This window comes from Psychrobacter glaciei, from assembly GCF_014652895.1.
In the GTDB taxonomy this organism is placed as follows: domain Bacteria; phylum Pseudomonadota; class Gammaproteobacteria; order Pseudomonadales; family Moraxellaceae; genus Psychrobacter; species Psychrobacter glaciei.
On record NZ_BMZR01000009.1, the window covers coordinates 1 to 57,671 of the forward strand.

The window sequence follows — 57,671 nt, forward strand, 5'->3', positions numbered from 1 at the left end:
GCTATCGTCCACAGTTCTACTTCCGTACTACTGACGTAACTGGCGCAATCCAATTACAAGACGGTACTGAAATGGTAATGCCTGGTGATAACGTTGAGATGGGCGTAGAGCTTATCCACCCAATCGCTATGGACAAAGGTCTTCGCTTTGCAATTCGTGAAGGCGGCCGTACTGTAGGCGCTGGTGTTGTTGCTAACGTATTGAACTAATCTATCAGTCTCAGTAATGAGCTTATGAGTTAGTTATGAAAAAGCCGCTCTCTTTATTGAGGGTGGCTTTTTTTTGGGTGAAATAAGTTGATTGAGGGATATGAGCAAATAAAAATCAGCGCACCGATTTTGGCTGTAGGGTGCATCCAGCGTACCTACTTTTAGATATGATATATAGCAAGCGTAGGATGGGCTAGCGGCAGCTTAACTCACAAAGTCTTTGATTCAAAGTCAGATGGTGGGTTAGCCAAAGCGTAACCTACCATTCTATACTTTGACTCCTACGCGACTTGTTTAACGCCTGATATATGAGTTAGTACTAAACCGCTTATCGACCTCGATTTATAGACCCTGCGTAGAAAAGCCCAACTATTTAATAGTTGGGCTTTTTTGTTCCAGCAAAAATTTAATCAAGGCTCGTAACCGTAAAGGCCGAAATTTATTAGGCAACAAAGTCAGCCAAGCCGTACCCTGAAACTTGGACTTTAATTGCCAATTGGGTAAAACCTCTATTACTGTACCTTTGCTTAAAGCGTCCTCAATCACAAAATCAGGAAAACTTCCGATTCCTAAATCATTCAATACACCATCTAAACGCATACCCGCATGGTTCACGACATAACGTCCACTCACTGTAACGGTTATTTGCTCGATGGGCTCTGATGATATGTCAGTGACTTGCACAAATCGCCATTGATTGTCCTCAGGTGTCTCTCCTAAGTAAAGACAGTCATGATTTTTTAGATCTAGCGGATGCGCTATGGCGTATGAGCTCGACGCTAAGTAGCGCGGTGTCGCACATAACACCTGCCGTACTTGCCTCAAGGGTTTAGCAATCAAGTAATCGGACGGTGTTTCGCTTATCTCTATCGCGCAATCAATATTCTCGCGCAATAAATCTAAAGCATCATCCGTGACTTTAATATTTAAATTGATATCAGGATATTGCTTAATAAAGTCTATAAATTGTGACCCCATCATATGACTGGCAAAGCTATCAGGTACACCTATCGTTACATCGCCTGCCAGCAACTCGGCGGATTGATTGGCAACCTCCACTGCGAGGTTCGCTTCATCTAACATATTTTGACAATGTTTTAAAAATAGCTCACCTGTGCTCGTTAAACGCATACTACGCGTGGTGCGCTCAATGAGTTTTATACCTAGCTTATCTTCAAGTTGGTGAATACGCTTACTTACGGAAGAAGGGGTCATTTGTAACGCTTGCGCAGTCCCGCTAAAGCTACCTGACTTAGCAACGTCTTCAAAGATCGCCATATTTACAAGAATATTATTTAAGGTATTTTTGTTCATCAATCATAAACCCATCAATAAGAAGCGATATACAAAAATAAGACTGGCTCATTTGGCAAAACTGTTTAGCGCAATCAGTCATTCTAAGACCGCTAGAGCTTGGGTAATCTATTAGTTGCTGTACCTCTAAGTGCTTTGTTTAATGAGCACCTTGCTAAGACCGACCTCTAGGATAAACCGAGACAATGATTAAAACCGTGAGTAATAGATTAAACAATAGACAGCTTTTATTATTATCCGATATTTGTTTAATCTTAGTTGCTATGCTTTGGGGGTCGAGCTATGGCGCTGCTAAACTCAGCCTACAATATTATCCCGTTCTTGGGTTTTTAGCCATACGCTTCGGGCTTACCAGCATAATACTGGCGCCTGTATTAATAGGCGTCTATAAACAACACACCACACAACTAAAGCGCACGGTCGCAGCAGGTCTGCCACTTGGCACAATTTTACTCGCCATCTTTATATTTGAAACCTATGGTCTGTTTTATACCAGTGTCGCCAACGCCGCTTTCCTAATTAGCCTGTGTATTATCATGACGCCATTTATGGAATGGTTAATTCTAAAAACCCGTCCGCATAAACTCGTTTTTATATGTGCCATTCTATCACTACTGGGTACGTATTTTTTAACGATGGACGCTCAACATAGCGCTGGCATCTCGCTCAATCTAGGCGATAGCCTTATATTACTAGCCGCAGTTGGCCGTGCGCTGATGGTAACCATGACCAAAAAGCTTATTGATAACAAGTCTGCAACCATAAAAATGACAATAGAAATTGCTCAACCTATCTCACTGCTTGCCTTAACGGCGGTGCAATCTATCGTGGTCTTCGTTGGTTGTTTGGTGCTGTTTTTAGTGACTAACTTACTGTCGGGCGACTCAATTATGCCAAGTCTACCTAATAAATCAGCTTTTTGGCTACCGACCTTTTATCTTGTTATCTTCTGTACCATTTTCGCTTTTTTTGTACAAAACTGGGCTGTAAAGATCGGTTCACCCAGTCGTGCATCGCTGCTCATGGGTAGTGAGCCTATATTTGGGGTATTGTTTGCGGTGCTGTTATTTAACGAATACGTTGGGGTGTTAGGTTGGCTAGGAGGTGGATTAATTACACTAGCATCTGTACTATTGGTTGCAAGAGGGCGGTAAACACCAGATTATGCATGTTTGTAGAGTAAGCGTAGAATGGGTTAGCCAAAGCGTAACCCACCAAATGTATAACTATAGTCAACGGCGGGTTATGTTTCTTCTTCACTCTCTATGAGATTTTGAATGAGCTATGCTGAAGAAACTGTACAAGTAAACCTAGTAAACTAAGCATATTAAAAACTTTACGGTAAGGTAAAAAGCTTTGCTAATATAAACCCTGTTCGTAAACACATCTAATAGAGAAAAAATGCTCACTATCGATTTACTCAATAAAAAGTCATCTAAATCTCAGCAAGTGATTCAAGCAGTAGCAAATATTGAAACTATGGTACAGCCGCAAGATGCTTGGGGTTATCAGACAATAATAGAATTGCTTGAGCAGGATAGTATTAATTTATTAGTCGTTTATAAAATTGATCAAATCGTTGGCTACTGCCTATATCAAGTGGTTTTCGAGCAAGCAGAGATCCTTCGCATCGGCACGCATCCTGATTACCAACGCCAAGGTATTGCCTCGCAAGTTTTTGCTAAATTGGATACTGAATTGATGAATAATAAGGTGGAAAATTTATTATTAGAAGTACGCGCAGACAATTTTTCAGCGATTGCTTTGTACGAGCAGCAAGGGTTGGCAGTGATTCATCGGCGTAAAGGCTACTACCAAATGCCTCATCGCCCAGCCATTGATGCGTTGATTATGCAGCGTGTGCATCTTTAATAGCCATGAATAGCACAGATGCTATTGGATTGATAAACGTTAGGAATGAAGAAAGGCTCTAGATCACTCGGGGATGGTCTTTTTACAGACTTCAATATCGAGCTCATAGTCACTATCTGCTTGCATGCGTTCTAATATTTCGATGCGCTCGCTTAAGAGCTCTACCATGACATTGATATTGGCTTGTTGTTTTTTGACTTGAGCCAGTTTTTGCTGAGTGAGACTTAGCTGTAAATCAATATCGAGCTGCCCATCATAATAGTCATTAAGACTGTCTCTGATTTCAGTGAGTGTAAAGCCAATAGCTTGTGCGCTCTTAATCAATTCAATGCGCTCAATGCATTCAGGATGAAACTCAGTATAGAGCCGTGAGCCTGCTTGTCGCTTACGCGACTTGAGTAGCCCTAGCTCATCATAATGACGCACGGTGTCTTTGGTGGTATTGGCTTCGCTCGCCAGCTTTCCAATTAATAAAAATGATGTATCAGGTGCCATAATAACCTCGTTGTTTTGTCGCTGTCACCACCATCATGAGTTGAGCTGCCAAGATTCCTTGCTATCAAGGAGCGATACACTTAGGGAGTTGTGAGAATTCTTTTGCCACTTGACTGAATGAGTGGCTATTAGCGTATCCAATTGAGAAAGAAATTCAGCACGTGGTAAGGTGGTTGCGCCTAAGCTCATGAGATGCTCATTGGGTAATTGGCAGTCTACGAGTGCCACGTTGCTCTGCTCACATAAGCGCATCAAACCCCAAAATGCTAACTTAGAGGCGTTGGATGCACGGTGAAACATCGACTCGCCAAAATAGATATTGCCTATTTTTAATCCGTACAATCCACCAATGAGTGTGCCTGCGTCATCCCAAACTTCGATACTATGTGCAAATCCATGAGCATGTAGTTTAGTATAAGCCTCGATCATCTCATCATGAATCCACGTGTGCTCACCTTCAGGCAGGTCAGTATTGAGACCATCACTGCGCGGTAAACTACAGGCGTGAATGACGTCATCAAAAGCTTGATTGAGTGTCACTTGCCAACGCACGCGGCTTGCTTGCTTGCGTAGAGATTTGCTGGGTTGATAGTCGGTCGGCACAATCACGCAGCGCGGTTCAGGGCACCACCAAGCGATAGGCTCATCTTCATTAAACCAAGGAAACAAGCCTTGCGCATAAGCAGAGATGAGCGTCTCGGGCGCTAAGTCGCCGCCCATAGCGACGATACCGACTCCATCAGGATCAATAGAAATAGGATCAGGAAAGTCATAACGCCCAAGACTTTTTAAGGTCTCAGGCGTGATAAGCTGCTCGTTGTTATTGGCGTTATATTGTGAGAAGCTGTTCATTTAGTCTTCTTGATCAGCAGTCAGCGTTGACGCATAAGTATGGTCTAACGCAGTGGCTTCGCCAATCGCATCCAAGTATTTCTCAGCATCAAGCGCGGCCATACAGCCAGTGCCAGCAGAAGTGATGGCTTGACGATAGACGTGATCGGCCACATCGCCTGCTGCAAAAACACCCTCGATACTGGTTTGTGTGGCGTTACCATTTAGGCCACTGTTAACGATAAGATAGCCGTCTTTCATGTCGAGCTGACCTTTGAATAGATCGGTATTAGGCTTGTGACCAATGGCGACAAACATACCAAATACATCTAGTTGCTTGGTACTGCCATCAATCATAGATTCAATAACGACGCCATTGACACCCATGTCATCACCGACGACTTCTTTTACTTGATGGTTCCATTCGATTTTGACGTTGCCATTCTTGGCTTTTTCGAACAATTTATCTTGTAAGATTTTTTCAGAGCGTAAACCATCACGGCGATGCACTAACGTGACTTCAGAGGCAATGTTAGATAAATATAGTGCTTCTTCGACTGCTGTGTTACCACCGCCAATCACCGCGACTTTTTGGTCTTTATAAAAGAACCCATCGCAAGTGGCACAAGCTGACACGCCCAAACCTTTAAATTTGGTTTCTGACTCTAGCCCCAAATATTGTGCAGACGCACCCGTTGAGATAATCAAGGCATCACAAGTATAGGTGCCATTGTTACCTGTCAATTGAAAAGGGCGTTCACTCAGATTGACATCATTGATATGGTCATAAACCAATTCTGTACCAAAACGTTCAGCATGAGCCTTCAGGCGTTCCATCAGTGCAGGGCCTGTCAAATCATGCGCATCGCCTGGCCAGTTGTCGACTTCGGTGGTGGTGGTTAATTGTCCACCCACTTCCATACCAGTGACCATAACGGGCTTGAGGTTAGCGCGCGCAGCATAGACCGCGGCAGAGTAACCCGCAGGGCCTGAGCCTAAAATAATGAGCTTTTCGTGACGTGGAGCGGTAGTATCAGTTGCCATGAGTGGTTCCTTGCAAAATATACGAATTAAAAATGTGAGTGATAAATATAATAAAAAGACAAACGTCAAAAGGTGCGACTAATATAGTTTTTCTAATTGCTATGAGATAATAACATAAGGGCACAGCGCACAAAGTGCAAGTTTGCTAAAACAAACACAGGTATCATTAGAATCAAAGAATAAATAGCTTTGGAATATAAGTGCAAAAAACAGAGGCTATTTTATAGAATTTAGGCAATACAGTGAGCAATATTTTGCCACTAGTGTTTCGCTAACCAGCTGTTTTCTTGCGCAAAGTATCTATTGATTTACTTTCTTACACGCTTTCTTTATAAGACTGTCGCCACTGCACCTATGTATTTGTTATTATAAGAAGTTATGCCAAGTGTAGTAGGAGCCAAGCGATAACGGTTGTTTAAAGGCTCTATGATCGGCACATGCCAAACAAACACTTCGCTCGGTACATTTATGTCAACACTTTATGTCAGCATGATTAGGCTTAGTCATGCACTGGCGACCATTTAGTATTAATAACAAGGCAGATTTTACGTGATATCAGCACCGCTTATTGAGTATTTAAAAAAGGGAATATTTACCCTCCTTGGGTTAATACTGGCCGTTTATCTGTTTGTCATTTTGATGACGTATACAGGCAACGATCCTAGTTGGTCGCACATCAGTAGTGACATGACCACCATTAATAATATGGGTGGCGAGATGGGGGCGTGGTTGTCTGACCTGCTTTATAGCTTTTTTGGTTTTGGCGCATGGTGGTTGTTGGCGTTTGTGGTCTATGAGTCTATTCTTATTTGGTGGGACAATAAGCCGACGTTTTGGTTGCTACGTGTAGTCGCTTACGTGTTTTTGATTCTAAGTGCCAGCGCCTTATTTGCGCAGTTGGTCGCTTTAGTGCAGCAAATAGCAGATCCAGTTACCACAGGTCTGACAGGGGTCGCGGGTGGTATCATCGGTCTCGAACTGCAAGCGCGTTTGGCTCAATTATTGTCGCAGTGGGGGAGTGTGGTTTTTTTAACGGTATTCGTAATTATTACGGCGACCTTTGCTTTTAATATTCATTGGCTAGCGATATACCAAAAAATCATGACCCTGTCATGGCTTGGTTCTGGTGTAAAAAACCAAGATAGTCAGTATGAGAGTGTGCATGCCGCTGAAAAGAGTCGTCAGCAGCATGATGAAGCCCTAACCGACGAAAAAGCATCGCGCGCTGTTCCAGAGTATGACCAGCTGCCCCTCGAGCTGCAAGCAACTGAGCATGATGCTAATACGCAACAATCCGATAGCAGTGGTCGCTTTAATCATGTACTCACCGAATTTTTAGCGAGTTCTGGCTTGGGTGCCAGTGTAAAAGCTTCTATGGCAGCAGCCACGCAAGGATCCGCAGTGGGTGAGGGCGAGTACTTACAAAGCGTACCTGCCACGCCTAGTAGCGCTGGCGTAAGCAACTTTAGTGATAATAAGGTATCTGCTACCCCAAGCCCTGTCACGACTCCTAGCCGTAAAGTAGAGCCGAGTTTTGCTTGGAATGATGCCAATACTGTTGATGACTTATTGGCAAGCGATATGGCTATTTACGACCAAAGCATTCATAGCGCTACTCATGATGCTGATTCTGTTGCCCCTGCTTACATCAATAATGCTGAGTCGCCAAAAGAGACAGCAGTGTCTACAAACACGGCAACAGATACGTCAACAGACATGGCAACGCTAGAGCTGGAGACACCAAGCGCGAGCGCTACTGTCAATCCTAATAAAGAAGAGGTCGAGCAAGCAATTACAGAGACAGCAAGCAAGCAAATCGCGCCTAATTTTGCCGATGAGCCTCAGACTATGGCATCAGATGATAGCCATGCAACAGATGAAACGAACGAAACGGTTGATACATTGGCAGAATCTTGGTTGTCAGAACATGCGCCTGTTTCACCTTCTCAAGAAACAGAAGAAGATACTAATGAACCCGATCAGCCAGCACTAAAAACGGTAGAAGATAATACTTATGACGCCTCTGCTGGATCATCAAACAAGTTAGCAGACAAGTTATCAAATGAAGAGCAATGGGAAAGCTCATTGTCAATACAAAATCCTGCTCCAGAAGAGGACGATGTAAATATCGTCGCACCCGTCGCTGATATGACCCCGACCAATACGCCACCGACCAACCCAACATTACCTCCTAAGGTAGAAACTAACGTTTCAGCGCCAGCTGCTGAACCGATAGCCGCATCTAAGCCAACGGTCAGCTTTGCGGTGCCAGAGGGTGATAGCGGCAACCATATTACGGATATGATGCCTGAGGATGACAGCCGCGATGATAATAGCGATACGCCCGTTATGCCGCATATCAGTGACGATGGCGCTTTTAGTCAAAAATCACGCTCGATGCAAACGGCCGCCTATCGCAGCAGCTTAACGCCTATCCCAGAGATCTCTATTTTAGATAAGCCAGATCCTGATCGTAAGCCAAGCTATACCATTGCTGAGCTTGATAAGTTGTCTGAGCTATTAGAGATTAAATTACAAGAATTCAATGTTAAGGCCGCAGTAGTCAATGCCATTCCGGGGCCAGTCGTTACACGCTTTGAAGTAGAGCTTGCTGCTGGGGTAAAAGCCAGTAAAGTTACGGGCATTTCACGTGATTTGGCACGGTCATTATCAATGGCATCTTTGCGTGTGGTCGAAGTCATTCCGGGCAAGCCTTATATCGGTATCGAAGTGCCGAACAAACAACGCGAAATGGTGCGTTTGATTGAGCTGTTGAATACCGAAAAATTCCAAGATCCTAAAGCCCAAATCAGCATGGCGATGGGTAAAGATATCGGTGGTAATGCTATCATTACTGACCTTGCGCGCGCGCCGCATATGTTGGTTGCTGGTACCACAGGCTCTGGTAAATCTGTATTGGTCAACTCAATGCTACTCTCTATGCTACTCAAATATACACCGAACGAGCTGCGCCTGATTTTGATTGATCCAAAGCAGCTTGAGCTGGCAAACTATAACGATATCCCGCATCTGCTGACGCCAGTCGTTACCGATATGACTGAAGCCGCCAGTGCTTTGTCATGGTGTGTGGCAGAAATGGAGCGCCGTTATCAGCTGATGAGCTTATTAAAGGTACGTAAGCTTAACGAGTTTAATAAAAAGGTCATCGCTGCTGAAAAATCGGGCAATCCAATGCTCGATCCATTATGGCGACCCAATGATAGTGTCAGCATAAGCCAAGCACCAAAGCTCAAAACATTACCGATGATTGTCATTGTCGCGGATGAGTTTGCTGATATGATTATGCAAGTCGGTAAACAAGCTGAAGAACTGATTACGCGCTTGGCACAAAAATCACGCGCGGCAGGCATCCATTTAATGCTTGCCACTCAGCGTCCATCAGTCGATGTCATTACCGGTCTAATTAAAGCCAATATCCCTGTTCGTGCAGCGTTACGTGTGAACTCAAAAGTGGATTCACGGACGATTTTAGACAGTGGCGGTGCCGAAGACATGCTTGGTAATGGTGATATGCTGTTTTTAGGCCCAGGGCAAATTGAGCCTGATCGTGTGCATGGGGCGTATGTCAGCGATGAAGAGGTCAACCGTGTCTGTGATGCTTGGCGTGAGCGCGGTGCGCCTGATTATATTGATAACATGGCAGGCAACTTTGAATTGTCTAGTTCTGGCGGTGGTGGCAGTGGCGGCAACGCTTCTGGTGAGGACGATGACTTATATAATGATGCCGTGGCTTTCATCATGGAGACGCGAAAGGTTTCTGCCTCTAGTATCCAGCGTAAATTTAGTATCGGCTATAACCGTGCCGCTCGTATCGTTGATTCAATGGAAGAAGCCGGATTGGTCAGCTCGATGGGTAAAAGCGGTAAGCGTGAGTTGTTGATGTAAAAGATGATAAGTTTGATTAATCATAAAAAGCGAGTCACGAGAGTGGCTCGTTTTTTTATTAGGAATATATGGTAGCGCTGTTGCTTAAATGACTAGTGAGTTTGTTTATCGATTATCAGCAGTGTTTTTTTATACTAAACTGACAGGAGTTATGGGATAGATATCACTTAATTTCAAAAATGTTTAGTCCAATTACTCTCCAAGGAAGGTTAGTTATGTTTAAAGAATACACCCAATACGATGCCCTAGGTTTAGCCAAGCTCGTCAATTTAGGTGAGGTCAGTGCCAAAGAGCTATTAGACGCTGCGACTCATCAAGCCAACACACTGAATCCTAAGTTAAACGCCATCATTCATCGCTTTGATGAGCGTGCTTATGATGCCGCGCAAGCAGAATTGCCAGCAGGTGCATTTAATGGTGTGCCGTACTTACTCAAAGACCTATCATTTTATTTTGCTGACGAACCCATCACGATGGGCAGTCGTAGCGTGAATGTCGTGCCAGAAAACGACAGCGAAATCGTTAAACGTATGAAAGCGACAGGTGTCAATACTTTCGGTAAGACCAATACGCCAGAATTTGGTTTAATCATCACCACTGAACCCAAAGCGCACGGTGCCACCCACAATCCATTCAAAAAGGGCTATAGCTCTGGTGGCTCATCGGGTGGTAGCGCGGCGGCGGTGGCGAGCGGTATCGTACCGATGGCAGGTGCTGGCGATGGTGGCGGTTCGATACGTTTTCCGGCAGCGTGGTGTGGGGCGTTTGGACTCAAACCCAGTCGTGGGCGTAACCCAATGGGTCCCGCATTTGGTGAAGGTTGGGAAGGCGCGGTCGCGGATCACGTGATTACCCGTAGTGTGCGTGATAGTGCTGCGATGCTCGATGCCACGAGTGGCGCTGAGATTGGCGCGCCTTATGTGATTGCGCCACCTGATGGGACATTTTTGCAAGCAGCGATGCGTGCCCCTCGGCAATTAACGATAGCTTTGCATCAGCAGCCATTAGTCGCCAATACAATAGTGGACAAAGAAGTACTGGCTGTACTGGAGCAGACGGCAAAGCAATTAGAAAGTATGGGTCATCGTGTAGTGCCTGCTGAGCCGAATATTAATATCGAACAATTTTGGCATGATTTTTTAGTGGTGGTTTGTACGCATACAGCCTTTACCATTGATAATATCGAACGCAAATTTGGTGCGGAACATATAAAGAACCTAGAGCCACAAACCTATAATATGGCGATGCTAGGACGCTCGCTTTCTGCCGTTGACTTGGCACACGCTAAGCATGGCTGGCATGATAGCCAATATCAAACGGGTCTATTATTAGAGACCTACGATATGATTCTGTGCCCGACCATACCGACGCCTGCGGTTAAGCATGGCGTGCTACCACCAAGTCGTATGGATGAAATGCTCATGCGCAGCGCAGGTCTACTAAATAAAGGCATTGATATGGGGAAATATGCCTTTAGCTCAGGCATGATCGAAAAGCTTAGTCAGCCGGTGCTGGGAAAAATGGCCTTTACCTTGCTGGGCAATGTCACTGGGCTGCCTGCCATGTCATTGCCCTTAGGCATGAGCAAAAAGGGTTTGCCGATTGGCATGCAGCTGATTGGACGTATGAATGACGAGGCGACGCTATTTAGTATTGCGGGCGAAATGGAGCGTGCAGGGTTGTTTACCAAGGCAGCTTTTGAGAAGTAGTTTTATTTTTGCTATCGCTTGATTGATGGTTGCCTAATCGAAGCGATAGATATCCATTCCCAAGCTATGATGTGCCATGCTCTGATGCACGACGGAGACGCGTTGACCAGCTCCTAGGGCAAAAAACAGCGGTAGTAAATGCTCGTCGCTTGGGTGTATGTCACGAAAGTTAGGATACTGCTGCCAGTCTAATGCCGCTGGGATGTCTGTTTTGAGCTGCTGTAGCAACCAGAGCTTAAAGTCTTGTGCGGTCTCATCTATGCTATCGGCTTCCCAGCGTAGGGCTTGTAGATTATGAGTGATATTGCCTGAGCCCACGACAAGTATTTGTTCCTCGCGCAGTTGCGCCAGTTGCGCGCCCAGCTGATAGCAGGCAGCACTGTCATAGTGCCGTGGCAACGATATTTGTACGATAGGCACATCGGCCTGCGGATAGAGATGTCTGAGCGGTGCCCAGACACCATGGTCACTGACGCGCATCGGATTGACGCTACAGGTAATACCGCGTGCCGTTAACTGCTGTGCTAGCGATTCAGCGAGTGCCGGATGACCTGCAGCAGGATATTGTAGCTCATACAGTTCAGGTGCAAAGCCTGAAAAGTCATGCCACGTCTTTGGTTGTGGGTTGCTGCTGATTTCTAGCTTCGCCGACTGCCAATGCGCCGACATAATAACGACGGCACGTGGCTTGGGTAGGTTTTGCCCGATACGAGCCAGTGCACTGGTCGTAGCCGATTGCTCAATCGCCAGCGTTGGGGCACCATGCGAGATAAATACCGCTGGTAGCTTGGCTAAGTTGGTCGCAGTTGACTGCCCAGCTTGGGCGTTTGCCAAAGCTGCTGTGGTCGTAATGGGCGTATGCGTCTCTTGGTGAGGTTGCTCACGTTGCTGATGCGCATAAGGGGCGTTCGGTGTCGCTCGTTTTGGATATTTCATGTTCCGTTTATTAGGGCATGTGCTCGTTTTTCAATCGTTTTGATGAGGTATAACCAGTTCAAAATAAAAACGGTATGCTAAAAACAGCGTTCTGCTGGCATGAGTTTTCCTCGCTTGCTGTGTGCTTTGCCCTTCAGAAGTATCGAAAAACTCATCGCAGCAGCACTGTATTCTTTTTAAGCTGTATTCTTTTTAAATTGAATCGACTATATCTGTCTTAAGCAAACAGTCATTCGTTAACACATCTGCTCATGCTATTTCTAGTTGCCGCGATGATAAGGATGGTTGTGATTGACACTCATCGCCCGATATAGTTGCTCCATCAAGACCACACGTACTAATGGGTGCGGCAACGTCAGCGCGGATAATGACCATTTCACATCGGCTTTTGCCAATACTTCTGGTGATACGCCGTCAGCGCCACCAATCACTAGGGCGATATCATCGCCTTGCTGCATGGCATCGGCCAACTTATCTGCCAACCCTTCTGTCGAGAGCATTTTTCCTTTGACATCCAATACCCATAATTGCTCACGTCCCGCTGCATTGTGAGCGGCTAATATCGCCTGACCTTCTTGCTCGCGATACTGAGCAAGATTGGCATCCGAAGGGTTTTTGGCACGTTTGGCGGCAGCAAGTTCAACAATTTCTGTACTGAGCATCGGTTGGATACGTTTGAAATATTCATCAAAGCCAGTCTGTACCCAGCTCGGCATCTTGTTACCAACGGTCAAAATTCTTACTTTCATAATACTTACCCTGTCAATACGTGAGAAAATGTAACAAAAAAAATCTAAGCTTAAGTTGCCGTAACAAAGACCTCTTTTACAAAGCTTTTTTTTATGCTTTACTAGCATTCGACAAACAGTTGTTCTTTAGTTCGCAATTATCTTGAGAAGTGATGAGCAATTGTACAATGTCTTTATGCAATATTTTTAGGTTATTTTTTGATCTACCATAAGTTCAATTGAAAGTTTTTTTAACGAAAGGAGTCGTTCATGAACCGTACTATATCTAGTGCACTTACCCTTACCGCTGGTGCTCTGCTGTCTACCTCTGTCTTTGCTGCCTCTTTAAACGGCACACAATGGCAAACCATTGATGATAAAACTGGTGAAAAAAAAGCCATCATTCAGCTGAATGAAAGCAACGGTAAAGTCTCAGGAAAAATCATCAAAGTACTCAATAAGGAAGAGGCTAAAGCTGTTTGTACCAAATGTCCTGGCAGCCTCAAGAACAAGCCAATCGAAGGTCTACAGATTCTATCGGGCTTAAAGGCTGACGGTAACAATAAATGGAGCGATGGCAAGTTAGTAGACCCTGAATCCGGCAAGACGTACTCTGGCAAACTCACGTTAAGTGACAACGGTCAAAGCCTAGATCTACGAGGTTATGTCGGTTCGCCACTCTTTGGTCGTTCGCAAACGTGGCAACGTATCAAGTAACGTGTGTAATGCCTACTGGATAGGCTATTGACCAATGCTGTCATTTCAGCAAGCTTGCCATTGAAGCAAGCGTATCATTGAGACATAAATTAACCAGAAAGGATAGCCGATTAGATTGGCTATCCTTTTTTATGTCTGTTTGTTCAACAGACCCTAACCAATTGCTATTACTCTCTAATGACATTATACAAGTGACATTACATAAGTGACATTACATAAGTGAAGCAATGGTTTGCGAGACTTTGTCTTCTGTATTTTGGCTATCAGCATTATCGATTGGTTTTGGAATAATGGTCAGCTTAGCATCAGATTCAAAGACAATGGCTTCAATATCATCGAAGCTGTTCATGCCTTCAGAGCGCATGGCACATTCGATTTCTTGACGGGTCAGCCGCTCATCTCGCATAGCATCGGGCAAAAACTGCCCTTGATAAAAGACAATACGCGGCTCAGATAAAATAAAATTGCTAAATTGCGGTGAGATGGAAGCGTATTTGGTGACCAAAAATTGTAGTAGGTATAGCACCAAAATAGAGGCCACGCCTTCGATAAAAGGGATGTCTTTGAGCAAAATAGTGCTAGCACCCAATGAGCCGATCATTACGGTAACGATCCAATCAAAGTTATTGAGCTGTGATGTGGAGCGCTTACCCGAGATTTTGGTGGTCAGCACGACTAAGACGTAAACCATGACGGTCGTTAAGACGATGCGTCCGAGCTTGTCTATACTGTCAAAAAATAGCATGTCCATAATATTGACTCCTATCAATAGCACAAAGTGATTCAATGTTTAAAGGTCAGGGCGCGTTCTCAATCTGAGCAAAAGCGACTAAATGAGTTAGAAATGGCTAAATCTTGCCAAACTGTGTCAAACAGCTGGTCAATATGACGATATTATCTGCGCTATTTTCCTTGTTTGGCTACAATTTATCTCATTTTTATCACCATTTTCAAAATGAGGACACGCCCAAGCTGCTAAATATCACACCAGCTAAAACCAGCGTAACGGAATTCACGCCCTAATGGTGAATAAACTTTGTAGTACGTTGTAGACAGCAGCGCGTGTTCACCCTGTTTTACGTTTAGGGTTAAGGAGATGATTCAGCGCCAAAATACTGATGCGGGCACTGATAAAAGTCAGTACCAATATCATGACTATGGCAGAAATGAGCGGGAGAGGTTGTTGCATAGCCATCTCAATCAATACTTCACGATTCACTGCATCAAATAAAAAGAACCATATGCCTAAGAAATAAATAGCAGTGAGTAACCAAACTACTGCGACGCCGCCAAACATTAAGCGATTGATTTCACTTTTACTAAGGGCGCGCTGTTGATGCTTAATAAATTTACTGACTGCAATATAAGCACCGATAATGATAGAGAGCACAGTCACCAGTTGCGAATTCAGAGCAAGTTTGGTTTGAATCATCATAAATATTGCGCTGGCAAGAATATAGCCCACCGCAAAAAAACCCACATATTGTGCCAGTTGGGATTGAGCTGACTCATGATTTTTCGGTAGCGCACTGCGATTTGAATGAGTCTTGGATTTATTGAGATTGGTTGTCTTGCGTGACATGAGCGACCCTTTATAAAGGTGAAAAATAGGATGTTAAAAACACTTAATGCTGCGCTGTCCAATCAAGCATCGCATCTAACACGGGTCTAGCCGTATAAGCGTTTAATGCTTGCTCACTATTAATGAGTCCAACAACGACATAATCTTGTCCCGACAACCCTTTGACATAGCCTGCCATTGAGGTGACATTATTTAGAGTACCCGTTTTTATCCATGCACGCCCTGTGGCGGCTGAATCGGGTAAGCGTGCGCCATGAGCAGCAATGGTACCACTGACTCCAGCGATGCCTAACGAATTGACATAAGCATCGAAGCTTGGATGGCTATAAGCGTAAGTTAATAGCTCGCTTAAGTTGGCAGCCGTTATCGTACAATCACGGCAGAGTCCTGAGCCATTGGTTAGATACGGTGCTGGGGTGTTCAGATGGCTCTGCCACCACTGATTTATCGTTTGTAAGGCCGCAGGATAGTCCGTAACAGCAGGTTTGCCAAACTGATATAAGCTGGTTGTCTGCTCATTTATGGGTTTATTATTTGCAGCTTTATTATTTGCGGCTTTGACATTGCTTGGTGTATCGCTATTTGCACTAGTTATATCAGATTCTGCGTTGCTTTTAATATTAATGGCTTCAACGTTAATTGCTTCAGCGCTATTTGCTTCAATGCTATTTGCTTTGGTTTTATTTTTCACCATAGTGGATTGGCTATAAGCGCCAATCGATAGAGCCACTTGTTCAGTCATGACATTGTTTGAGAAGTGATTGATATCATAAATTTGCTGAGTCAAATTCAAGGACGGATAGCTGGCAATGGGCAGCGGGGACATAGACAGTGCTGACAAACCATGCGTGGGTTTAATGCTTTTTGCTGTAGTGTAAGGCGTTTCTTGGGTGATGACATCGCCACTTAAGGTATTGCCTAGCTCTTGCCATTTTGCGGCGACAACACGTGCCGAAAAATCTTTGGCATCAGGATAAGCGACATAAAAAGCGTGCTCTTGGCAGCTATTGGGCAAACCGGTATTTAACACAAGCTTTTTCGTTTGCCACTGCGGTGCGAGACTATAACGCGCTTGTCCACAAGCAGCTGAGCGCGTATCTATTATGCTGGGCAAATCATAATTTGCTAATTGCGGTGTATAAGTCAGGCTTGCTTGGTCATCGTTTAACGGATAGCTTTTGATGCCAATGGTACTGAAATTTACCAAAAAACCATCGGGACTGGCGTTGTAAGGACGCAGTGGTGAGTTATCAAAGGCGGCAGGATCTTTAGTGACATTTTTGAAGACGGCACTGTCGACAATAATATCACCCTCGATATGATTAATACCCGATGATTTTACTTTATAGAGAAGCTGTTTTAAACGCTCGTGGGTCATTTTTGGGTCACCACTGCCTTGAATAATCAGATCACCATGTAAGCGGTCACCGATGACGAGGCCTGTATGATAGACACGGGTATGCCAGACAAAATCAGCGCCTAGGGTGTCTAAAGCAATAAAGCTGGGAACGAGCTTCATGGTGCTGGCAGGCGTGCGAGCGATATCGGATTGGTGATTCAATATTGGTGAAAATGAAATCTTTATGGATGCAGCATCAGTATTAACATTACTGGTTTTATCGCTATTTTCTGTAATATTGGCATTACTACCATCGTTGTTAATGATGGTTGTTTTTGCCTTATCGCCCAATATCGTTGGGATACTTTCTAAGCTTTGATAAGTGTAAGGATCATCGGTGTAAGCATGCAATTTTTGCTCATGTCTTTCAATGGTTCGCCGCTCAATGGTAACCAATGTACTCTGTTGGAGCAGGTGGCTTTTCTCATTGAGTTTGTCATTATTATTTTGCGTGGCTGTCTGGGCGTTACCCTTTATATCAGCATTTACGTTAGCGGTTTGTTTCGGTTGAGAAACCCTTTTAGAGGAGCTATCCGAGCTGCTATCGATGACCTGAATCGGAGCGGGCAGGTGACTGGCGTTTTTATCACCGACTGGTGTGATGATGATACTAATATCAGCTTCTGTTAAGTCAGCTCGTGATAATGCCGCTTGAATAGCTTTGGGCAATGCTGCTTGCGCATACAGCGGGGCTGCCACTAATGTCAGCGCAACCAACCATTTATGAGTCTGATTAAACGATCGCAAATGACTAAAAACAGGCGATAATTTGGCGGTAAGCACGGAGGAATGACAGAGTCTAGAAGTAGGTCGCATGAGCATCTTTTATTCGGTAGCAAAAGCCGCCTATACTAACATGAGTTACTGTTTTCGCGTAGATGGCAGGCGTAGATGAAAACCTGTTTTTATCTGAATTTTCAAAATAAGAACGCACGCTAGCGCACATGTAAAAACGCCATGGCAGTCATGATCGCATCGTTATAAGCATCGTGAGCGCCCAGATCAGGGATATTATAGTGTGCTAAAATATTGCGCAGCTGTTGTGATTGGTTGGGGATACCCTGAGTGCGATCACCCATGCGCCGACTGTATAAATGACGCAAATCGATGACTTCGTTGGGCAATGCTGTGCCCATATAGCGTTTGACTAAAGGGTTTAAAAACGCTGTGTCTAAACTCGTACAAAATCCGACAATCGGGCGATTACCTATAAACGGTAGCAATCGCGCCAGCATCTCATCGTAGCTCATGCCATGCTCAACGTCAGCGGTACGCAGACCGTGAATCACAATGGTGTCACGGTCTGGCATCACTGGAGGCTTGCATACGATATGCATGCCATTACCGGTGTCAATCGTATTGCCATTGATATGAATCGCGGCGACGGACAATAAGTGGTGCTTTTTTGGATTGAGTCCTGTCATTTCGCAGTCAATCGCTACCCATTGCTTAGCCAAAGGTTTGGTAAACATCAATGCCAATTCTGGGCGCTGTAGCTGTTTTTTCTGCCAAGCGCAAGATAACTGTGTTAGCCAACTCATATTTGTCATTCATCCATTGATGCGAGTTCTATACTTATACGATTGTCATACTTATGCAATTTCTAATTGATAATGCTGACGTAGCTGATTTTTAAAGCTTTTTACGACAGCCAAACACTCTTTTAATAAGTCACGCTCAAGCGCGGTCAAGGTCACTGGGTTGACTTGCCGCGCATGTTTATCATCGGTTGATAGGGCGACTGATAGGCGCTGTGCCATAAAAAATTCCAAGGCTTCTAGTAAAGTATCCGCTCGCTCTTGGGTCAAGGCGCGCGCTTGTACCAAAGCTTTAAGGCGGTTTTTGCTACTAGGCACGTCTAAGATATCGTTTTCTAATGCCAAGGTACGAATGCCATGAACCAGTGGAAAGATACCGGCTTTCTTTAGATCAATGTCTTCGGACACGGATTTGCCACCGAGCAAAGGCACGAACTTTTGCCACCACTGATTGACATCACCGAATTGTAGCGCGGCGCGGGCGAACTGGCGTACAAACATAGGATCTGACTGCCTGTGGGCGACCTTTAAATGTTGACGCACCTGAGTCAATAATGACTCATCTCCGCAGACGTATTCGCCATCCAGTATGGCGGACAAATAAATACCATGCATAGGATCAGTGTTTTTAAACCATAAACCAATCTGGGCATTAAACTGTTTTAGCGGCTGTCGCCACATCGGGTTGGTCATCATGATATTGCCATCGCACAGCGGATAACCGAGGTCTGCTAAATGGTGATTAAAAGTATCCGCAAATTGCGCCAGATCAGGATGAGTATAGCCGTCACGTAAGATGAGCGCATTGTCTTGGTCGGTACGCATGATTTGCTCACCGCGACCTTCTGACCCCATCACGATTAAGCAGGTATTTTTCATGACTTCAGCAGGCACGATGAGTTGCCAAAGCTTGGTAAATACTTGTGCATTCAAGGTCTGTACCATACGGCTGATATTACCGATTTTGACGCCGTTTTGATGTTGTGCGCGAATGTAACGACCGATAAGCTCGACGGCGGTATCTAAGCTCGTTAAGTCTTTTGCTTGCTCGATTTGGATACTAATGAGCTGAGAGTGATGGCCAATATGCGCAAGCATATCGCTTTGTCCGAGTATACCGACGACATCCCCATTTCGATCAATCACTGGTAGCCGATGGATGCGATAGCGGGTCATGGTCAATAGGGCATCGCCAATCTCATCACTGGCTTTGATGGTACGCAGGTTAAAGTTAGCATAGCGCTGGCATGTAGTCGTGGCAGGGTTTTGCTGGTCGCTCACGGCGCGGCAAATATCGGTGTCGGTTAAAATACCTAACAGATGACCAGTACCATGTCGCGTTTCTTTCCTATGCTCTAGATGGTTCAATGGACGTACTAGTACATGTTTTAGCCCCGCTTTCGTCATGATAGAAGCGGCTTCGTATAAGCTGTTATTGGCATCGACGATATGGACTGGCAATAGATTGACGTCAATGACAGGCTGCAACATGATCTGTTGCACTTCTTGTTGGTCATTGTAGCTGGCAGGGTCTATGGTTTTATTGTGACGGCGTTGCTGTAACGCTTTTAGCCGTTCAGGCAGCTTATCTGATAGCATTTGACGGACTAGGTGGTTTTGGGCGCTGATTTTATCGACGGCGCTACCAGCGACTTGGAGCAACAATGTATCCTCGACTGCTCGAAACTGATAGGTCTGTGATGCTCCAGTATTAGGGCTGTTCTCAGTCAATGGTTCAGGCAGACGACGGCTGTCGAACCAGTCGTTATTATTGAGCTGGTCGGAATGATCACTACCCAAATAAGAGGCCACAAACTCACCGTCAAGCAATTGCTCAATCTGTCCTTTGATGACGACATACAGATACTGCAATTCTTCGGCAGTTAGATGCTCATTTTTGGCAAGGTAGCGAATTTGAGTGTTTTTTCTAATGCTTTGGCGTTCAGCCAGACTCAACACATCAAAGGGCGGCTGGGTAAAATCAAGATGGAGCATGGCATCATCCTTGATGGCATATTTGATAAAAGCCACTCTACTATAGCATTATTAAAGTAAAAAACCTCTAATAACCACAGTTAAATTGTGGTTATTAGAGGTTAATGTCTCGCTTAATACTTTTAAATATACTGCCTACGCACCCAGTAGTTTACGAATACGGCTGATCGCTTCACGGCTCTCATCGACACTAGCGACAAGCGCAATGCGTACATAACCTTGCCCAGGGTTTTTACCATTGACTTCACGTGACAGGTAACGCCCAGCTAGTGCATGGATATTGGCCTGCTCGTACAAGGCTTTGACAAATAGTTCATCACCATTGAACTGCTTAGGCGCTTTGATCCAAAAGTAAAATCCAGCTTCTGGCATCCGCAATTCTAGTAGCTCACCAAGCTCAGACATCCATAAGGCAAACTTTTCTTGATACAGCGCACGGTTATGCTCAACATGCTTTTCATCCTGCCAAGCCGCGATAGAGGCAAGCTGATGGGGTATTGGCATTGCGCAGCCTTGATAGGTACGATATTGCAAATAAGCCTGCAAGATTTTGGCATCGCCTGCCACAAATCCAGAGCGTAAACCCGGCAAGTTTGAGCGCTTGGACAACGAGTGGAATACCACGCAGTTTTTAAAGTCATGGCGTCCAAAAGCGGCGCAGGCTTGCAATAGACCAATCGGCACCGTATCAAAATATAGCTCGCTATAGCATTCGTCACTAGCAATAATAAATTCGTATTGATCTGATAGGCGAATGAGATATTCCCAATCATCCATTGTCATGACCGAACCTGTTGGATTATTCGGACTACAAACGAATAGTAACTGCGTGCGCATCCATACTTCTTTTGGTACCGCGCGATAGTCGCCTTTAAAATCATCGTCTAGTGTACAAGGCACAAAGTAGGGCGTTGCTTGTGCCAGTATCGCCGCACCTTCGTATATTTGATAAAACGGATTGGGCATGACCACGGTAGGAGATAGACTGCTCTCCGGATTCGCTACATCATGATCAACAACCGCTTGTACAAAACTAAAAATCGCCTCGCGCGTGCCCATGACTGGCAATACTTCCGTGTTGGCATCGACATGATTTAAGAAAAATCGCTTTTCTAGCCAATGGGCGATGGTTTGACGTAGCTCAAAAGTACCATTAGTGGTGGGATAACGGCTTATTTTGTCCAAGTTTTCACGTAATACGTCCAGTACAAATTCAGGTGGTTCATGTTTTGGTTCACCAATGCCGAGCTTGATTGCACTGTGGTTATGGGCTGGCGTGCTATCAGCAAGTAACGTTGCCATTTTAGCGAAAGGGTAAGGATGCAGAGAGGTTAAGTTGTGATTCATAAGTAGGGTAACTATAATAGACAATTAATAATAAAGTTATAAAGAAAATTTACATTCAAGCAGTGTAGCACTTCTCTTATTTTTTGTCTTTTGCTTATCTTGGCTAATTTATCTCCTCTCAAATAGAGGCTCACAGCAAAATTGTGACGTGATAAGTAAATCTAAGACATTGGCATAAGTTTGGTGCTTTATAACTGATAATAATATAAAAGTGACTGTCAGCGGTAACGACAGATTATGGTAAGGATGATTTGACATGGCTAGTGTCTCAAAAACTGATGATCTCAATGCCAAAAATATCCAGAATAAAAATTTGGGTAACAGTACGCCGCGCGCAGAGTTATACAAACAATTGAAACAGCGAGAGAATCATTGGTGGCAGGCGCGCCATCATTTGATTCGCCTGCAAGAGCGGCAGATGTTTTGGTTCGGTGACAACAGCTTTATGATGTGGCTATTGTGGCAGTTGGTCAGCTATGTGGTCGTGGCTACGGTACTTATGTTACTTAGTAGGCTATTTAGCATATCGCTACCTTTGTGGCAGTATGTCGCTTTATTTGTGCTACAAACGCTGATTTTCATCATTATGCTGGCTTTCAAAGGTCGATTGGCCAACAACTTGCAACGCCGAATTAATGAACAGGAAGTACTGCGGGAAGAGGCGCTAAACGAGATGATTATCTTGGCAGATGACAGTCTCTATCTCGATGTTCATGCCAAAGCACCTATTTCCTTGCAAGCGCTTTATGAGCATTATGATGCCAAGTTCCATCTTTCAAGTTTGCAGTGCTTGTTAAAAAAAGAGGTCGATGCTGGACGATTACTGTTAGGTGAACAACAGGTTGAGGCAAATATCTTGCCACCAGATTTGGCTGATGACGAGCTCAACGCTCATGCCAACGAGATGATATATAGAAGTATCCTATAAACTCTGCTATCTATTCCGATAACTTTTTATCATGAAAGTAAGATTTTTACTGTATGAAAAATAGATTGATGCTAAACGGCATGACCTGCTTATCTAGCACCAATCTACTTTTTACGTTAAAGCGCCAATCCCAATCCACAATATTCGTTACTCGTTAAACTTCTTAATAGACCACACTGCTTAAGTTGCAGCACTATCGCTATGTAAGCTCAGACTCGTTGTCAATGCCGTTTTTAACGTTTCTAACTTGTCGGCAGACAAAGGCTCGTCATTTTGATCACTGATATAAAACATATCCTCTGCACGCTCGCCTAGTGTGGTAATGCGAGCCGCATGTACCTCAATTTTCTCCTGCAAGAATACTTGTCCCACCCGTGCCAGTAGCCCTGGCTGATCGAGGGTTTCTAAGCTCATAATGTGCTGACCTGATGCTTCATTAAACTCAAAATTAATCACCGTCTTCACCTCAAAATGTCTGAGCTGACGCGGCATTCGTTTATTCGTAAGCTTCAGTACGGTGGGGTCTTTAAAGGCATTGATTAAGCGCTGCTTAAGCTCTTGCTGACTGTCTTCATCGACCAATAATGTGCCACTAGGATCTAGCAGTACATAAGAATCCAACGCAAAATCACGAGTGGCAGTGATGATGCGTGCGTCTAAAACATCTAGATTCATTTGATCAAATACGGCCATAGTGACGGCAAATAGGTTTGTCTGATCTTGGGTGTAAACAAAGACCTGCACAGCATCCAGTGCCAGCTCACGATGCTCTCGCAGTACCACCAATGGTGGGCTATCGGCATTAGAGGCAAGCCCAATCGGTGGATGGTTCAAAATGGCTTCGGTATGCCATAAAATATCTTCAGCAATCTCACGCAAGAAGTACTCATCACCTAAGTCATCCCACAGTCTAAGTACCTCACTGCGGTTCATGTGCTGATTATCGACGTTATCCAACATGACCATTGCTTGCTTGTGCGTGGCGCTGATCATGTCTTGACGATTGGTTGGCGCATCGATATCAGCACGTAAAATACGACGCGTTTGCGAGTATAACTGTTTCATCAAGGTCGCCCGCCAGCTGTTCCATAACTGTGGATTGGTCGCGTTCATATCGGCGACGGTCAGTACGTACAGATGATTCAGGTGGGTGACGTTGCCAACCAAATCAGCGAAAAGTGTCACCACTTCTGGATCTGAAATGTCTTTTTTCTGCGCGGTCATCGACATCAATAAATGATAGCGGGTCAGCCAACCAACCAAATTGGCATCTGCTTTACTCATGCCATGTGCCAAGCAAAACTCAATCGACTCAGTTTCACCAAGCAAGCTATGATTGCCACCGCGACCTTTCGCAATGTCATGGAACATGGCTGCTAATACTAAAATTTCTTTACGCTCAATACGCTGAAAGAGGGAGCTGACCAGTGGAAAGTCTTCATAAAAATTCGGATCGGTAAAGCGGTGCAAGATGCGAATCAAAAACAACGTATGGGCATCAACGGTATAACGGTGGAATAAATCATACTGCATCAGACCGGTGACTTGGGAAAAAGCAGGAATATAATTGCCCAAAACGCCATAGCGATTCATGGTACGCAGGCGATGAAACAAGTAGTTTTGTTCTTTTAAATTGGCCAAAAATAGCGTTTGGTGATTAGGGTTGTCGCGGTAAGTTTGATCGATACCGCGCGCGGCGATTTTTAGCGCTCGTAATGTATGCGTCCGGACGTTTTTGATACCGTACTGACCCATGAGTAAAAACATCTCTAGAATTGATTCAGGATGCTGAGCAAAAACGCGATGATGCGCCATGGCGATTTGGTCGCCAACTTGGTTGAAACGCGCATTAATCGGCTGCTTTTTCGGACGCTCATCATCAGGTAGATTGGGCTCTATGATTGTCTCATAATAGTGATTGGTCAGCATCTCAGACAGCGTTGATATCTGCATGGCACAGCGATAATAGTCGCGCATAAAGCGCTCAACAGCGGCATTGGGTTGATCATCCGGCTGTGCCTCATAACCCATCAGCTGGGCAATGTCACGTTGGTAATCAAACAGTAGCTTGTTTTCGTTACGTCCAGTCAATTCGTGCAAGTAATGCCGTATTTGCCATAAATAACCTTCGGCAAAGCTCAGCTCGTCGAACTCTTTTTCGGTCAAAAAGTTCTGCTGTACCAGATCATAGAGCTTAGTGACCCGAAAATAACGTTTGGTTACCCAGCCGATAATATGAATGTCACGCAGGCCACCAGGCGCTGTTTTGATATTCGGTTCTAGATTATATTCCGTCGCATTATGCTGCAAGTAACGCGCTCTGGCTTCCTCGGTTTTTACCTCAAAAAAAGCGCGCGGCGACCATTGCTTATTGACAATTTGAGCCGGAAAATCTTGCAAAGCGTCGTTACCAATCAGGAGCCGAGCTTCTAACTGCGCACTAGCAATCGTATGATCGAGCGCAGCTTCCAAAGCATCATTCACGCTACGTACAGAGAGGGCGGGCTCCAGCCCTATATCCCACAACAGCGCCACCAACCGATCGATTTTCCCACTGGCATCAGTGCCAACTTCATCAGGGGAGAGTAGTAAAATATCAATATCTGAATAAAGCGACAGCTCACCGCGACCATAACCACCGGTGGCGAATAATGCCAAATCGGTCTTATCCAGCTCAAACCATTTAAACAAGGCGATGAGTAAGCCATCAATAGCACACGCGCGTGCTGCCACTAATTGACGAATATTGACACCACGCTCAAGCGCGCGGCTGATATCCAAATTTATTTGGGTTAACCATTCAGGAATACCGAGTAGGGTTTTTTCCGTTGCATTCGTCGCCGGTTGCAAGGAGTCGACAGTCGCGGTCTTAGATGAAAATGAAGGGAGCGGTGTCAGATCAATCGATGCGGCATCACAAGTAAACATGAGTGTTATCCCGTTAAGAGTTTAAAAATAAAACATTTCAGCTGAAAAGCGTAGAATCACCAGTGTGCTGGTAGCTGATAAAAGCCACAAATAGAAGTTACTAATATAAGTTATTAATATAAGTTATTAAGTCATCAGAGTATAAAGATAAAAAGCGGGTAAGCACAATACTCAATATGCCTGAATTATTGGCCAAAAAAAAGACCGCCTAAGCGATCTTTTATGATGTTACTGTGTTAAAAAACTTAAATCTTCTTCAGGGCGGGCAGTAAACACCTCACAGCCATTGTCTGTGACGACCATGGTGTGCTCCCACTGCGCAGACAGTTTGCGGTCTTTGGTAATCGCCGTCCATTCATCAGGTAAGATTTTGGTCTGCCACTTACCTTCATTAATCATGGGTTCGATGGTGAAGGTCATACCTGTTTTTAGCTCGAACCCTGTGCCTTTTTTGCCATAGTGCATGACTTGTGGTTCGTGATGGAATTCATTACTGATACCATGCCCACAGAACTCACGAACGATACTGAAACGCTCAGGCTCGACCACTTCTTGAATCGCAGCACCTACATCGCCTAGGCGTGCGCCATCTTTGACAACACTCATGCCAGCATAGAGGGCATCTTGTGCCACTTTACAGATACGCTTTGCCATAATGGAGCCATTGCCCACGATCCACATTTTTGAGGTATCGCCATAATAGCCATCTTTGATAACCGTCACATCGATATTAATGATGTCGCCATCTTTTAGCAGTTTCTTTTCACTTGGGATACCATGACAAACCACATGATTGACCGAGGTGCAGATTGATTTTGGGAAACCATTGTAATTAAGTGGCGCTGGAATAGCACCTTGTACATTGACAATATAGTCATGAGCAATTTGATTCAATGCTTCGGTGCTGACGCCCACTTTAACGTGCTCGTCTAACATTACCAGCAAATCGCTAGCAAGTTTACCGGCCACGCGCATTTTTTCTATGGCTTCTGGGGACTGGATAAGAGATTTTTTAATCATCATCATCTATCTTATAATTATGGGTTTAATGTGAGTAGATTATACCATAAATGGGTTGATGACAGTTTTACGTTAAGTGATAGCTAACCTATCATTGTGATTGATAATAATTGCTTTACAGCCAAATCAGGGCGGTTATGACTGTTCAGTCACGGTAATATATTCATATTTTGACAAATTAGTTGAATGTTACAGAATATATAAGTAATGTAATTTTGTCTGCTAAAGGGATTAGCAGCAATCTTTACTCCTTTTGGGAGGTAAAGATAACCAAAATTATTGATGACAAGGATGTTGTTATGACTCTAAAGACCTCTTTTGCTGCAGCTGTTACGCCCAGCGCATTTTTACCTTCACTCGGTGCTATCGCTGCCGGCATCCTCCTGATGACCTTGCAAACCACATCTGCTCAAGCAGCTGGACAGTATTATAACTGTGCTAATGCCAACGGTTGCAAGCTGGTTGATAGTAAATACTTCACCTCGAGTTACACTAAAACTCAGTATCCGGTCGTCATGGCTCATGGACTTGGTGGCTTCACTACGATGTTTGGGCTCGTTGATTACTTTAATGGAATACCTGGAGAGTTGATGAAAGGTGGCTCAGAGGTATATACCACCAAAACATCAGCCGTCAATAACAGTGAGATTCGTGGAGAGCAGCTGCTACAACAGGTCAAGACCATCACTGCCATTTCAGGCAAATCTAAAGTCAATCTATTTGGGCACAGTCAAGGCGGTATAGACATCCGTTATGTCGCTGGTGTTGCGCCAAAATATGTGGCGTCAGTGACAGCAGTATCAAGTCCAGAGCAAGGGTCAAAAACGGCAGATTTTGTCAAAAATACGCTTGAGCCAAATAACAATACTGGAAGCCCGTCAAACATCACTACAGAGTTAGTATCAGGGCTGTTTAATTTGATTGGTGGCTTTACAGATATCGGCTCTGGTATTAGTTTCTCAGAGATTCAAGAACAAGATGGCTGGCAAACATTGATGGCGCTATCGACCGATGGTGCTGCCCAATTTAACGCTAAATTCCCTGCTGCCATGCCAACCAGTTATTGTGGTCAGCCGACCAGCACTGCTGCCAATGGCATCAAATACTATTCATTTAGTGGTGTTGGACAAATAACGAGCGTACTTGATCCTAGTGATTATATATTGGCAGTAACGGGTGTACCGTTTGCAGGCGAGTCTAATGATGGTTTGGTATCTGCCTGCTCAAGCCGTCTTGGTTATGTGATTCGTGATAATTATAGAATGAATCACTTAGATTCAGCCGATCAAGTGCTAAGTTTGACAGCATGGGGAGAGTCTGAGCCAAAATCTATTTATCGTACTCAGGTTAATCGTCTTAAAAATGCCAACCTTTAAGCTGACTTATAAGATAAGAACTCTCATTTATGTCGAATAATCGCCGTCCAGCCTATTTATCAATCGTTATAATTGCCGTGGTCACCATAGTCGTGACGGCGGCGGTTATTATGTGGTTCAAACCTGATCATACGAGTACGGCTCTAGCGCAACCAGCATCCAATGCTCTGGGCGAGGAGGCTGAGGGTACTCTATCAACTGCGCTGGCGGCGGGTCAAATGCTACCAACGACTGCGACCCAAAATCAGTCTTTATTTGTCACAGGATTGGAACGTTTGCCGCGTTCCTTAAAGGGTACTCAAATTGATGGCGAAATCATCATTGATGAAAACAAACAGTTGGTCGTCACTCAAGGGTTACGGCGCTTATTTGATTATTTTTTATCCGCACTAGGAGAGGAGGACGAAGCCGTTATATTTGCGCGTGTTGAGAGTTACATTCGTCATCACACCCCAGAGCCTGCGGCCAGTCAAGCGGTCGCTATATTTGGCAAGTATGTTGCGTATCTCAAAGCACTTCCAGAGATAGAAAAGCGTTATGGCAATCTACAACTACAAGCGACAAAAAGTGGTGAACTGGATTTAAACGCTGTGGCACAGCAACAACAAGATGTGACCAAGCTACGTCAGCAATATTTTGCAAAGGACACCATTAGTGCGTTTTTTGGTACAGAGGATGACTATGATGACTATAGTGTAGAGATGGTCAGAATCAACCAAAACAAGCAAACCTCTGAGGCACAAAAAGAAGCCGCCAGACAAGACTATATCAGCCGCTTGCCAGATAGTGTCACCAAAGCCAATATCGTGCAGCAAGCCAACCTTGGTGAGCTTATGGCTCGTACTGAACAAATGAAAGCTCGTGGCGCGACGCCTGAAGCACTATACAATATGCGCCGAGAGCTAGTAGGTGCGCCAGCAGCAAAGAGACTGGCGCAAGTAGACCAAGAGGATGCCAGTTTTGACCAGCGCTTTACTCAATATCAAACACAAAAACAGCGCTTGTTAAGCCAAAGTGGAGATCAAGCTCAAGCGCAAATTCAGGTAAACCAACTTGAGCAGCAGCTATTTGACGATGCTGAGCGTAAACGCTTGTCAGGTTATGCGGCTCTACAAGAGACGAAGACTCAATAAGCGTATTTCATTAACATTAATTAACTTACAGTGATGTAAGAGACAAGTATGCTAAAAGTGCAAATAAGTTATGGTCATTGGGAGAAGGACAGCCCACTATTTATAGCTTTAGTACAATGATATTTGTACTTCATTTGAACCAAAAGTGTTTTAAAACTATTCTAGGAGCTTATATGAAAAACATGACCAAAGCATTGATGACAGGTATTTTAATGGTGACAGTATTGGTAGGTTGCCAATCTATGTCAAGTATGACGGCACCTGCTACTGATCAGCCAAATATAACTGGTACAGACGTTATCTAAAGTGGTGGCTGATAATTTTACTGAAACCCAGATTGACTATTTAAGGTATCAGTAAGCGGCACTAGCAGTCATATGCAGTGCCATATTATAGTTATACGACATCAAAAAACCTCACTATTTAGTGGGGTTTTTTTATGTCAGTGCTCACCTGACACCATAGTCAGAGCACTTTTAAACCGCTACGGTGTTACCCGTCCTAGATGTACTCAGTGTACTATCTGCGGTCGGTCGCCTTGTAGTGATTCTAAAATTCCTTGACTATAGGATGTATCATCATTTTAAGAACACTAAATATATCAATGTGCTAATTGAGGACACGCCCTAGCTGCTTTAGACAAGACATCAGTAAGGTGTTAGCATCGTTAGTGAATAAGGTCAATAGCAAACATCCGGTCAACTTCGCATTGCAACAAAACCTCCTTCAAGTAACCACTCAATTCATAATGACAGCTCATTGTGAGTCATACAAAATATCGTCATTGTTTAAAACAATGAATAAGACAATAAACGAATCATAATAAAACCAAAATTTTCACTAGGTCTGTAAAGGGTGCATTCACTGCAAGATTTATAGGTAGTGAAAATTTCAGGTTCAATAAGACGAGGAACTTATATGAAAAGCATGACTAAAGTAATGATGGTAGCTACCTTGGCCGTTGGTACGCTTGCCGCGGGTTGCCAGACTACCGCAAATCTACCTGCTCCAGTTAGTCAGCCAATCACTTCAGATATTTTACAAGCTCATCACTGGCAGCTTGTTGATGCCAAACGCAGCAATGGTGATAAGGTAACTCAGCTATTTTTTGATCCGGCAAAACCTTTAACTTTGAATTTCATGAATGATAACGGTAGAGATTACGTGGCATTTATGAACACCTGCAACAACATGAGTGCTGGATATAGCGTTGTCAATGGCAATGTAGAGATCAAAAACGGCATCAGTACTATGATGGCGTGTCCTGAGCCACAAGCAAGTTTTGATACGGCAACCATGGCAACTGTACAAGGTAAATATAGTATCAATAACAATGCGAATAATGTGCCTATCTTGACTATCCGCAATGACGATCAAGTTGCGTATTTCAAAGCTATTTCTAAATAATTTGATGATTGAGTAAAAATTAGATATTTCGGCTGAATTTAATAATGCCTCACTAATCAGTGGGGCATTTTTTTATCCAAAATTTAGTCCGGTTTAGGATACACTAGAGTAATGTTTCTGTAATATATTTTATCATCAGGTTCTATTGGATATCACTTTATGTTTAAAACAGTTATGTCAAAACTAACCGTGAATAGGCTCACAACAACAGGCGCTATGACGATAGCCATAGCTATGGTACTCACAGGCTGTCAGACATTGAACAGCACATCAGTCAATAAGCCTATTAGTACAGTTGAGACCAATCCGTTGACGGCTCGAATGCCTGTGATTGACCGTCAAGGGCGCATAGCCTATGTGGATGAGCAGGGTACAGGTACCGCAAAAATATCGACACTGTATAGCATCCGTCCTGATGGTAGTGATCGTCAATTGATTGATCAGTTGAAGGGTTATATCTATTCGCCTGCATGGTCTGCGGATGGTCAATGGCTTGCTTATAGTAAACAAGCACCACGTCAAAACCCAAAAATTTATATCTATGACCGAAAAAGTAAAACCCAAAGTCTGATAGTTAATGCTGAAGGCAGTAACATGTCAGCGTCATTCTCACCTGATGGTCAAAAACTCCTCTATAGCTCAACCGTCGGTGGCAACGCAGATATTTATGAGATGCGTCTGAACAATGGTAATACCAAACAGTTGACTACATTATCAAGTACTGAGGTACAGCCAAGCTATGCGTCTGATGGCAAAAGCTTTGTCTATACCAGTGATAAAGTCCGTGCTGGACGCCCAAGCATCTACCGCTATGACTTTGCCACTGGCAATGCAATACCTATGCTGACTAGTGGTTATGTCGCGAGTCCTCAACTCAGTGCAGATGGTCAGCAGTTAGCGTATCTCAACGGTCGCAAGGCTGCGGTTATGACATTGGCTACCCGTCAAACCATCGATCTCGCAGAAACAGGACTTGATGAGCCTGCACGGTTATCACCGTCTGGACAATATGCAGTTTATCCAATGCGCAGCTCGCAAGTGAGTAGCCAAGGCACTAAAAATATAGGCAGCCTCGTCATCCGCTCATTATCTGGCAGCACAAGCTACAGTATTAATAGTGACGCTGGCGGGATGGTGCGTTCACCGATTTGGGGACGCTAATGGCGAAATCTATGTATTATAGAGTGAGATGTCTATATAATTAATAAAGAAACATAAGTTGATTCTATGGCTTAAGTTTTCATGAACATCATATAAATTTTATAAATGGCTCATCAAGATTCTGCGTATCAAAACACTATATATAAACATACTGTATATAGAGATACTGGATTGGGTGAGCAAAAGGAGAAAGTACGTAATGCAAGAGTCGTTTTTGATATTCATCACCAAAATCAGCTTGTACCCGACGATAGTCTTTACAGGATTGGTGATGTTTGTGACCTTGTATTGGATGGTTTCTCTACTTGGTATGGCAGATATGGATACAGTAGATATTGGCGATGCAAGTGGCGAGGGTAGCAATTTGACCTCATCAGGTTTTGTGTCGGGTCTGCTGCTTAAGTTCGGTCTGTATGGCGTGCCGCTTATCGTTATACTTAGCTTAATCAGTTTAATTGGTTGGTTATTAAGTTACTTCTATACCAGTTTTTTACATCAGAATTTTGACTCAGGTATTTTGTATTACCTATTCGGCACCGGAGCGCTAATCTTTGTATTGGTCATCTCCATGTGGCTGACAGGTATCATTATTTCTCCCATCCGCAACAAAATAGCCAAAATACCTAGACGCAATGCCGCTAGCAATATCGGCAAAATCGCGGTTGTGCGTACCCTTAGTGTCACGGACAAACACGGTGAAGTAGAATTGAATGATGGCGGCGCAGGATTGATACTCAAAATTCGCTCAGACATCAATGATGGCTCGCTGAAACAAGGCGATCGAGTGATGTTGGTGGAATATTTAGAGGCAGCCAATACCTACCGCGTAACCCCTGTAAAAGATAAATAACCACTATAGTCACTCCACTATAAAAGTGTTACTGCGTTAACCTCGCTTGAAGTATTTGATATACATCTACACTCGGTTGCCTTGTACTACTTTTAAATTGAATCGACTATATAAATAATTTAGCCACTAGTAAGTAATTTAGTCACGATGGTTCTCCATCGTTATTTTTAGCACATTATTACTGCTTTCAGCACAGAATAACTCATAGAATAAACAGTGATCTAGCCAGAGGTTTTAGCAGCCTCTCTGGTTTAGGCATAATATTTTTTAGCAATGATTTAAACGGTTTTAAATTTGGTGATAGTCGGTTCAGAATAATGCAGATATACGAATGGTGCGTGATAGGGCTATTAAGGCACACGTGCTATAAAAGATGCTATAAACAGTAAATTTAGCAAGCCTGATAGCGTATCTGATTTATATAGAATTGATTATGGAATGTTTTAATTAAAGGAATGGATATGGACACACTCATTATCGTCGGCGTGGTTGTAGTGCTGGCGTTTGTTTTTATGATGGTCGCACTACTGATGCTCAAGGCCTTTTACTTTAAGGTCGAGCAGGGCAAAGCACTCATTATCAACGGTGTGAGTAAAATTGCCGTACGTTTTGATGGTGGTTTTGTTTGGCCAGTCATCAACAAAAAAGAGTTGATGAGAATCTCGCTCATCACCTTAGAAGTAGACAGACGCGGTAAAGAAGGTTTGATTTGCGCAGACAACATGCGTGCTGATATCACCGTGGCATTTTATTTACGCGTCAATGAAACCGAAGAGGATGTGCTAAAAGTTGCCAAATCGGTTGGGGTAGAGCGTGCGTCAGATAAAGTCGCTGTCAACGAGCTGTTTAATGCCAAGTTCTCTGAAGCGTTGAAAACAGTTGGTAAGCAGATTGATTTCGTCAAACTGTTTGAAAACCGCAGCGAATTTCGTGACAGTATCGTCCAAGAAATTGGTAACGATCTGAATGGCTATGTCTTAGAAGATGTGGCGATTGATTATTTAGAGCAAACGCCAAAAGCGTCATTAGATTCAAGCAATATCTTAGATGCTGAAGGTATCAAAAAGATTACTCAATTAACGGCCTTTCAAAACGTCATCACCAACGAGCTTGAGCGTGACGAAGAGCTAGCCGTTAAGAAAAAGAATGTCGAAACCAGAGAGGCGATGCTAGAGCTTGAGCGTCAGCAAGCCGATGCCGAAGCCAAACAGCAACGTGAAATCTCGTCAGTGATTGCACGCGAAACGGCTGAAACTCGCAAGATTGAAGAAGAAGAGCGTAAAAAGTCTGAAACAGCCGTTATCTCGGTTGAGCAGGATTTGGCCATTCAGCGTGAGAATCAGCAGCGTGAAATCGAAGTAGCAGGTCAAAATCGTTTGCGTGCAGTCGTCATCGAAGAAGAAAAAGTGACACGTGCTCGTGATCTAGAAATTGTCTCTCGTGAGCGTGAAGTTGACTTGCAACGTATCGAAGCCGAACGTGCGATTGAGCTTGAGAAAAAAGAAATTGCCAACGTCATTCGTGAACGTATCGCAGTGGACAAAACGGTTGCGCAAGAAGAAGAGCGTATCAAAGAAGTTCGCGAAATCAGCGAAGCGGAGCGTTCTAAGCAAACACGCGTCCTAGCAGCAGAAGCCGATGCGGAAGAAATCAAAGTACGTCAGGTGAAAAAAGCTGAAGCAGAAGAGCTGTCTGCCAAGCATAAAGCCGTCGAAATCACCACACTGGCTGCCGCGAATCTTGAAGCATCTGCCAAAGATTCAGAAGCCAAAATTAAAATGGCCGAAGGTACCAAAGCCGAAGAGTCAGCACATGGCTTCGCTGAAGCGGCTATCCAAGAAGTCAAAGCCGCTTCTTTAGAAAAAGAAGGCATTGCGAAAGCCAATGTTATCAAAGCGACTGGACAAGCTGAAGCGCAATCAAATCGTGAAAAAGGCATGGCAGATGCTGAGATTATTGCCGCTCGTGGCGAATCTACCGCTAAAGCTGAGCGTGATATTGGTATGGCAGATGCTCAAGTCATCGCGGCTCGCGGTGAGTCAAATGCCAAAGCAGAACGTGAAGTTGGATTGGCAAAAGCCGAAGTTACTCGCGCACATTTCCAAGCCGAAGCAGATGGTCTGGTCGAGAAATTCAATGCCATGGGTAGCATGAGTAAAGAAGCACGTGAGCACGAAGAGTTCCGTATGAGTCTTGAGACAGCCTTACAAGAAGCGCTTGCCTCAATTGATGCTGGTAAAGAGATTGCGAAAGAAAATGCTGAAGTATTGGCAGTTGCGTTACAAAAAGCCAAAATCGATATTGTTGGCGGCGAAGCGCATTTCTTTGACAACTTTGCCAAGTCACTGTCTATCGGTAAAGCCATCGATGGCCTAGCGGGTAAGTCAGATACATTGAGCGGTATTATCAACGGTGTGATGGCCAGTCAAGCCATGAAGTCAAACCAGAAAAATGATGATAAAACGGTTTAATTCTATATCAGGTCGAATTGACAGAGTTAGGTCGAATTGACTGATATTTATATATCTAGCATTAGTAAGCAACATTAATATCAGTAAATTATCTGTCGTTTAGGCGGCAGATAATTTTAGTCAACTTGCTCTACATATCTTAATAGAGCGATAGCCAACTTAATATTAATAATGAGTTGGCTAATCTAAAAAAATAGCAGTGACCACTCGTTTTTTTAGATTAGCCAAGTGCTTCTTTACTTTCAATGATTCTTTATTGCCCAAAATTCTCTTATAGTGGATTCAGTTTAAAAGAGAGTCAAGGCAACCGAGTGCAGATGTATATGTGATACTTCAAGCGAGGTTAACGCTGTAGCTCTTTTATAAAGGATTGACTATATTACGTAAAAACAGAAACGGACGAGCAACGATGGCGGACACGCAAAACTCAACAAACTCAGACAGCAACGATAATGCTAATCAAGCCAACCAAACCGATCAGGCAGTTGCTTCAGGCAATGCTTATGAGCTCATCAAAAAACGTCTGACAGAACAAGGCGGCCGTTTAGAGCAGCAGACGCAGACGCTCAATAATGCGCGTCTTGAAGAGTTCGGCAGCACCCAAATGCAAGTCATCGCCCGTACCCGTATTCGTACCGAATACAACTGTGTGGCACAAGACATGGTGCAGGTCGGCGATTATTTGCTGTTTGGCTACAACGTTTTTATGGGGCTCAAACGTGCGAGCAATATAAAAGACGTATTGTCGTTATATCGTCTGAACGAGCCAGCTGGTAATGAAGAAGAGTATCAGCTCGAAGAGGTCGATTTGAAAGGGACGTTTTTGGCTCAAGATGCCTTTGCTCAAGATTTCAATGAGCTATATCGATACTACAAGCAAACGCGCCTGATTCAAATAACGGTGAAAGACAGCAAATTGCTGTTGGCATTTCAGATTGGTGAGCGCATCACTGATATTCGAGTATTCCGTTTCGCGTTAGATTTTAGCCAAGGCACACCAGAGTCGGCGCAAGTCGCTTATGTGGACAATCGAGGCGAGCGTGATATTGAACTGCCGCCTGCTTATGATTTTGACTGGATTGAGACCACACGCGATCAAATGGTGAATGGCAAATATCCCCATATGAATATCTTAGACACGATATTTGTAGAAACCGTCGGTGGTGATTTGACCATCAAGATTGAGGACAATACGCAATCAGGGCAAGGTATCTATAGCGAACCGGTCAATGACCGTACCCAGTCGCTGACGGATGCTGAGATTGCGTATGCCAAAGTCGGCAGTCTAATATTGCTCAAGATATTGCCCTATCGTGAAGAGGACTACCGTTATTTTGTTTATAACACCTTGACCGAAGCGGTGCTGCGTTTGGATGCGATTGGTCAATCATGTGTCCAGCTACCAGAAGACCACGGCATCATGTTTCCGGGTGGCTACTATCTACAGACGGGTGAGTATAAGCTGTTCGAGGCCAATAACGTTGGCGCTACTGACTTACGGTTTAAGCGTAAAATTGTATCGCCGAATGGGGAAGATGTTTTATTCTTATTTTATGACAGGGACTTGGGCGTCACGGGGCTGTTTCCTTATAACTTGATTAAAAAACAACTGGCAAATCCTATCTATTGCAACGGTATGGCCTTGGCTGAGAATGGGCGTTTGGTACTGTTCAGTGACCAAAGCGAGCCGTCTCGTATTCATCCGATGCAGATATGGCACACGCCTTATGCCTCACACGAGTATGTCAGTGAGTTGCCAGAAAGCACAAGCTTCTATGGCAAAATCGGTAATAAAGAGCTGGTGCGTGGTATCTCAGACCTGTATAGCATTACTCGCCTGATTGATAATCAAAGCGTGTCACAGAAGCTCTATGAAGAGCTTACCAATAATACCAGCCGACTCTTTGACAGCTATTATTGGTTGTCTGAGCCTGAGCTGAGCGAAGTCGCCAGTAGTATTAAGGAAGTGACGGCAACGGCTGAGCTGGTCATTGACGAATTCGCTAAAGTACAAAGTATCCAAAAGCAAACCCAAACTGCGCTAGCCGATGCTGATACGCAGCAAAGTGAGATTTTGCGGCAGATACGAGTTACTAGCTTTGAGTCGGCCAGTGATTATGTCGATCAGCTGTCAGCATTAAGACGCCAAAAAGGCCGTTTGGTGAGCTTGGAGGATTTGCGCTATCTAGATGCCGATAAGTTACAAGCATTGCAAAAGCAATTAGAAGAAGCAGAAAGCGAGCTTGCCGAAAAAACGGTGCTGTTTTTAAGCGGCGAAGAGGCGCTATCAAGTTACGAAGGCATATTGGTCGATGTCAGTGAGCGCTTGAATACCGCTGAAACCAATGCTGAGCTAAAACCTGTACTAGAAAAAATTGATGAGACAGCGCAAGGGTTAGATTTATTGACCGAGTTGCTAGGGACGCTAGATGTGGCCGATGCCACGGTACGTACGCAAATTATCGATGACATATCGACCATTTATGCGAGTCTAAATCAGAGCAAAGCCAAGCTCAATCATAAACGCAAAAATCTAGGCTCAGCTGAGGCTGTGGCGCAATTTGGCGCGCAGTTTAAGCTGTTCGGTCAATCTATTGCCAACGCCTTATCCATTGCCAATACGCCTGAGAAATCAGATGAGCAAATGGCAAAATTACTGGTACAGCTAGAAGAGTTGGAGAGCCAATTCGCTGATCCAGAGACCAACAGCGGCGATCAGTTTTTAGCCGATATTATTAGTAAACGTGAAGAGATTTACGAAACCTTTGAAAATCATAAGCAGCAACTGCTTGATGCTCGTAATCGCAAAGCGCAAAACTTGGGTGATGGCGCGCTGCGGATGCTTGAGAGTATTAAAAAACGCACACAAAGCACTGGCGTCACAGGCTTTACAGAAGAGGAAGCGCTGAATACGTATTTTGCGGCTGATGGTCTGGTGCAAAAAGTCCGTAACATTGCAAAAGAGCTGCAAGCGATGGGCTTTAGCGTCAAAGCCGATGACATCGACGCCCGCCTAAAAGCCATCCAAATCGAGAGCTATAAGAGTCTAAAAGACAAGTCGGACTTGTTTGAAGATGGTGGTCAGATCATCAAGCTGGGCAAGCACCGCTTTTCAGTCAATACTCAGCCATTAGATTTGACCTTATTGAGTCGTCAGCAGTCAGATGGCAAGCGCGTGCTGAATTTGCATCTAACGGGTACAGATTATTATGAAGTGCTCAATAATACTGAGCTAAACGCCTTGCGCCCGTATTGGGACATGAATATCGCCTCCGAGTCTGACAAGGTGTATCGCGCCGAGTACTTAGCCTATAGCATTATCGAAAGTGCCAAGAGCAGTCAAGATGGCCTAACCGAAGAACGTCTATATCAAGCATACGATGCGACCATCATTACCCTAGATGTTAATGGCGACATTGATAATGACAGCTCATTGTCTAAACTGGTCAAAGCTTATGCCACCCCTCGCTATCAGCTTGGGTATGACAAAGGCATTCATGACCATGATGCCACGCTATTATTGATGCAAATATTGCCAACGTTGCGTGAGGCAGGGTTGCTGATTTATACCCCGCAAGTACGTGCGTTGGCGCAGTTATTTTATTGGCAGCTAAATATTGTGCAAGCGCTTGGCTTAGAAAGTCTGCGTCAATTTGGTTATGACGCTTGGTTAAATGAATCCGTGCTGACGCGCGCAAATAACTGGATAGATAGAGCCGCGACCGCCGAGCAACTGCGCCGTGCATTGGGCAGTGATACGGCTAAATCTTTACTGGTTGAAGACATGAGCCAAGTAATGCGTCATTTTGTTATGGCCCATAATGATGACAGTCTTAGCGCTGATAAAGATGGTAGCCTTGATAACGGTACTGGCATTAATAATGGCGCCGGCAAGCAGTCAACATCAAAACCAGCGTCAGAACTGGATTCAAATACCAGTGATGTTCATAACGCTAACATCTTCAAACCAAGCTACGTTCAGCTTGCCAGTGAATACTTGGTGAGCGTCATGGGGCAGTCGGCTGAAACCAATGCCGGCGCACATAACACAATAAAATGGCAAACCAGTCAACAAGCACAGCAGTTGTGTGAGCAGTTAAGTCAAACGTTGAATAGTGCTGCAGGTAGCACGCAAAATACCGCCAGTTTTGACCAACTACAGTCTTCTATCAGTAAGCTTGGATTCCAACCCAAATCAGCCTATGAGCTACTGGCAACTTGGTTCCATGCATTGCTTGAGAAAACTTATGGTGGAAATGAATCGGCTAACGTAGTGACTGATGGCACCAACGAAGCAGGTGAAGCACTCAGCGAAGCTCAGCTTGCCGAGATTGAAACACAAAATGCGCTACGCAAGCAGCACTTAGAAAGTGGCCGTCATTATGTGCCCGAAGCCATTGCTGTTTTACTTACCCAGTTAAATGATGCTCAGCGTGAAGCTTTGGTACAGCGCCTCATTGATTCAGGTGCGACTTTCGATAAAGGATTAGGTGTTAAAGGGCTAGGTAATAAAAATCTGAGTAATCAAGGTTTAAGCAATCAAGGCGCAAGTGCCACACCATCGGCCTTGTCATTTTCCTCAATCACCTCGTCAATGCCTTCATTGACCAGTATTAATAATCCGCTCAATCAAGTGCAAAGCTTTGAGCGTAGCACGGGTAAGGTATCGCTTGAGAGTCAGGTTAATAACCTGCTGGGTGAGCATACACGTATTCATCAGCAGACCTTAACCTTTGCCGTCGATGATTTCTTAAATCGTTTGCATCATCATGATACGCAAGTTATCCCTGCTTATAGACGTTATCTGGCCATGCGCTCAGAGATTTTACATGAGTCAAAAGAGACGTTGCGACTGGACGAGTTTATGCCACGTCCATTGTCTTCATTTGTGCGTAACCGTCTGATTAATGAGAGCTATCTGCCACTCATCGGTGACAATCTTGCCAAACAGATGGGCACGGTCGGCGAGGATAAGCGTACCGATTTGATGGGTATCCTTATGATGATATCGCCACCAGGTTATGGTAAAACCACCTTGATGGAATACGTGGCAAATCGTCTTGGCCTTATCTTTATGAAGATTAACTGTCCGTCACTCGGTCATGACGTCACCTCATTAGACCCCGAAAAAGCGCCCAATGCTACCGCCCGAGAAGAGCTAAATAAAATCAACTTAGCATTTGAGATGGGCAATAACGTCATGCTTTATCTCGATGATATTCAGCATACGCATGCGGAATTTTTGCAAAAGTTTATCTCGTTGGGTGACGGTACACGCCGTATCGATGGTGTCTGGCAAGGCAAAACCAAGACCTATGACATGCGTGGCAAAAAGTTCTGCGTGGTCATGGCAGGTAACCCGTATACCGAAAGCGGCGAGGCTTTCAAAGTGCCGGACATGCTCGCCAACCGTGCCGATATCTACAACTTAGGCGATATCATGAGCGGCATGGAAGAGGTATTTGCACTCAGTTATATCGAAAACTCGCTGACCTCTAATACCGTCCTCGCACCAATGGCCAACCGTGACTTAAGCGATGTGCATCGTTTGATTAAAATGGCAAAAACGGACAATATCAACCTCGCACAAGCACAAAGCAGTGATTTGACGTATCCGTATAGCACCTCAGAAGTTAACGAGATTATCGCCATCTTGCGCCATATGTTTAGGGTGCAAGAAGTCATTTTGGACGTCAACCAAGCCTATATTGCCTCCGCCTCGCAAGATGACAAGTATCGCGTTGAGCCGATATTTAAGCTGCAAGGTAGTTATCGTAATATGAATAAGATGACCGAAAAACTGTCGGCGGTCATGAATGAAAGCGAGCTGAACCAGCTGATAGATGATCATTATCTAGGCGAGTCGCAGCTACTGACCCAAGGTGCAGAGAGCAATTTGCTCAAGCTTGGCGAGATGCGTGGTGTCTTGACCGAAGCAGAAACAGAGCGTTGGGCGCAGATCAAAGCGGACTTCTTACGTAACAAAGCCATGGGCGGAGAAGATGGCGATACAGGCGCGCGTATCGTTGCCCAGTTGGTCGACTTGGCCAGTGGCTTCAATGCCATCAGTAGCCAGTTTGAGACATACTTAACGAAAAATGATCCAGAGCAAATCGCTCGCTTACGAGAAGCAGGACAACAAGCACAACTCGATGCCCAGTTAAACGCTCAATTAGAGTCACAAAAAATCCTTGCCGATAGCGTGATTAACAATGCCAAAGTCGTCAGCGCCAGTATCGACAATGGCTTTGAGAAAAGCGTGAGCCAATTGCTGCAAATATATAAGCACGATCACAATGCTGGAAAGGCGGAAGGCGAGTATCTCAAGCAAAACCAAGACGTACAAAAAGCACTGATGGTGCAGCTGGTCAACGCCGTTGAACAACTGGCGCAAAAAATGGCGGATAGCTTGTCTAATAGTTTAACTGAGAGCCTAGCTAAGAATTATGAGAATCAAGCGGCAGACAGCGATATCCCTGATATTCATCAGCAGACTGCACTGATGGCAACTGCCCTCAAGCAAGCGTTAGAGCCATTGACGATGCGGATGGATGAGAAGCTGGCGATTGATACCAGCACCGATCAATCTGGTAAGTTAATCGTCAATAGTCTAAATCGACTTAATAAAATCTTTGACGACTATGATTGATAGTTGATGATTAATCACTACTGAGTAATAGCTGACGATTAGTCACTACTGGTTAACAGCTATGATTGATGGCTAACGATTAAGCGTTAATGCTTAATTATTAACGCTTATGAGCAATGCTGATGACTTGCACTTATGAACATCACTTATGAATAGCACCTATAAATAGGGCTTATGATCAAAAGACAATGGTAATATAGTCGGCAACAGCTACTTTGGATACAATAACAGCGAGTAAGCGTGCTACAAACAGTAGTTCAAGCAAGACTGACACCGTATCCGATGATAGTGAATCGACTATATCAAACCAATGAGAAAATTATGGCGCACAAAAAGAAGAACGTCCGCAAAAAACTTTGCCCTGTCTGCGAGCGCGAGTTTAGCTGGACTAAGAAGCTAGATAAAAACTGGGAGAGCATGGTCTATTGCTCAGACCAATGCCGACGGGTGAAAAAGTATGAAGGGCTGGATCATCAAAAAGAAGATAAGTAGGCAATAATAGTTCACCATAGATATTAGATATATGGCACAAGGGGGTAGATGATGGCACATAAAAAGGCAAACTTACCGCAAAAAACCTGTCCCGTTTGCCATCGCCCGTTTACGTGGCGTAAGAAGTGGGAGAAGGACTGGGAGCAGGTGATTTACTGTTCTGAGCGGTGTCGGCGGGGGAAGGTAATAGGTAGCGATAGTAATTGAAAATAGTTATCTATTATTTTCTGAAATATGCTGAAATATTGATTCGCATAATTCTGTTGCTGATGGTGTTAGCTCCCATGGCTCACTCTGCATCAGTTCAACTATGTCTTGGCAGAAATTAGTTTTACTCTTAATAGTGCCTTGGTTTCCATCTGAAAAAGAAAAAGAGGTTTCATCAGTTTCTAACTGAGGTACAACTCCATCTCTACGCATTTTATTTAGAGCTGTATCAAAATATTTACCGATACCTTTACTTGAACTTTGATAAATATCTGTGAAATATTTTTCATACTCATCGCTGTAAGCTAGCTTTTTTTTGTTCCCTTGCTTAGCTAATCCATTGTCAGGACACATCTCAAAAAACTTCTTTACGAGAAATTTCCTAGGCAATGAGTTTTCGGTCTCTTTACCTTGAGTAATCGCAATCTTATCCCCTAGCTGTTGTTCCAACTCATTGAATCTAGGTTTTTTCTTTAAGTCTGAGTCTGCTATTACTAGAGCGTTAGAAGTGACAAGTACTGCATTTAAACCCTTGTTCTTGCCGCTATCCACATCCTCTAAAGAATCAACTTCAAAATCCCAATGTTCTAAGTTTGAACCTTGATATTCGACAAACGCATAGTGATAGCCATCAATAAAGCGTGAATAATCTTCCCACTTCTCTTGATCAGTTATCTTTAATTCTTCCAAGTATTTCTTCAAGTACTGAACAAAGTATAGACGATCAGTAATGCCTTCAATCCAAATAGTGCAATTAGCTAAAAAGACCGACGAAGGAGACACACCAAGCGTCTGTAGTATAGTGCGGTCACCATCACAGCGTCTAATTACAGTTTCATATTTGTTTTCTTCATTACCAACATTTTCTTTGTCTATACGATATAAAGTAATACGTTTGTCTTCGTTTATCATGTCGAGCAAGTAATTGGAGTGACTGGTCGCCATGTAATAATGATCAGTTTCATTCAGTAAAAACTTCATTATTTGTTTAACGTAGCCTGCATGCAAATGCATTTCTGGCTCTTCGATAAAAAAGAAAGAAGGTTCGGTAGTTAAAAAAGCTTTGTAGGTCAGAATAATAACTTGTTGCAAGCCATCACCCAGTTGCGAGATAGGAAACTGTTCTGCTTCTCCAATTTTGATATGCAAACTATCATCTTTACGATGAGGTATAAGAGTGACAACTTCATTATTGAAAAAGTAATGAGAAAGTTTTGCTTGATAATCGTCAATTCTTTGACGTTCTTCAGGCATTCCTAGCAGTGAGTCCGTTAGAAATTCAAAGAAGTCTTCGCCTGTCACTATTTGATGATCTAAAAAGTCATAATCTTTGTAAACTCTAAGTAAAAGCGTGTTTTTTCTTAGTTTATCTAAAATTTCTTTTTTAGTTACGTGTGTGTGCTCTTCACCATCTGGTGCAATTGTACTTTTATGAATTAAAATATCATTCTTATTGGATATTGTTTTTTCAATTTCAGACTCAGCTAAGGACTCTAAAGGTTTAAAATGTTTTAAGCTTCTCAAAGAGTTTATATAAAAAATCTTTAAAGCTGATATGTTTATAAGTTCATACTCTGCTTCTAAACTAAATAGTTCTTCAATAATATTTTGCAGCTCATCAAATAACTTGGAATAAGAATTATCGTTGTAGCTCTGCCTACGATATAAGTCATATATCTTATAGGCTGTTGGATAACTACTTTGAGAAGGAGAGTTAGCTCTAGCTATCGCTAAATTAACCTGATCTTTAATTTGAGTAAGCTTCTCCAAATTTGAAGTGTAATTATTTTTTATGAAATTAAAGCTATTAAACTCGAAGGCACTTGTGTTCCATTCATCATTTACAGAGAACGTATTAAGTAACACACCTACTTTTTGCAACAACTGCAAATAAGAAGTTAAGTTTTTTAAAGATATTTCGTCGATATAAATTTTACAAGCTAACTCCCGCATAAAACGACTTTTACCAGAGTTATTTGCGCCCACAATAATATTCAAACGCTTTAATTCAAAAGGATTGTTTCGATTCAAGCCTTCGCTTGAATCGAAATCTGTATATCCTTCCTTAAACCAAAGCTTCATAGCTTCTTTCATATCTAGAACCTAATTAATACTACAAATTCGGATTCAACCACTTCTCAGCCGTCTTCATATCCCAGCCTTTACGCTCAGCATAACTCTCTAACTGGTCAGTGCTGATTTTACCGACGTTAAAGTATTCACTATCAGGGTGCGAGTAATAGAATCCGCTGACCGATGACGCAGGCCACATCGCATAGCTTTCGGTCAACGTCGTACCGATCGCCTCAACCGTACCGAGCCAGTCGAACAGCTTACCTTTTTCCGTATGCTCAGGACAGGCAGGGTAGCCAGGAGCGGGGCGGATGCCAACGTATTTTTCTTTAATCATCTCATCATTAGTGAGCGACTCAGTCGGCTGATAACCCCAATACTCCTTACGGATGAGCTCGTGTAGATGTTCAGCGAATGCTTCAGCGAGACGATCGGAGAGGGCTTGTACCATGATAGCGTTGTAGTCATCACCTGCCGCTTTATACTTCTCAGCGAGCGCTTCAGTACCGACGATAGAGACGGTAAAGCCGCCTAAATAGTCTTCCTTTTCCGTATTGGGTGAGATAAAGTCCGCTAAGCTAAAGTTAGGCTTACCGCTAGCTTTATCCGACTGTTGACGTAAGTGCTCGAACTGATAGGTTGGATTGCCACTATCCGCTGTAGCCGTGTCATAGACCGTTACCGTATCATCAGCAGTACGACGCGCAGGCATAATCTTAAATACGCCTTTTGCGATGATTAACTTCTCATCGATCATTTTCTGTAGTAGCTCTTTTGCATTATCAAACAAATCACACGCCGCTTCACCGACTACCTCATCTTGCAATATCTTCGGATATTTACCAGCGAGACCCCAAGAGATAAAGAACGGTGTCCAGTCAATGTAGGGTACGAGTGTCGCTATTGGATAATCATCGAGAATCACTTGACCCAAAGTATTGGGTACAGGTGGTAGGTAGCTATCCCAATCGTATTGAAAGCCAATTTTGACCGATTCAGCATAGGAGAGCTTGGCAGCTTTAGGTTGACGCTTAGCCAGACGTTCGCGCACTTTGATGTACTCTTCACGAGTCTCATTGATCAAGCCTTGGCGATGCTCTTTGGATAGCAGTTTGGTAACGACACCGACAGAGCGTGAGGCATCCGTCACATAGATGACGCCATCGTTTTGATATTGCGGTTCGACTTTGACCGCCGTATGCGCTTTAGAAGTCGTTGCGCCGCCAATCATTAACGGTAGCGTCATGCCGCGCTCTTGCATTTGCTTGGCGACATAGACCATTTCATCGAGGCTCGGGGTAATCAAACCAGACAGGCCGATGATATCGACTTTTTCTGCAATAGCAGTATCAAGGATTTTTTCACAAGGTACCATCACGCCCAAATCGACAATGTCGTAGCCATTACAGCCAAGCACCACGCCGACGATGTTTTTACCGATATCATGTACGTCGCCTTTGACGGTCGCCATCAGAATTTTACCTTTGGTTTCGCCTTCTACTTTTTCGGCTTCGATATACGGGTTTAGCCACGCGACTGACTGCTTCATCACGCGTGCAGATTTGACCACTTGCGGTAGGAACATTTTACCGGCACCAAATAAATCACCGACGATATTCATACCGTCCATGAGTGGGCCTTCGATGACTTCTAGCGGTTTGGGATATTTCTCCCACGCTTCTTTGGTATCGGCTTCGATAAAGGTGGTAATACCTTTGACCAGCGCATGGGCAATACGTGCTTCGACAGTGCCTTCACGCCAGCTCATATCAACCGTACTTTCTTTTTTCTTGCCACCATCTTGATAGTTTTCGGCAGCTGTCATCAGGCGTTCAGTTGCGTCTTGACCTGTTTCGCCTTGGTTGCGGTTGAGCATGACATCTTCGATAGCGTCACGCGCTTCCTTTGGAATATCATCATATAACTCAAGCATGGCTGGGTTGACGATACCCATTGTCAGGCCATTGGTAATCGCATGAAATAAGAAGACAGAGTTGATGGCTTCACGGATAGGGTTACCACGGAAACTAAACGACACGTTAGACACGCCGCCCGATACCATGGCGTTTGGCAAATTGTCAGTAATCCACTTAGTGGCGTTGATGAAGTCCGCACCGTAGTTGTTATGCTCAGTGATACCAGTGGCAACCGCGAAAATGTTTGGATCAAAGATAATATCTTCAGAAGGGAAACCGACTTCGTTAACCAACACATCATAACTACGCTGACAGATTTGAATTTTACGCTCGTAAGTATCGGCTTGACCATCTTCATCAAATGCCATGACGATAACGGCAGCACCATAGCGCATACACAGTTTGGCGCGCTCGACGAATTCAGCATGACCTTCTTTTAGTGATATAGAGTTGACGACAGATTTGCCCTGCGTGCGTTTTAGACCTTCTTCGATGATGTCCCATTTAGAGGAGTCAATCATGAGTGGTACGCGGCTGATATCAGGCTCACCAGACACCAAGTTGATGAAATGAATCATCGCCTGCTTGGAGTCGAGCATGCCCTCATCCATATTGATATCGACGATTTGCGCGCCGCCTTCTACCTGATCGCGGGCGACATCGAGCGCTTCGGTATAGGCTTCCGTTTTAATCAAGCGTAAGAACTTTTTAGAGCCTGTCACGTTGGTACGTTCACCCACGTTGACGAACAAGCTGTCTGCTGTGATGGTAAATGGCTCAAGCCCAGACAAGCGGCAGGCAGGGGCGATTTCAGGAATCACACGCGGCGCATAGTTTTTTACCATATTCGCGATTTGGCGAATATGTTCTGGTGTCGTACCACAACAGCCGCCCACAATATTCAAGATGCCTGCTTTCGCAAAGCCTTCTAGTAATGCGGTGGTTTCATCAGCGGTTTCATCATATTCACCAAACTCATTGGGCAGGCCCGCATTTGGATGCGCTGACACATAGGTATTGGCAATGTTAGATAGCGTTTGGATATGGGGACGTAGCGCATCGGCACCAAGCGCACAGTTGAAGCCAACCGATAATGGTTTGGCGTGGCGAATTGAGTTATAAAATGCTTCAGCCGTTTGACCTGACAACGTACGACCTGACGCATCAGTAATCGTACCCGAAATCATAATCGGTAATTCAAAACCAATGTCATCAAACACGCCAGTAATGGCAAATATCGCTGCTTTGGCATTCAGCGTATCGAAAATAGTTTCGATTAGGATAAGATCTACACCACCTTCTATCAAGCACAAGGTCGCTTCGCGGTAGTTTAATACCAACTCATCAAAGGTGATATTACGAAAGGCTGGATCATTGACATCAGGTGATAGCGAGCACGTGCGTGAGGTAGGGCCTACGACACCAGCGACGAAACGAGGCTTATCAGGTGTCTTGGCAGTGAACGCATCTGCTGCACTGCGGGCAAGTTGAGCTGCCGTTTTATTTAACTCAGGTACCAAATACTGCATATCGTAGTCGGCCATGGATAGACGCGTACCGTTGAAGCTATTGGTCTCGATGATATCCGCACCAGCAGTCAAATGATCGTTATGGATATCTATAATCATTTGCGGTTGCGAGAGTACAAGCAAATCATTATTGCCGCGCACATCTTGGTCTATATCCGCAAAACGCTCACCGCGATAATCTGCTTCTTCTAATTTATAGGTTTGAATCTGCGTACCCATCGCGCCGTCTAACATCAAAATTCTTGAGGCCATTTGCTCAGTGATACGGGCACGTGCGGTCAGTTGTTGTTTCTTGTAAGGAAACACGGCAGGTGGCGTGAGGATAAAATCATCAGCAGATTGCGCTGAGCTAGAGGTGGCGTCATGTTGAGAAGTAATCGTTTGAGTCATAGGAGCGCTGCTTATATCGTCAATGTCATAAAAGGAAGGAATAACAGATAGGGTGCAAAATTTTATAAAAGGAATAGGCAAATCCGCATTATTTTAGCATGAAAATAATATCCCACGCGGGATAGTGCTTATTCCTCTTTGGCAATATGGCAGATACAAAATCTGCTTTTTGAGCCATCAGGTATGGAGTTTATTGCATAAAACAAATAGGCACAAATGACTATCATTTCGTTTAAAGATTACATAAAGCTTTGTTTTTAAGGTTAGAAGCTATCAAGACTATTAAAAGTCCGACAGAACTTACATGCCTACGACAAAAAGTAGCGTAAAAGTGAATTCATAAGGCTTTTCTATATGTTAATTTAATTTCAGAAGAATTGGCTGTTGGTAAGAAAAACTTACAAGCAAGTGTTCATTGTCATTACTATTTGGTAAATATTATCAATAGCGCAATCAACACATTCTAAAGCCAATTATCTACTCTGTAAGTCAGTAATACAATAATCAAGAATGATTCAATCATTAAGGGATATATTATGAAAATTACTAAAATTGCTACTATCGGTACACTTGCTCTTTCAATCGCAGGCCTAAGCGCTTGTAATAATATGATGCCAAGCAAAAGCGCGGATATGAAAGCGCCAATGCACAGCCAATCTATGGCAAAAATGAATGTCGTACAAGTGGCGCAAAGCAATCCTGATTTTTCAGTGTTAGTAGAAGCAGTACAAGCAGCAGGCCTAGCAGGCATGTTGTCTGATCCTAATGCTCATTACACCGTATTTGCACCGACCAATGCTGCCTTTATGCAAGCATTACAAGAAACAGGTATGACCAAAGCGCAGTTGTTCGCCAACAAGCCTTTGTTAACCAAGGTATTAGGTTATCACGTCGTGAGTGGTGATATGGCCATGTACGCTAAAGACGTTAAGCCTGGTAATGTCATGACAGCCAGCAAAGATACCTTGATGGTAACTAAAGAAGGTAAGTTGATGGATGAAAATGGCCGCACAGCTAACATCTTGAAAACTGACATCGCTGCCAACAATGGTGTGGTACATGTGATCGATAAAGTATTGTTACCTAAATAAGAATAACCAAAACCTGATATCTCTACTTTCTATGAGGTAGAGATCGAACCAATAACAGCCGTTATCTGTATGAGTCAATAATCAGATAATGGCGTTTTTAGATATATAGCATGTCAAATAGTGCTACTTCAAAATAGCGTATCAGCAGTTATATTGCTAATACGCCATAGCTAGAATAAAAGTTAACAACAGCGTACACGTGATTGATACAGTGTTGCTACCTAAGTAAGTACCAATTAAAAATTAAACCGTTAGAATTATAGTTATCGATATAGCGAATTTGATATCAGGACTGGATAATAAGTAGTCGGTACTGTCTGCAAGATATCAGTCACTTTTATCTTTATTTAAAATGAATATTTGTTAATCACATTATTTAATTAATTATCTACAAGGAAATACCTATGTTAAAGAAAAACTTACTATCTATCGCCGTAGTTACAGCCGCCATGTCACTAGCCGCTTGTAGTGACAAAGAAGCCGCTACTGATCCAGTTGAGCCTGAAGTTACCACCGAAGAAATGGCAGTTGAGCCAGTTGCTGAAGCTGATCCAATGGTTGAAGCAGAGCCAATGACTGACATGGACATGGAAGCTACACAGACTATCGCTGAAATAGCGGCAGGCAATGAGAACCTAACTATCCTTACAGCAGCGCTTCAAGCCGCTGGTCTTGATACTATGTTGATGGAAGATACCAAATACACAGTATTTGCCCCAACTGACGATGCTTTTGCTCCAGTACTAGAGAAGCTAGGCGTGACTAAAGAAGAGTTATTGGCTAACACTGATTTACTTAAGAAAGTACTTCCTTACCATGTAGTACCTATGGAAGTTAAAGCTGCTGATATCCCTTACGCTACTGATATCAAAACCGCTAACGGCGCAACGATTTCTATTAGCGATGCTAACGTCATTACAGATGCTACTGGTGGAACGGCTAACATCACTGGTACTGACATCATGGCAACCAATGGTGTGGTACACACTATCGATGCGGTATTAATGCCTGAGTAATTTTTTACAGACTACTGGTCATGACTTATCAGTAGTTGACGTATAGATAATACTGAAAGAGCCTAGCCATTGAGCTGGGCTTTTTTGTGCCAATATATTTATCTTGGTATTTTTTACGACGATCTATAAGAATATCGGCACAAAAAAGCCCGAGACAATAGTCTCGGGCTTTTTATACGCAATGAGTAGGATGTAGCAGTACCAAACTAAAGAATATTATACGTTGTCTTTACGTAGTGGATCTGCGTTCATTCTTTTTTGTTCAGCTAGATGACGCTCTTCCCAATACGGTGCGTTTTTGATACCAAATTTGGCAGGATCAAAACTATAGCGTTTCACGCCAGCTTTACGCTGAGCTTCATAATCTTTTAGCATAGTCAGTGTTGGACGAGCCACAATGAAGATGACCAAGATACCAACAATATTGAGCCAAGCCATGAGACCAACACCAATATCACCAATAGCCCAGATATAACCAGCTGAATTCAAGCCACCGTAGGCAACCATCACCATGATTAGAATTTTGACTAAGAATAGACCAGTTTTATTGGCACCGCGACCGAGGAAGCGAGTCAAGTAAGCCACGTTTACTTCAGCGATGTAGTAGTAAGCCAAAATCGTAGTAAAGGCAAAGAAGAATACTGCGATGGCAATAAAGGTATTACCATAGGTGCCATAGACAGATTCCATTGCCATTTGCGTAAAGGCAGGTGAGTTAATCTCAACACCAGCTGCAACATTCTGTACGATGAACTGACCATCTGGAAGCGTACCTTGAATGTTATACATGCCTGTAGATAAAATCATAAAGGCGGTAGCAGAACAGACTAGCAACGTATCGACATATACTGAGAATGCCTGTACTAAACCTTGCTGTGATGGATGCTCAACTTCAGCAGCAGCAGCAGCGTGAGGGCCAGTACCTTGTCCAGCTTCGTTAGAGTAAATACCACGTTTTACACCCCAACCAATAGCAGCACCGAAACCTGCTTGGGCAGTGAATGCATCACCAATGATCATCCCAAATACATCTGGGATCAAGCTGACGTTAGAGAACATAATAATTAAGGCTAAAACGATATAACCTAGTGCCATAAAAGGTACAGCAAACTCGGTAAAAGTTGCAATACGCTTAATACCACCAAAGATGATGATACCTAGAACGACTAGAATGATACCTAGTGCCACTAAACGCATAGAGCCAACTTCTAGGCCTCCGACGTTCATGATAGTACCTTCACCCATCACCTGTGCAAATGCACTGATAACACCGTTTGCCTGTACGCCTGGTAAGAACATACCGCAAGCTAAAATAGAGGCGATGGCGAAGAGAATACCGTACCATTTTTGACCAAGGGCACGCTCAAAGTAATAAGCAGGGCCACCGCGATATTCGCCAGTAATCACATCTTTTTCTTTGTAAATCTGTGCAAGGGTAGACTCGACGTAGGCAGTAGATGCCCCTAAGAAGGCCACAACCCACATCCAAAATACTGCACCTGGACCACCGAAGCCGATAGCAGCAGCTACCCCAGCGATGTTACCCATACCCACGCGTCCTGCGAGTGAGACGGCAAGTGCCTGAAATGATGAAATACCTTGTGCGCTAGATTTACCGGTGAATAGTAATTTGATCATTTCACCGAATAGACGTACTTGTACGAAGCGCGTCATAATGGAATAAAACAGACCCGCACCCAGACACAGATAGATCAGTGCAGGGCTCCAGATAATTCCGTTTACTAAATTGACTAAACCTTCCATATGTATATTCCTAATACTGTCTCAAAGTGGCTATTAATACTAATACCGGCGTCAACCAATTGCTCTAGTGGCTCACTTAGTTTGCCTGCATAGACTTACACATCTCGTTAAGTCTTATATGTACTTAGCCACTCAGAATGGACTGTAGTTGTCTGTATTTATCCGCTTGGCCTATTCGCAACACTGACCATGTGTATACCGCTCATCAGAGTCAATTTCAAAATGAGCTGCAGTTGCAATCCTTTGCTGTCTTCATTATGCGGTACATCCAGTCATTACGTCATCGACGCAATAGCTGTTATAAATGGACCAGCGGATAAAACAGGCGGTTATATAATTAAATACTTATCAGTAAAGCGATAGCATTCAACTTGCTATGAGTCGTATCGATTGGCTACACTGGTAAAAGCTTGTCGATTTGTAAGTTGAGGCTTTGGCGATCCTTGAACAGAGTTAACCAGACGTTCGTAATCCTCTAATACTAAACAAACGATAAGTCCACTACCAAATGTATTCAAACCGTACGGCTACGTAACTGCAATTTGCCATATTTTTGGCACAATTACTAGAAATTTCTTTAAGAGTAGCAGGATATCTCGATGTTTGAGACGACAGACCCCACAATAAATAGCGATGAAACAAAGGAGTTTTGTAACTGCTACATTATTGTTTTACCCGCAGTTCAAAGCGAAATGGTTTATTAGTCAACATAATTAAGCTTTTGGATAAATATAACCATAGTGTAAGCAAGTATAAATGCCAATATGATTAGGCGTGGCGGTTGTGTTTTGGTAACGATGAATTGTAAAAAGTGGGTTATATCGCCATTATTGGCAGAATGTCTTGTAGGCTATAAAATGTAACCGTTACTGACGACTATCATTCTATTGAATAAAGTAGCAGTTGATGGACTGGATAAATAGACGTACAGGATGGTTGAACAAGTGGTTATATCAGCTGTAAAAAAACGTGTTACTAGGTATTTGTTATTTATCATTATTAGGAGAGACAACGATGACGCGTAAATCCATTGTAAAACCCATGTTACTATCAGCAGTATTAGCGACTTCTACCGTTGGTTTGACGGGTTGTGGCTATAACAATCTGCAAGCACAAGATGAGCAGGTAACGGCTTCGTGGTCAGAAGTAGTCAACCAATACCAACGCCGCTCAGACCTAGTGCCAAACTTGGTCAAAGTTGTACAGCAATACGCAGAGCAAGAGCAAGAGGTGTTTACCCAAGTTGCTGAAGCGCGCTCACGTGCTGGTGGTATCACCGTGACTCCTGAGGTGCTCAACGACCCTGAAGCGATGGAGCGTTATGCGGCTGCGCAAGAGCAGATGACTGGCGCTTTATCGCGTCTAATGGCTGTCTCTGAGCGCTATCCTGAGCTAAAATCAGATGCCTTGTTCCAAGATTTGCAAGCACAGCTAGAAGGCACGGAAAACCGTATCGCCGTTGCTCGTAACCGCTATATTCAAGAAGTACAAAGCTATAATACGACGGTGCGTCAATTTCCAACCAATATCACTGCCAAAGTATTTGGTCTAGATACCAAGCCAAACTTTACAGTAGCCAACGAAGAAGCCATTTCAACAGCACCCAGTGTTGATTTTGGCGACGACGATGCAGCAGCTGCTCAGTAAAGTACAATGCATAAAAAATACGGTGCACAAAAAGTACGATGCATAATAAGGCTTGATGCTTAAAAGATAAACGAAGCTCATAGTTATTGCAGTAGTCGCCATTCATTCAGCACAGACGTCATTTGAGGTGGTATAGATTAGATGAATCATTCAAAAGCAATCTTATCAGTATTACTATTCACACTGAGCATCAGCAGTGCACCAGTGCTGTATGCGGCACCTAATGATACGGCAGTGGCTACCGATAGTGGCTCAAACAGCCCTTCGAATCTGCAAAACCGCAGTGTCGAGGATCTGGTGGCCATTGCCAAAGCAGGCGATTCCAACGAAGCCATAAATGATACGGTATTGGGTAACGAGGCAATTAACGAAGCCATACTGGGCAACGATGCGATCAACCCTAATGCCGCAAGCAATGAAGCAGTTAATAGTGAAAAGTCAGCAGAAACACGAGCGCCTACTAAGCCGCCTGTCCAATCAAATGCTGAAAGTGTCGATGCGGACAAGCTCATATTAAACAGCCCTGTTATTGACCAAGCCAATATTTTAAACCCGCAAGAAAAGCAGCGCTTAGAGGCGCAGCTCAGAAGTATCTATCAACAAGGTTTGGCGCAGGCAGCTGTCGTCATTGTTCCGACTACCAATGGTTTGCCTATCTTTGACTATGCTTTGCAGGTTGCAGAGAAATGGCAGTTGGGTGATAAAGATATCGATGATGGTTTGCTGATTGTCGTGGCGGTCAATGACCGTGATATGTATGTCCTAACGGGTTATGGGCTAGAGGGTGTGCTACCAGATGCTGCGGTTAACCGTATCATTCGTGAAGACATCACACCATTGTTTAAGCAAAACAACTATGGCGCAGGGATACTAGCAGGTGTTGATGCATTTAAAACGCGTCTGACTGCTGATCCTGACGTATTGGCCCGTGCCGATGCTCAAGCTGCGGAGCGTAACGTTCAACAAGGCTCAGATGAGCTACCATCACCTATTTTCTTATTTATTATGGCAATGATATTTGGTAGTTTTATTACCAATATTTTAGGCCGAGTATTTGGCTCTATCATTACCGCAAGTGGGTTTTTTGCTGGCTCGCTGGCACTGGGCGGCGGGTTCTTTATGACATTGATTATGGCGATATTTATATGGCTGTTTTTGATCTCACGCGGCGGCGGTGGTGGCAAAGGTGGCGGCGGTAAAGGTGGCAGACGACGCGGCGGTATGATTTTCTTACCCGGTATGGGTGGCGGAAGTGGTGGCGGCTTTGGCGGTGGGGGTTTCGGCGGCGGCGGCTTTGGTGGCGGCGGTGGTGGATTTGGCGGTGGCGGTGCTGGTGGCTCATGGTAAGTAACTATTAAAAATTGTAAGTAACTATTAAAAATTTGTTAGTAAAAACCAAGCAAATGAAGCCGCAGTAAAAAACGCAAACAACCTGCAAAAATGATGTCTGTGAGGAAACAATTAAATGTCAGAAAACAATGCTCCAAAAGCCAGTTTTGCCCGCTGGTGGCGTCAAGTCCTATTTGTTCCTTTGCTGCACAGCAAATGGCTGACAGCAGAAGCCAAAGCCCGTTTGACAGATGAGGTCACTAGCGCAGAGCGTGGCCATCGTGGAGAAGTGTTTTTAATTATAGAAAACCACCTGCCGACTCAGGATGCTTATCATATCGACTGTCGCGAGCGTGCGGTGGATTTATTTAGCGAGTATCGCGTGTGGGACACCGAAGAAAACACGGGTGTCTTGGTTTATGTCAATATCTGTGAGCACCAATTAGAGATAGTCGCGGATCGCGGTATCAGCGCTCATGTGAGCCCCACAGTCTGGCGGGCAATGTGTGAAAAAGCCGTGTCGGGCATCGCAAATAAAAACACTGAAGAGAGCTTAGCTGAATTATTAGACGAAGTTGGACAGGTATTGCGTCAGTACTATCATCTTGAGAATAACCCAGCAGGTAATGAGCTGTCCGATACGGTGGTGTTTTTGAAATAGCGTTTATGAAGTAGCATTTATGAAGTGATGCTTATAATAAGGTAGAACGTTTTGATCTTAATCTATAGGGTTCTAGGCGAAATCCAAATATAATAGACTTTTAAACAAGAGGGCGCTTCCAAACACATCTATAGCCAGACGCATTTATAGAGAGCAATCCTCAGAAAAAAAGCCTTTATCAAAAACCATTACTGGAACACTATGATTGAGTTAATAAAGAAACTACCAAAAGCGGAACTTCATCTACATATTGAAGGCTCGCTAGAACCTGAGCTGATGTTTAGATTGGCGAAAAAAAACCAAGTAGAGATTCCTTATACAGACATAGAAGATGTACGCAATGCTTATAACTTCACCAACTTGCAGACCTTTTTAGATATCTACTATGCGGGTGCCAATGTCCTGCTCACAAAAGATGATTTTTATGATTTGACGTGGGAATATATTCTTAAATGTGTTGAAGACAACGTCATTCACACAGAAATATTTTTTGACCCACAGACGCATACCGAACGTGGTGTGTCTTTTGAAGCTGTAATCACTGGTATCAAAGAAGCGCTCGTAGATGCTAAAGAAAAGTATGGTATTACGTCTTGCATCATTATGTGCTTCTTAAGACATTTATCACAAGAAGAGGCGTTTGAAACGTTAGAGCAAGCATTGGCGTTCAAAAATGATATCATCGGTGTTGGTCTTGATTCATCAGAATTGGGCAATCCGCCATCGAAATTTAAAGAAGTATTCAAAAAAGCCAAAGAAGAAGGCTTTAAGCTGGTCGCTCATGCAGGCGAAGAGGCAGATTTTTCGTATATATATGAAGCTCTGGATTTATTAGAGATTAATAGAATCGATCATGGTGTGCAGTCTATAAAAAGCCCAGAATTGATGCAAAGGCTCAAAGACGAGCAAATGCCGCTGACAGTTTGTCCGAACTCAAATATCGAACTCAAGGTCTTTGAAAACTATAAAGAACACAATATCAAAGCGCTGCTGGATTATGGTTTAAATATTAGTGTCAATTCAGACGATCCAGCATATTTCAAAGGCTATATGAATCAGAACTTTATAAATATATGCGAAAACTTACCGCTAACGGAAGACGATGTTGTTACTTTAGTAAAGAACTCTTTTAACTCCTCATTTATCAGTGATGAGTTAAAAGAATCCTACTTAGCGAAGGTTGATCTTGCGTTGAAATAAGCTTTAATGCGTTTATTTTTTAGTAGTGAAGGCTTAATGGTTGATATCAATCGTTAAGCCTTTTTTATTGTTCATTTTATACCCATACCTATAAAGCAGTAATTTCTTCTATAAGCAGCGGCAGTATCACACCAGCCTTTTCTGCTAAAGTGATATCAACGATGGTGTTTGGCGTCGGGTCGGGGTTTATCTCTATAATCTTGGCACCATTTTGCTTGGCTAGCTGTGCGAGACCTGCGGCAGGGTAAACAAGACTTGATGTGCCAATACTGATAAATACCTCGCAATTAGCCGCTGCTTCTTCTGCAATCTGCCATGCTTGTATGGGTAAGGCTTCTCCAAACCAAACAATATCCGGTCGGATATAGCCACCACAATGCGGGCAGGTCAGCAGTGCCTCATCGAAGCTCATGGTGTTTCGGTTATCGTATGAAGTTCTTGGTTGATCTTGAGAGGGTGTCTGACATTGACCACAGCGGTTGCGCCACAGATGACCGTGTAAATGAGTCACCGAGCTACCAGCTTGCTCATGCAAATCATCGACATTTTGAGTGATGAGAGTCACTTGCTGATCGGAAGTTTGCGCATGGTATTGCCACTGAGCCAAAGCATGATGTGCTGGATTTGGCGCTTTATCTGCTACCAGCTGTCTGCGCCATTGATACCATGACCACACCAGCTTTGGATCACGAGTGAACGCTTCAGGGGTGGCTAAGTCTTCGACTCCGTAGTTCTCCCACAATCCTGTCTGCTTGTCTCGGAACGTCGGGATACCACTTTCTGCTGAAATGCCAGCGCCAGTCAAAATGCA

41 protein-coding genes (1 of these 41 running past the window's edge) are annotated in these 57,671 nt (G+C 43.8%); 23 read left to right on the top strand and 18 right to left on the bottom strand.

The window, feature by feature from the left end:
- The coding region (locus tag IE130_RS13205) for an EF-Tu C-terminal domain-related protein (RefSeq protein ID WP_505909241.1) at window positions 1-209 on the top strand (209 nt) is incomplete at its 5' end.
- A gap of 369 nt (window positions 210-578) precedes the next feature.
- Here IE130_RS13205 and IE130_RS13210 read toward each other — a convergent pair.
- Complete coding sequence (locus IE130_RS13210; protein ID WP_189586813.1) at window positions 579-1,523, bottom strand: LysR family transcriptional regulator; 945 nt, start codon at window positions 1,521-1,523, stop codon at window positions 579-581.
- 197 nt (window positions 1,524-1,720) lie between these two features.
- Here IE130_RS13210 and IE130_RS13215 point away from each other — a divergent pair, with 197 nt between their 5' ends.
- Window positions 1,721-2,677, top strand: coding sequence for a DMT family transporter (locus tag IE130_RS13215; protein WP_227676223.1), 957 nt, complete (start codon window positions 1,721-1,723; stop codon window positions 2,675-2,677).
- 247 nt (window positions 2,678-2,924) lie between these two features.
- Window positions 2,925-3,395, top strand: a complete 471-nt coding sequence (rimI, locus tag IE130_RS13220) for a ribosomal protein S18-alanine N-acetyltransferase (protein ID WP_189586819.1) — start codon at window positions 2,925-2,927, stop codon at window positions 3,393-3,395.
- 63 nt (window positions 3,396-3,458) lie between these two features.
- On the opposite strand, the gene IE130_RS13225 is transcribed toward rimI, so the two are convergent.
- The 3 genes from IE130_RS13225 to trxB are packed head-to-tail and all read right to left on the bottom strand — an operon-like array spanning window position 3,459 to window position 5,765.
- Window positions 3,459-3,890 carry a MerR family transcriptional regulator gene (locus IE130_RS13225; RefSeq protein WP_010197134.1) on the bottom strand — a complete coding sequence of 144 codons (432 nt, stop codon included), beginning with the start codon at window positions 3,888-3,890 and terminating at the stop codon, window positions 3,459-3,461.
- A gap of 33 nt (window positions 3,891-3,923) precedes the next feature.
- Window positions 3,924-4,742, bottom strand: a complete 819-nt coding sequence (gene aat, locus IE130_RS13230) for a leucyl/phenylalanyl-tRNA--protein transferase (protein WP_189586822.1) — start codon at window positions 4,740-4,742, stop codon at window positions 3,924-3,926.
- Window positions 4,743-5,765 (bottom strand): thioredoxin-disulfide reductase, encoded by a 1,023-nt coding sequence (trxB, locus tag IE130_RS13235; RefSeq protein ID WP_189586824.1) that lies wholly within the window; start codon window positions 5,763-5,765, stop codon window positions 4,743-4,745.
- Between the two features lie 549 nt (window positions 5,766-6,314).
- On the opposite strand from trxB, the gene IE130_RS13240 reads away from it, so the two are divergent.
- On the top strand, window positions 6,315-9,671 hold the full coding sequence (locus tag IE130_RS13240; protein ID WP_189586829.1) for a DNA translocase FtsK: 3,357 nt from the start codon (window positions 6,315-6,317) through the stop codon (window positions 9,669-9,671).
- Between the two features lie 215 nt (window positions 9,672-9,886).
- Window positions 9,887-11,380, top strand: coding sequence for an amidase (locus IE130_RS13245; RefSeq protein ID WP_189586832.1), 1,494 nt, complete (start codon window positions 9,887-9,889; stop codon window positions 11,378-11,380).
- A gap of 33 nt (window positions 11,381-11,413) precedes the next feature.
- Here the strand turns inward: IE130_RS13245 and IE130_RS13250 are convergent, their stop codons facing one another.
- Complete coding sequence (locus tag IE130_RS13250; RefSeq protein ID WP_227676224.1) at window positions 11,414-12,316, bottom strand: DODA-type extradiol aromatic ring-opening family dioxygenase; 903 nt, start codon at window positions 12,314-12,316, stop codon at window positions 11,414-11,416.
- Window positions 12,317-12,576: 260 nt separating this feature from the next.
- The gene (gene rlmH / locus IE130_RS13255; protein WP_010196493.1) at window positions 12,577-13,065 is read right to left on the bottom strand and encodes a 23S rRNA (pseudouridine(1915)-N(3))-methyltransferase RlmH; all 489 of its coding nucleotides are present in this window, start codon (window positions 13,063-13,065) and stop codon (window positions 12,577-12,579) included.
- Window positions 13,066-13,314: 249 nt separating this feature from the next.
- Here rlmH and IE130_RS13260 point away from each other — a divergent pair, with 249 nt between their 5' ends.
- Window positions 13,315-13,761, top strand: coding sequence for a DUF2147 domain-containing protein (locus IE130_RS13260; RefSeq protein ID WP_010196496.1), 447 nt, complete (start codon window positions 13,315-13,317; stop codon window positions 13,759-13,761).
- A 211-nt stretch (window positions 13,762-13,972) separates the two neighbouring features.
- On the opposite strand, the gene IE130_RS13265 is transcribed toward IE130_RS13260, so the two are convergent.
- The 6 genes from IE130_RS13265 to dapC form a co-directional block, all read right to left on the bottom strand.
- The gene (locus tag IE130_RS13265) at window positions 13,973-14,512 is read right to left on the bottom strand and encodes a DUF421 domain-containing protein (protein ID WP_189586835.1); all 540 of its coding nucleotides are present in this window, start codon (window positions 14,510-14,512) and stop codon (window positions 13,973-13,975) included.
- Window positions 14,513-14,827: 315 nt separating this feature from the next.
- Window positions 14,828-15,343 (bottom strand): ABZJ_00895 family protein, encoded by a 516-nt coding sequence (locus tag IE130_RS13270; RefSeq protein ID WP_189586837.1) that lies wholly within the window; start codon window positions 15,341-15,343, stop codon window positions 14,828-14,830.
- 43 nt (window positions 15,344-15,386) lie between these two features.
- Entirely contained in the window at window positions 15,387-17,558 is a 2,172-nt protein-coding gene (locus tag IE130_RS13275; RefSeq protein WP_227676225.1) for a D-alanyl-D-alanine carboxypeptidase/D-alanyl-D-alanine-endopeptidase, read from the bottom strand.
- A gap of 119 nt (window positions 17,559-17,677) precedes the next feature.
- Window positions 17,678-18,283: a 3'-5' exonuclease gene (locus IE130_RS13280; protein WP_189586839.1), complete on the bottom strand. Its 606-nt coding sequence runs from the start codon at window positions 18,281-18,283 to the stop codon at window positions 17,678-17,680.
- Between the two features lie 51 nt (window positions 18,284-18,334).
- Window positions 18,335-20,275, bottom strand: a complete 1,941-nt coding sequence (locus tag IE130_RS13285; RefSeq protein ID WP_189586841.1) for a DUF294 nucleotidyltransferase-like domain-containing protein — start codon at window positions 20,273-20,275, stop codon at window positions 18,335-18,337.
- A gap of 135 nt (window positions 20,276-20,410) precedes the next feature.
- Complete coding sequence (gene dapC, locus IE130_RS13290; protein WP_189586843.1) at window positions 20,411-21,622, bottom strand: succinyldiaminopimelate transaminase; 1,212 nt, start codon at window positions 21,620-21,622, stop codon at window positions 20,411-20,413.
- Window positions 21,623-21,878: 256 nt separating this feature from the next.
- Here dapC and IE130_RS13295 point away from each other — a divergent pair, with 256 nt between their 5' ends.
- A complete protein-coding gene (locus IE130_RS13295; RefSeq protein ID WP_189586845.1) occupies window positions 21,879-22,550 on the top strand; it encodes a hypothetical protein in 672 nt (223 codons plus the stop codon).
- Window positions 22,551-22,730: 180 nt separating this feature from the next.
- Here IE130_RS13295 and glnD read toward each other — a convergent pair whose 3' ends face one another.
- On the bottom strand, window positions 22,731-25,478 hold the full coding sequence (gene glnD, locus IE130_RS13300; protein WP_189586847.1) for a [protein-PII] uridylyltransferase: 2,748 nt from the start codon (window positions 25,476-25,478) through the stop codon (window positions 22,731-22,733).
- A 228-nt stretch (window positions 25,479-25,706) separates the two neighbouring features.
- Entirely contained in the window at window positions 25,707-26,501 is a 795-nt protein-coding gene (map, locus tag IE130_RS13305; RefSeq protein ID WP_189586849.1) for a type I methionyl aminopeptidase, read from the bottom strand.
- Between the two features lie 296 nt (window positions 26,502-26,797).
- Here map and IE130_RS13310 point away from each other — a divergent pair, with 296 nt between their 5' ends.
- The 10 genes from IE130_RS13310 (at window position 26,798) to IE130_RS13350 (ending at window position 42,244) form a co-directional block, all read left to right on the top strand.
- On the top strand, window positions 26,798-27,874 hold the full coding sequence (locus IE130_RS13310) for an esterase/lipase family protein (RefSeq protein ID WP_010196527.1): 1,077 nt from the start codon (window positions 26,798-26,800) through the stop codon (window positions 27,872-27,874).
- A gap of 29 nt (window positions 27,875-27,903) precedes the next feature.
- Window positions 27,904-29,007, top strand: coding sequence for a lipase secretion chaperone (locus IE130_RS13315; protein ID WP_189586851.1), 1,104 nt, complete (start codon window positions 27,904-27,906; stop codon window positions 29,005-29,007).
- A gap of 173 nt (window positions 29,008-29,180) precedes the next feature.
- Window positions 29,181-29,312, top strand: a complete 132-nt coding sequence (locus IE130_RS14345) for a hypothetical protein (protein WP_264623034.1) — start codon at window positions 29,181-29,183, stop codon at window positions 29,310-29,312.
- A 613-nt stretch (window positions 29,313-29,925) separates the two neighbouring features.
- Complete coding sequence (locus IE130_RS13320; protein ID WP_010196533.1) at window positions 29,926-30,414, top strand: META domain-containing protein; 489 nt, start codon at window positions 29,926-29,928, stop codon at window positions 30,412-30,414.
- A gap of 174 nt (window positions 30,415-30,588) precedes the next feature.
- Window positions 30,589-31,575: a beta-propeller domain-containing protein gene (locus IE130_RS13325; protein WP_227676226.1), complete on the top strand. Its 987-nt coding sequence runs from the start codon at window positions 30,589-30,591 to the stop codon at window positions 31,573-31,575.
- A 199-nt stretch (window positions 31,576-31,774) separates the two neighbouring features.
- Window positions 31,775-32,425: a DUF1449 domain-containing protein gene (locus IE130_RS13330; RefSeq protein WP_189586854.1), complete on the top strand. Its 651-nt coding sequence runs from the start codon at window positions 31,775-31,777 to the stop codon at window positions 32,423-32,425.
- Between the two features lie 461 nt (window positions 32,426-32,886).
- Window positions 32,887-34,896, top strand: coding sequence for a flotillin family protein (locus IE130_RS13335; protein WP_189586856.1), 2,010 nt, complete (start codon window positions 32,887-32,889; stop codon window positions 34,894-34,896).
- A 409-nt stretch (window positions 34,897-35,305) separates the two neighbouring features.
- Window positions 35,306-41,545 carry a DNA repair ATPase gene (locus tag IE130_RS13340; protein ID WP_189586858.1) on the top strand — a complete coding sequence of 2,080 codons (6,240 nt, stop codon included), beginning with the start codon at window positions 35,306-35,308 and terminating at the stop codon, window positions 41,543-41,545.
- Between the two features lie 321 nt (window positions 41,546-41,866).
- Complete coding sequence (locus tag IE130_RS13345; protein ID WP_010196547.1) at window positions 41,867-42,037, top strand: DUF2256 domain-containing protein; 171 nt, start codon at window positions 41,867-41,869, stop codon at window positions 42,035-42,037.
- A gap of 51 nt (window positions 42,038-42,088) precedes the next feature.
- Window positions 42,089-42,244 (top strand): DUF2256 domain-containing protein, encoded by a 156-nt coding sequence (locus IE130_RS13350; RefSeq protein ID WP_189586914.1) that lies wholly within the window; start codon window positions 42,089-42,091, stop codon window positions 42,242-42,244.
- A 6-nt stretch (window positions 42,245-42,250) separates the two neighbouring features.
- On the opposite strand, the gene IE130_RS13355 is transcribed toward IE130_RS13350, so the two are convergent.
- Window positions 42,251-44,338: an AAA family ATPase gene (locus tag IE130_RS13355; protein ID WP_189586860.1), complete on the bottom strand. Its 2,088-nt coding sequence runs from the start codon at window positions 44,336-44,338 to the stop codon at window positions 42,251-42,253.
- Between the two features lie 19 nt (window positions 44,339-44,357).
- Entirely contained in the window at window positions 44,358-48,152 is a 3,795-nt protein-coding gene (metH, locus tag IE130_RS13360; protein ID WP_189586862.1) for a methionine synthase, read from the bottom strand.
- 536 nt (window positions 48,153-48,688) lie between these two features.
- Between metH and IE130_RS13365 the strand changes: the two genes are divergently transcribed.
- Window positions 48,689-49,243, top strand: a complete 555-nt coding sequence (locus IE130_RS13365; protein ID WP_189586864.1) for a fasciclin domain-containing protein — start codon at window positions 48,689-48,691, stop codon at window positions 49,241-49,243.
- A gap of 404 nt (window positions 49,244-49,647) precedes the next feature.
- Window positions 49,648-50,259 (top strand): fasciclin domain-containing protein, encoded by a 612-nt coding sequence (locus tag IE130_RS13370; protein ID WP_189586866.1) that lies wholly within the window; start codon window positions 49,648-49,650, stop codon window positions 50,257-50,259.
- Window positions 50,260-50,475: 216 nt separating this feature from the next.
- Here IE130_RS13370 and IE130_RS13375 read toward each other — a convergent pair whose 3' ends face one another.
- Entirely contained in the window at window positions 50,476-52,023 is a 1,548-nt protein-coding gene (locus IE130_RS13375; RefSeq protein ID WP_010196574.1) for an alanine/glycine:cation symporter family protein, read from the bottom strand.
- A gap of 1,014 nt (window positions 52,024-53,037) precedes the next feature.
- Here IE130_RS13375 and IE130_RS13380 point away from each other — a divergent pair.
- The 4 genes from IE130_RS13380 to IE130_RS13395 all read left to right on the top strand — a co-directional run bounded on the left by IE130_RS13380 (window position 53,038) and on the right by IE130_RS13395 (window position 56,860).
- The gene (locus IE130_RS13380; RefSeq protein WP_189586868.1) at window positions 53,038-53,670 is read left to right on the top strand and encodes a LemA family protein; all 633 of its coding nucleotides are present in this window, start codon (window positions 53,038-53,040) and stop codon (window positions 53,668-53,670) included.
- A gap of 141 nt (window positions 53,671-53,811) precedes the next feature.
- Window positions 53,812-55,017: a TPM domain-containing protein gene (locus IE130_RS13385; RefSeq protein WP_189586870.1), complete on the top strand. Its 1,206-nt coding sequence runs from the start codon at window positions 53,812-53,814 to the stop codon at window positions 55,015-55,017.
- A gap of 118 nt (window positions 55,018-55,135) precedes the next feature.
- Window positions 55,136-55,660, top strand: coding sequence for a TPM domain-containing protein (locus tag IE130_RS13390; RefSeq protein WP_189586872.1), 525 nt, complete (start codon window positions 55,136-55,138; stop codon window positions 55,658-55,660).
- Between the two features lie 201 nt (window positions 55,661-55,861).
- Window positions 55,862-56,860, top strand: coding sequence for an adenosine deaminase (locus IE130_RS13395; RefSeq protein WP_189586874.1), 999 nt, complete (start codon window positions 55,862-55,864; stop codon window positions 56,858-56,860).
- A gap of 88 nt (window positions 56,861-56,948) precedes the next feature.
- Here IE130_RS13395 and IE130_RS13400 read toward each other — a convergent pair whose 3' ends face one another.
- A protein-coding gene (locus IE130_RS13400; RefSeq protein WP_189586876.1) for an SIR2 family NAD-dependent protein deacylase crosses the window boundary here: on the bottom strand, window positions 56,949-57,671 show its 3' portion. It continues 78 nt past the right edge of the window; 723 of the gene's 801 nt are visible here — the last part of the coding sequence; the start codon falls outside the window, past its right edge — the gene reads right to left on this strand; its stop codon occupies window positions 56,949-56,951.

What these genes read in the sequence shown, in the direction of transcription:
- IE130_RS13285 (WP_189586841.1), bottom strand. Translation starts at nt 20,275, where the DNA reads ATGCTCCATCTTGATTTTACCCAGCCGCCCTTTGATGTGTTGAGTCTG.
- IE130_RS13270 (WP_189586837.1), bottom strand. Translation starts at nt 15,343, where the DNA reads ATGTCACGCAAGACAACCAATCTCAATAAATCCAAGACTCATTCAAAT.
- IE130_RS13310 (WP_010196527.1), top strand. Translation starts at nt 26,798, where the DNA reads ATGACTCTAAAGACCTCTTTTGCTGCAGCTGTTACGCCCAGCGCATTT.
- IE130_RS13295 (WP_189586845.1), top strand. Translation starts at nt 21,879, where the DNA reads ATGGCTAGTGTCTCAAAAACTGATGATCTCAATGCCAAAAATATCCAG.
- IE130_RS13325 (WP_227676226.1), top strand. Translation starts at nt 30,589, where the DNA reads ATGTCAAAACTAACCGTGAATAGGCTCACAACAACAGGCGCTATGACG.
- IE130_RS13225 (WP_010197134.1), bottom strand. Translation starts at nt 3,890, where the DNA reads ATGGCACCTGATACATCATTTTTATTAATTGGAAAGCTGGCGAGCGAA.
- IE130_RS13385 (WP_189586870.1), top strand. Translation starts at nt 53,812, where the DNA reads ATGAATCATTCAAAAGCAATCTTATCAGTATTACTATTCACACTGAGC.
- IE130_RS13335 (WP_189586856.1), top strand. Translation starts at nt 32,887, where the DNA reads ATGGACACACTCATTATCGTCGGCGTGGTTGTAGTGCTGGCGTTTGTT.
- rlmH (WP_010196493.1), bottom strand. Translation starts at nt 13,065, where the DNA reads ATGAAAGTAAGAATTTTGACCGTTGGTAACAAGATGCCGAGCTGGGTA.
- glnD (WP_189586847.1), bottom strand. Translation starts at nt 25,478, where the DNA reads ATGTTTACTTGTGATGCCGCATCGATTGATCTGACACCGCTCCCTTCA.
- IE130_RS13260 (WP_010196496.1), top strand. Translation starts at nt 13,315, where the DNA reads ATGAACCGTACTATATCTAGTGCACTTACCCTTACCGCTGGTGCTCTG.
- IE130_RS13280 (WP_189586839.1), bottom strand. Translation starts at nt 18,283, where the DNA reads ATGAGTTGGCTAACACAGTTATCTTGCGCTTGGCAGAAAAAACAGCTA.
- IE130_RS13380 (WP_189586868.1), top strand. Translation starts at nt 53,038, where the DNA reads ATGACGCGTAAATCCATTGTAAAACCCATGTTACTATCAGCAGTATTA.
- IE130_RS13250 (WP_227676224.1), bottom strand. Translation starts at nt 12,316, where the DNA reads ATGAAATATCCAAAACGAGCGACACCGAACGCCCCTTATGCGCATCAG.
- IE130_RS13275 (WP_227676225.1), bottom strand. Translation starts at nt 17,558, where the DNA reads ATGCGACCTACTTCTAGACTCTGTCATTCCTCCGTGCTTACCGCCAAA.
- trxB (WP_189586824.1), bottom strand. Translation starts at nt 5,765, where the DNA reads ATGGCAACTGATACTACCGCTCCACGTCACGAAAAGCTCATTATTTTA.
- IE130_RS13210 (WP_189586813.1), bottom strand. Translation starts at nt 1,523, where the DNA reads ATGAACAAAAATACCTTAAATAATATTCTTGTAAATATGGCGATCTTT.
- IE130_RS13355 (WP_189586860.1), bottom strand. Translation starts at nt 44,338, where the DNA reads ATGAAAGAAGCTATGAAGCTTTGGTTTAAGGAAGGATATACAGATTTC.
- IE130_RS13395 (WP_189586874.1), top strand. Translation starts at nt 55,862, where the DNA reads ATGATTGAGTTAATAAAGAAACTACCAAAAGCGGAACTTCATCTACAT.
- map (WP_189586849.1), bottom strand. Translation starts at nt 26,501, where the DNA reads ATGATGATTAAAAAATCTCTTATCCAGTCCCCAGAAGCCATAGAAAAA.
- IE130_RS13340 (WP_189586858.1), top strand. Translation starts at nt 35,306, where the DNA reads ATGGCGGACACGCAAAACTCAACAAACTCAGACAGCAACGATAATGCT.
- IE130_RS13315 (WP_189586851.1), top strand. Translation starts at nt 27,904, where the DNA reads ATGTCGAATAATCGCCGTCCAGCCTATTTATCAATCGTTATAATTGCC.
- IE130_RS14345 (WP_264623034.1), top strand. Translation starts at nt 29,181, where the DNA reads ATGAAAAACATGACCAAAGCATTGATGACAGGTATTTTAATGGTGACA.
- IE130_RS13345 (WP_010196547.1), top strand. Translation starts at nt 41,867, where the DNA reads ATGGCGCACAAAAAGAAGAACGTCCGCAAAAAACTTTGCCCTGTCTGC.
- IE130_RS13350 (WP_189586914.1), top strand. Translation starts at nt 42,089, where the DNA reads ATGGCACATAAAAAGGCAAACTTACCGCAAAAAACCTGTCCCGTTTGC.
- dapC (WP_189586843.1), bottom strand. Translation starts at nt 21,622, where the DNA reads ATGAATCACAACTTAACCTCTCTGCATCCTTACCCTTTCGCTAAAATG.
- IE130_RS13365 (WP_189586864.1), top strand. Translation starts at nt 48,689, where the DNA reads ATGAAAATTACTAAAATTGCTACTATCGGTACACTTGCTCTTTCAATC.
- IE130_RS13320 (WP_010196533.1), top strand. Translation starts at nt 29,926, where the DNA reads ATGAAAAGCATGACTAAAGTAATGATGGTAGCTACCTTGGCCGTTGGT.
- IE130_RS13245 (WP_189586832.1), top strand. Translation starts at nt 9,887, where the DNA reads ATGTTTAAAGAATACACCCAATACGATGCCCTAGGTTTAGCCAAGCTC.
- IE130_RS13265 (WP_189586835.1), bottom strand. Translation starts at nt 14,512, where the DNA reads ATGGACATGCTATTTTTTGACAGTATAGACAAGCTCGGACGCATCGTC.
- aat (WP_189586822.1), bottom strand. Translation starts at nt 4,742, where the DNA reads ATGAACAGCTTCTCACAATATAACGCCAATAACAACGAGCAGCTTATC.
- IE130_RS13390 (WP_189586872.1), top strand. Translation starts at nt 55,136, where the DNA reads ATGTCAGAAAACAATGCTCCAAAAGCCAGTTTTGCCCGCTGGTGGCGT.
- IE130_RS13375 (WP_010196574.1), bottom strand. Translation starts at nt 52,023, where the DNA reads ATGGAAGGTTTAGTCAATTTAGTAAACGGAATTATCTGGAGCCCTGCA.
- metH (WP_189586862.1), bottom strand. Translation starts at nt 48,152, where the DNA reads ATGACTCAAACGATTACTTCTCAACATGACGCCACCTCTAGCTCAGCG.
- IE130_RS13370 (WP_189586866.1), top strand. Translation starts at nt 49,648, where the DNA reads ATGTTAAAGAAAAACTTACTATCTATCGCCGTAGTTACAGCCGCCATG.
- IE130_RS13330 (WP_189586854.1), top strand. Translation starts at nt 31,775, where the DNA reads ATGCAAGAGTCGTTTTTGATATTCATCACCAAAATCAGCTTGTACCCG.
- rimI (WP_189586819.1), top strand. Translation starts at nt 2,925, where the DNA reads ATGCTCACTATCGATTTACTCAATAAAAAGTCATCTAAATCTCAGCAA.